Source organism: Halobacillus alkaliphilus, assembly GCF_900113125.1.
GTDB classification, from domain to species: domain Bacteria; phylum Bacillota; class Bacilli; order Bacillales; family Halobacillaceae; genus Halobacillus; species Halobacillus alkaliphilus.
Window position 1 is genome coordinate 1 of record NZ_FOOG01000035.1, and the last position, 40,503, is coordinate 40,503.

Below are 40,503 nucleotides of genomic sequence, written 5' to 3' on the forward strand. Positions count from 1 at the left end.
CATCGTCCCCCTTCGGACCTTGCGATATATGGAGCTCAATATCATGTTTAAAACGCCCCGATTTATGTTGGAGATAAACTTATAACAATAAGCAATTACGTGTGGGAAAGTCCCGCTATAGAAGCATTTGAGACGGATCCAGCACCCTTCTATCTCCTATAGAAGGGTCCGTTCACTATCCCTCCATCATAGGGTGGCGAAGGAAACGACGAGACTCCCGCGGGAGAAGGAGCTAGGCGAGACCCCACAGGGAGTGAAACGAGCGAGGAGGCTTGCCAGTTCCCCCGCAGGAAAGCGAGTTGTTTCCGCAGCGACCCTTATCAAATTTTTGGCAACGGACCCAGATTATCTCGAAATTGAGTCTTCAAGTATCCGGCCCGTTAGCTTAATAAACCTTTTTTTGAAAAAATCAACAACAGCGTTTAACAGAGCTCAATTTAATTAACATCATGCTTAATGAGAAGAAAGTGATTCCTTCTGCTTGTTCTCATATTCTTTCCGATAAATATTTTTCAAATGAATACGATGTGCTAAACGAATAGTTGGTCGGATGAGCATTTGCAGACTTCCAAGTACAAATAAACTCACTCCCCATGTTTTAGTAGCTTCAAAATAAAAACAAACACTTCCGATCAGAAACCAGAGTCCCAGTAAAAAATCATTAACCGTGTAGAGTACTTCATAGCTTTTTTTGAAGAATAAATCGTGTTTCCCCATTTCTATATCCACGTATTGATCTTTACTATGCTTTTGTACGTCGGCTTTTTCATTAGGTAGATTACTCATTCCGATCCTCCTTCCGTGAACTTCTATTTATCTTCATACCCGATAAATCGACAAACAAAATCATTTTTTTCAGCTGCATGGAATGGAGAAACCCTCTAATTAGAGGTACAATAAACCTAAATGAATTTTTACGGAGGTGACTTTTACTTGGGCTTATTTCTAAGAGTGTTAGGTTTGTCTATCTTATTTCTAACAGCTGGGTGCGGGCTTTTAAATAATGATGAAGAAATGAAGACCGTTAATAAGCAGCCCACTTCAACGGTTGATCCTCAAGATAAGAGTTCAATTGATTTTTCCAAAGAGATCAGTATAACGGCTATTGGAGATGTGCTGATTCATGACCGTGTCTATGAAGCGGCTGAAACCTCTGAAGGTTATAACTTCATGCCCATGATGGAACAGACGGAACCTTACCTGGATTCATCCACCATTACCATTGCTAACCAGGAAACGATGATCGGCGGAAAAGAATTAGGACTTTCCGGATACCCTGCTTTTAACTCCCCTGTAGAAATAGGTAATAATCTAAAAGAACTTGGAGTAGATGTGGTAACCCTTGCGAATAACCACACGTTGGACAAAGGAACAAGAGGAATTAATAATGCGATCGAGCACTGGGAAAAAATTGATATGAAATACACAGGAGCTTATCAAAGTAAAGAAGACAGCGAAGAAATCCTTGTGTACGACACGAAAGAAGGAATTAGTGTAGCTATATTAAGCTACACGTACGGAACCAATGGTGTAAAAGCGCCGGAGGGGAAAAGTTATGTAGTGAATCGAATCCAATTTGATAAAATGGCCCAGGACATAGAAAAAGCGAAACAACAGGCAGATGCCATCATTTTAAGTCTGCATTTTGGAAATCAGTACGAGCCCTATCCCAACCAGTCTCAAAAAGATCTCGTCCAATTCGCCGCGGATCGAGGAGTCACTGCTGTGATCGGTCACCACCCTCATGTCCTTCAGCCATTAGACTGGGTAGAAGGTAAGGAAGGCAATAAAATGCTGGCCGCTTATTCCCTGGGAAATTTTTTCTCAGGCCAGGAATCATTTCCTAAACGAGTCGGAGGTATTCTCACCTTTAACTTAAAAATGGACAAAGACGACAATAACCAAGTAAAGGTCGTAAAACCAAGGTTTAAAGTGACTTACGTTACATCCGCAGGAGAGCATGAATATGAAGTGGTCCCTATGGATGAAGTTCCAAGCTTAAAAGAAGAGTATGAAGTTCAGAAGGAACACTTAACTCAATGGATGCCTGAATTGAAATTTATGGAATGAAAGAGGCGGAAAGCCAGGAGCTTTCCGCTTCTTTCTATATTCAATCTTCCTCCGTCTGCAGGTCTACAATAATACTGCTCAAAACGAGCGTGAGGATAATGGATGCGATTGTAAAAGCGAATGAAAAGGTCATATATTCTCTCTCCTCTCTTACCACGTTTGGAATCGCCCTGAACCTGGAGGGGCGTGCTGAATAATCTCAGCTAACGGTATCGTATAAGCAAGAGCAATTAATAGAAATGCAATGCCGATCCATATTTTCCAATTTTCCAAGAAACGCGGTGTCATACTAGAATCGCTTTCAGCAATTGGAAACGCCTCGTAGGTTTGTTCATCTGCTTTTGGAGCAAGCCACCAAAGTTGGATCACAATGAAAACGAGCAAAACAGCGGACAAGAACAAGATAGATCCTCCGACAGCCATCGTCACATGATTGGTTAATAAGCCATCAAACCAGGCGAGTGCATCATCGTGGGCATACCCGGTGTAAGCTGTACGCCTTGGTGCCCCAAGTAGTCCCAGCAAGTGCTGAGCTGTACTCATGAGCAGCATGCCAATAGACCAGGTAGCAATTTGCAAGAAGGCCAATTTCTGCAGGGACTTCGTAAACCGCCGGCCCGTTAAATTAGGAATAAGCCAGAAGGTTAAACCGAAAAATGTCATCGCTACCGGGGTGCCTACTGTGATGTGAAAATGTCCAACGACCCAAAGCGTATTATGAATAACCTCATTCATTTGAAAACTCGCATTGATAATACCCCCGGCCCCACCTGGGATGAAGAAGGCCATAGCTATGAAGATGGATGTAAAACGAACATCTCTCCACGGAAGCTTACGAATCCACCCAAAAAGACCTCTGCCGCCAAGCTCCCTCCCTCTTATTTCAAACGTAGCAAACATGGAGAAGGCTGTAATTAAAGATGGGATAATAACCATAAATGTCAAAACCGTCTGCAAAAATTTCCAGAAACTAGAAATACCAGGTTCCGTTAACTGATGGTGAAACCCTACCGGAATAGAAAATAATATAAACAGTACAAAAGATAAACGGGCCAGAGAATCACTGAATACTTTTCCTCCAATAATCTTTGGCACAATGACATACCATGCCATATAAGCCGGGAGCAGCCAGAAGTACACAAGAGGATGACCGAAATACCAGAATAAGGAACGACTTAACTCGACATTAATCCCGCTCGTCCAGCCAAAAGCCCATGGAATGAATTGAAATAGAACAGTGGCTACAACTCCAAGACAGGCAATGACCCAGAGGATAATGGTTGCAATCGCCATGAAAGCAAACAGCGGACTGAGTTCCCCTTTATGATTCCGTCTCCAGACGGCATAATGCCCGACCAGACTGAATCCCTGAATCCATGTGCCAATTACAAATAAGGCAAGACCAACATAAAACAATCCGTGAGCTTGAAGTGGAGCATAAAATGTATACAATACGGATGCCTGGCCCGCTACTACCATGACCACGACCAGAATGGTTCCTAAGGCGGTCACAGCGAATCCAACCCAGTTCCACAACCTCACCTTCGGGCCAAATGCTCCGAGAGTTCGGCTCATTCCCGCCTGAAAAAAGGCAAAAATAAAGAAAGTTGTAAACACAATAGCCAGTAACAGTCCGTGAGCAGTGAGAATCTGATAGTAATCCAGCCATTCTGGCAGTTTAAGAGCATCATTCCTAATAAACACCTGCAGGAGCCCGCACAGCGTTCCTATAAGAAATGCTGAGTAAGCAAATCCTAAATTGAATAACGCTACTTTTCGATCTTCAGCTGCAATTTCTCCGGTTTTCATTGTTCCACCACCTCAATTTCTGTACTCATAAAATGGTGGCCTGAGCCACAATACTCGTTACAAATCACCAGATAAGATCCTGGTTCTTTAAATGTGTGTGTGCGATGGTTAATCTGACCTGGAACGGCCATCATATTTACGTTCGTTCCAATTATAGAGAAACTATGAACGACATCTTCACTCGTTAACGTGAATGTAATTTCTTTCCCTGCAGGCACTTGGAGCTTGCTTGGTTCATAACCAAATGTAAGTGCGATCATAGCGACTTCATACGTTCCATCCTCTTTTTTATGAAGTCCTGGCTGATCAAACGGAGCCGTTTCACGTACTTTCTCCGGATCAATGGTCATATGTCCGCTGGATGGTGCATGTCCCTGTGCAAAAGCACTTACTCCTACAACGGATAGAAAAATGATAAGAGCAATAACTCCAAATCCCAGCCATATTTTTTCATACTTGTGTAAATGCATCCTTACTCCCCCCTACATACGAACGATATATAATAAATAAATACAAACCCACATCACGACAATGACGACTCCAACGGCCATTACACTGATTAAAGTTCCTTTCAAGTTTGGTTGAGATGGGCCACTTTTTTTCATGGGCCAGACCTCCTTTTATGTATTTGATCTATTTCTATTGTATTAGTGTAGAGGGACATAATAGAATCGGGGAATCCCCCCATTTGTGGTGGTGAAATCCCCCAATTCAAAAAAAAGAAACCTTTTCATCAGGTTTCAAGTGGTATATATAATTCAATTCTCGTACCCTTATTACGTTCGGAAGTTATTTCAAGTTCTCCTCCTGCCGCGCGTGCCCTTTCCTCCATGCTGAAAAGCCCTACTCCTTTTTGTGCACGGTTGTTCATAAAGCCTTTACCTTGATCAGTAATAGAAGCGAAAATCCCACCGTCCGCTTCTTTCAACACGATAGAGGCTTCATCTACGCAGGCATATTTTCGTATATTGGTCAGTGCTTCCTGAATGATGCGGTAAATCGTCGTTTCGATTTGAGGCGATAAACGACAGGAAACGGAGGAGGTAAAATGTACCTTCAATCCATACGAATGGTTAAGACGATTTAAAAAAGAACGAACAGCAGGCATCAACCCCAGCTCATCCAATGCAGACGGGCGGAGCTCCCATGACATGTCCCGCACGTTTTGAATTAAATCTCGTATTTCATCTGTCATCTGGTCTAAAAGGGAATGGTCCACTTCCTGCTGGACACGATGCATGCTAATAAGCAAGCTGTACAGCTCTTGCCCAATTCCATCATGAAGCTCTCTTGAAACCTGCTTTCTTTCTTCTTCTTGTACGTGGATCAGACGCGTCATCATGTGTTGAAGCTCCTGCTGAACCCTTTTCCTCTCCGTAATCTCATTACGGATGGCCAAATATTGGTATGGTTTTCCTTTATCATTTAAAAAAGGCACAATGGTCGTATCAACCCAATAGAAGCTTCCATCTTTAGCCTTATTCTTAATTTCTCCCTTCCACACATGCCCGGCACCTATCGTACGCCACAGATTTTTAAAAAACTCTTTAGAATGATGTCCTGAATTCAGAAGCCTATGATCGTTTCCAATCAATTCTTCCACTTCATATTTAGAAACCTCACAAAACTTCTTATTTACGTAACGAATTCTTCCTCGTTGATCTGTAACAGCAACAATCGAAGACTCGTCAAGCGCATATTTAATATCCACGAGTTCTTTCAATGGTTCGTAGGATTCACTATCAAGCAGGCTTCTCTCACTCAGGTTATGGATGGTTATAAAATAATTCGGACTGTTTCCACCCATCCAATAGTGAACGACTAAAAACACAGGAAAAGGATTCCCAGTCATAGGCTTTGCGTAATACTGCAGCAATACTCCCTTTTCACAATGAATAAGCTCTTCTACAGAAAAATGAAGAAACAGATCTTCCACACATACCTCAGCCGAAGAAATCTGGAAAAGAAGTTTCGCTTTTTCATTGAAACTTTCTACCATTCCGTTTTCTCGTAAAACGAGAAATCCTTCTTCCTTAGAGGAGATTAGAGCGGGAGGGAAGGGACTGTGGTTTGTCATGATAAACCTCCTTGCTTCAAATAATCACTTATGCGAGCTGCATAAGGACGCCATTGCTGTTCTGACGGTAAATCATGCTCATTTCGATAACCTATCAGCAGTACCGCGTCAAATAAATGCCCCGTTTGAAGAGGGATAGCAGCAAAGGATTGAAGCTTTTCTGCTAACACTATGGGGTATTTCGACAAAACTAAAGGAAGGTCCTTCCTCGAACGGCAGAGAAAAGTTCTTCCTGTCTGCATGACGGTTCCCGCCACACCCGAACCATAGGAAATAACCATGCGTTTATATTTATCATTCAAAGGGTGACTCACATACTTCCACTGTATCTGCTTTGAATGATAATCAAACTTTGCAATTGCAATGACACAGGCATCAACTTCCTCTTCCAGTTCGTTGCATATTTCTTCTAATGGGGTGACCACTTTTTCTCTCTCCTTTGCTACAATGAATAACCTAGCAGACCTTTCTTCCACGCATATTCCACTAATTCAGGACGCGTTTTAAGCTGCAGCTTTTCCATCACCCGTGCCTTATGAGCTTCGACGGTTTTCACCGAAATCACAAGTTGAGCGGCAATGTCTTTATTCGCAAACCCTTTAGCGACCAAAGCCAGTACTTCTCTCTCTCGATCACTTAGTAAGCGGTAAGAGTCTGTCTTAGCACCGTTTTTCAGCTTGCTCATATAATCCTCCATCAATCGTTTCGTTGCGGATGGATACAAATAGGCATCTCTCCCAGCCACTTGCCTGATGGCTTTTACTAATTCCTCATGTGGAGCATTTTTCAAAATACACCCGGATGCACCTAATTCAATGGCACGGAACAAGTATTCTTCATCATCATGCATCGTCAGAATTAGAATCTGGGTCTCAGGGAATTGTTTTTTTATTTCGGAAGTAGCTGATAATCCATCTTTTCCATGCGGCATAGAAAGATCCATCAAAACAACACTTGGATTCTTCTCCTCTACTTGCTGGTAAGCTTCGTTTCCTTCTGAAGCTTCTCCAATTACACTAAAATCATCGACAGCGTCTAACAGCATCATAAGCCCTGAGCGTACGACGGCATGATCGTCAACAATGACAATCGAAATCATGTTATCTACTCCTCTTTATTCAGCCTTTAAACCAGCGCCATTCCACCACGTCTTTATTGCGTTGCCACTGCATTTCCATCGTGGTATCTCTCTTGATAACTTCAAGTAAATCCTCTTGTTCAGGCGGGAATTCATCCAAAAAAGAATGATAGCGGAAAACAATCTCTTTCCCGTCGACTTCAATGAATACTTCGTCTGTATCGGCGTACTCTATAATCATTCGTATGGTAAGCTGAAGCGCGCGAAACGCCAGTACATCCTTGGTAGAAAAAACCTCCGTGAGTTTGTAGGAGGTGGGGAATTCAACCCTTATACCATAGCGTCTTTCCACTTCTTTTATATATTTTTTAAAGGCCACCGCCAGTCCATATTCATGAAAAGATAAAGGATAGATTTCATTTGAACGGCTTCTCATTTCTTCAATCAAATGTGAAATAAGGACATGAGCTTCTTTACAAGAATCATCCTTCGAATCAATACGATGTAACGCACTCGTTAACAAATGAGCGTATCGCTCATGTAAATCATAGGACATTTCATAAAGCAGCGATTCGTACATGTGAGAGACTACATATAATGGGGAACGAGTGGTATCATTCATCACTTTAACTCTCCCTTCTTTATTCTACATACCCTCTATATTACACGCTCCTTTATTATGTTCCTATTAGGGCATTCCCTTATTTTAAGGCTCTGTTAAGTTTCCGTGTTGATTTTAAGGTAAAGCTCCCGTTTGTTGAAACTAGATTTCGAGATAGTGGTTATGAGGAAGGTCGAAATCGAGTCTTACAGTATGCAACTCTTCAGGTTAAAGATTTGCTTTTCAAGAAGAGACTTTAATAGAATCTATTAAAAAATCCTGCACAGAATAGAATGCAGGATTCATTAATTATTTAGCGGCTTTACAAAGAGGGAAGGTATGACATTACTGTCTTGAGTATTGAATGCTTTCTTGAAGATTCAATTCTTCTATCAGGCTGGACAATTCATCCAGCAACGCTTGATTAATGGCTTTAATATGCTTTTTCTTACTGTCAATATCGTCCCTGTATTTGTTAAATAGTTCGATCCAGTCTTTTAGATCATTTATTTCACCCAGCTGTCTCTGAAACGATTTAAAGTATTTCGCTTCTTCCTTGTAGTCAGAGTCATAAATGGTGTGAAGTGCATTATGAATGTACCTGATCTTTTTGGAGATTATTCGGACAGAATGTAAGGTATTCAGAGTTTCTTCATCCGTACGCTCCTGTTGTGAAGACACTTCTAAATACTTCTCTATAGATTCAACAAAACTGTTTTCGAACTCCCGGGTTCTCTCATTTACTTGAAGGGGCAGGACAAAATATCGCAGCTCCTTATCTTTAAAGTACTCCCATTGCTCCACAAAGGCTCCATCGATGATTTCAGGCAGCTTATTTTTAAGCTTCTTCTGATGCTTTAGTCTTTTCTTGGCTACCTGGTCGCTGAGCTGACGGTACACTTCTTCATGCTGCTCTTTTGAAGATTGTTCCGCACGATCTTCAAACTCTGTAATAAACACATCGCGTTCTCTCACTTTCCCTAAACGTTTATGGGCGTCATTTAAACAATCCACTAATGGATGGGTGGTGACATGAATAAACTCCAGGATGGCACGAATTTTACGCCCGTGGACACGAGCCTGGTGCACACTTTCCTCGTCTTCCTGCTCAAGCGAAAGCCTGCAGTACTCCAGGTAGGAGTCAACTAATCCCTGAAGGTACTCCCTCCAGCGGTCTACTACTTGCTCATTTCCAGCTCCCAGACAATCCTCGCAGACTAGTTTCTTTTTAACAGACACCAGCGAATCTGTTGATCCGCAAATTTCACAAACCTGAACCTGATCTTGCAACACAGCGTAATCATGATCGAACGTAACATCAATCTTTTTCCCCTGATTCCAGTCAAGCTCGTTTCTGTAGTCAGCAGGAATAAGCAAGCGGCCATAGCTGTCTAATGTCTTAACGGAGTCTCCTTCTTCATCCGTTACTGAAAGCTTTAATCCTTTTTTATGACTCAAAGGTTCCAGCATAAGGTTTTGATTCGATAATTCCAACTGGTCTCTGATTTCCTTGGGGATCACTAGCCTGCCCATTTTGTCGATCTGCCTTGTGAAAGCTCCACTCATAACCTAACGCCCACCTTTTGAAAGCTTTTATACAGGTCAATTCCCAGACTTCAGCACTTCCTAACTAATTTCTAAATATTTTTACAATTTCTTTATGATTCTGACCCTTACATATATTCCCACAGACCGCGCATCCTATGAATGGAGGTGTTAATGATGCAGCCATACTTATGTCCCAACTGTAAAACCAATCGATCCAGGTTCAACATCATTGAACAAAAAGCAACATCCGTGAGAATAAATCCGGAGTCAGGTGAAGTGATTAGTGAATACACGTCTGAGAATCTGGATCCTTTTCATGCCGCTTACCAGGGCCCAGACAAAAAAATCCAATGTGGAGCATGCGGTTTGATCGAAGACGAGAAAACATTTGCTGCTTTTGCCAGTTCAAAGCCTATTTAATATCTTTAGCAGCATTTAAAGGGCCGATGGAATTGTTTATCGATTCAAGTAATAGTTCTTATCCTCCATGCGATTGAACAGCTTAGAAGAGGCGTAAGAAGGAAAAACGAGATGGTTTCAATTTTTATTAAAACACCCCCTGCCACAGTGTGACAGGGGGTAAGGGCTAATCATTCATTCGGGAGAGAAAGTCTCCCAGCAGATCATCATCGTCTTCATCTTCTGTTGTTTCCTCATCCTGGGAGTGGATCTCACCTTGTAAAGTATCAAGATTCAGACCATCAAGTTCATCATCGATACTCTTCCATTCTGTTTCAGACTCAGTATTTGATTCTTCCTCAGCATGACCTTGAGCATCATTGCCCGATGAAAATTCAGTTGCCGCTGCTTCTTCTTGTAAATAAAGAGCTTCGTCTATGTCGAATGCATTACTATTAAGCGAAGCTAATAGAGTGGTTGCACGCACAGGATCCATCATTAGCTGATACAGTATACTTCCTATAAGAGCCTCAGAGTGTTCGTGCTTAATCCAGTTTCTCTGCTCTTTATTTAAAGCCTTAGGCAGTGGAATGGTAACTGTTTCCTTATTCTTAGTGTAAGTCTCATTCACTCCATCTAGGACGAATTGGGCAATCTTGCTTGAAAAATTTCGCCTCTCTGTCTCCTTCAGTTGAGTTAATTGTCTCAATAAGTGATCAGGAGTATCCGAGGGGATCCGGAATGTAATCGATTGTCCCCTCTCTATCTTTTTCTTTGATTGACTCATAACATCACCTTATTTGGATGAGCCGGTTTTTTGTTCTACTTTTTTACCTTGTTCTTGATTTTTGCCGTGATTCTTCTTCTCGTTTTTACGGTTGAAATCAGAGATCAATTTGTAGTAGGCATTCGCCATCATCCAAATGCTCTCTTCTTCATCTTCAAAGAATTCAATATTGAAACCATCAAGTTTGTTATTTAATGACTTAATGTAATCTTTTAAGACCGCAGAACCTCCGCCCACAAAGTAACAGATCTCTGATTGGGAGTTTCTCTGCCATACATTCCTTAAGAAACGGTACTGTTTCTTAGCAAGTTCAAGAAGAATACGATCCGTAATATCGTGTACGTTAGTACGGCTTCCTTTAACCATGATATGGTGACGATCATTTTTTCTTGTAATGATATCCACGACATCGCGGCGGCTGTCCAATTCAACTCCATGCTTTCTAAGAATCTCTTCACGAATCATTTCTAATGATTCAGCTACACCTAAATTGAATCCCTGAGCCTTATCATCGTCAACGTTACGGTTTTTAATTACAGCTATATCTGTAGAAAGACCACCGATATCCTGAATTAAAATTTGTTTGTCAATCAATTCTTTGTTAATGATATTCAAATCATTATCCATCACTAAGTTAACGTAGGCAGCAAACCCTTCCGGATAAACTTTAACCTCATCAAACTTAAGATTTACTTTCATTCCTTGATATTTTGGTGTGACAAGGAATTCGATCTGGTGAACAGATCCAAGCAGGGAAGAACGGTACCCTACGTCTTTGCCTTCTTTCACTTCACGAAGCGGCAGTCCTGTTCCCAATGTGTAATTGGCTTCTACCACATTATTCTTCGCCGATTGTGCATTCTTCTCTCTAACTGCATCCAAAGCAAGCGATGCAAAAAGCATAATAAGTGTCTGATCTTCCTCAGATTTATAGCTGCCTGGATCGAGTTCCGTAGAGTTAGTGGTCTTTGTAGCCAGATTACCCACACGATAGATAGCATTATTCTCTCTTAAGGCTGGAGAATGCACTCGAATATGTAGATTATCGAGTGGATCTTTTTCATCCAAGTCCTCTATACCGATAACAGGACGATCTTCTAAGTCTCTAGCAACCACGTTAGGAATATATAGGGATGAATCTAGTTTTCCAAAGTTTGCTTTAACTGCATCGTTACCAACATCAACAGCTGCAATTCTTGAGTTTGTCATTAATCAGCTCTCCTTTTAATTACTATAATTTACCTTGCCCTTCTATTAATCTATTAGACTCTGCCGGAATAGTCAATGTGCCTTTCGGAGTATTCAACTGCGTGTACTTGTTTACTTTTACGCACACATGTTTACTTAAATTGTGTACATGTTTACAATAACGTCCACACGTTGATATAACGGCTTGTATACGCATTTGTAAACATGTACGCATTTACGTGTTCAATTGCCTTACAATTTGTGTACATGAATACATTTATGTGTACATAAATAAATGCACCAAAATAATACACAATTTTACACAAAATCACGGGCTTAGTTTTTCGTTTATAAACAAAATCACGGACTAACCCAGGAAGTTAAAAACTAAAAGGTGAAAAATAAAAAATACCTGTCCGGAAAAATGGTTCCAGACAGGTATTTTTTAAAAAGAAAAAAGATGTTTTATTTCATAGCGGTAGTGTAGGTGGAGAAAAGTTCTTCTAATTTATCTGTAAGAGAGAGCATTAATAAACCATTACCTTCGGCTGATTTAGAGTAACCGAGAGGGAGAGTTCGTTTAATTAACTGCGAGAATATTTCCGGTTCAGACATAGATCTTTGGAATTGAGCTTCCACAAGAGGAATAATGAGGGCTAAACCACCAGCAACATGAGGTGTAGCCATGGAGGTACCCGAAAGACGAGCATATTTTCCTTCTGTATAGGTAGAGAGAATTTTTACCCCGGGGGCTACCAGGTCGATTTCATCGTTGGTGTTCGTAAAGTCTGCGATTGTCCTCTGCTCGTCGATAGCTCCGACTTGGATAACTTCATTATAGCAGCCTGGATAGGCGTATTCATAAGTATTCTCACGCCCATCGCCTTCATTTCCTGCAGCACATACGACAGAAATACCCTGATTCACAGCTTTTTGAACAACCTGATGCATTTCTTCGGCATCTTCCGGGCCTCCAAGAGACATAGAAATAACTCTCACACGCTCTCCCTGGGGTCCTTCCCAGTTAATAGCGTACTCAATAGCACTGATTATCCAATCGTACTGCCCACTCCCCTCTCCAGAGAGTACTTTAAGAATTAACAAATCCGCCTGCGGAGCCACACCTATTACACCCTGTTCGTTATCTATGGCTGCAATTGTCCCTGCTACATGAGTACCGTGGCCATTATTATCGTCATAGTTCGTTTCATCGCCTTCATAGTCATCTGTAAAGTTATAGCCTCCAACAATACGGTTCTCAAGATCTGGATGATCCATTTGACAGCCTGTGTCGATGACAGCAACGACACTCCCTTTTCCCTGGCTGGTTCTGTCCCACAAACTTTGTGCCTCAATCATCTTCACGCCATTTGGGAACTCTTCCGCTTCCTGGAGGATCTGTTCGGTACGGTATGGAATTAACTTCATTTCACTCATTCAACTTCCTCCCCTATTTTGAGTCATGCAAGAGCAAAGTGATAGACTGTTAACTCATAATGATAGGTAAAGCTTTCCATTATTATATCACTTTTTGTAAGTATCTGAATATACAGTCAACTATTATTAGACAAGAATTAAAGAAAGCAGGAAGCTGTTAGGGCAGCCATCCTGCTTTCTTTAACGTTTCTTCAGCTAATAGCGGCACAAGATTATCAAATATATGGGTATCCCCATTACTCACCGCATATCCACCTTTAAATTTGAACCTTGTTTCCCTGAAATCGGTCATTCTATTGTACGCCTGCAGAGCTAATTTCTTATCATCTAACTCCATAGCGTAAAGAATAAGAAAACCATACAGAGCTGGAGATTCGTAATCGACCGTGGGTTCTTTTGTTTGAAGCGAGTAACGACCATAAAGTTTTCCTTTTGCGTCCATTTCTTCAGTAACAAAAGCTGTAAATTCAGAAGAGGAGTTCCCCAGTTTTGCCTGATTTAAAGCCACTAGCACTTGATCAATCATATTAACTTCATTGTTGTAAGATACCTTATTTGAATCAGCGTGGATGGACTTAGGATAGAATCCCTTCTGCAGTTCAGCTTTAGTCAGCAAGGACGTCATCCCCTGAAAGGTGCTGAGAGGGATCAGCTGATGATCTTTGAGCAGCGTTAAGGCTTCCACATCGATATAGGAGTACGTTAGAATATCGGATGTCTGATGGTGGCGACGATCATAAAAGTCCGTCCATATATGGGCTGTTCCAAAATAGTCCTTCATATATTCCCCTATTCGGCTCGCTGTTTCCCCATATTTTTTTTCATTCCACTGCTCTTCAGCTTTGAATAATGCTTCCGTAATTCGAAGGTTATCCACGAGAGCATCCGTATCCACTTCCGCTTCTCCATTTTCAGCAAGTTTCCAAAATATGAATCCATCATCAGTTAGAAAATTGGATTCTAATACACGATAGGCTTCTTTGAATATAGAGTGATCTCCTTTTTCAACTGAGTACAGCATCCACAGCCCCAGTGATTCTGATAAAGCTTCTCTTCCTCTCACTTCATCAGAATCAAGATGTTCTGCGTTCTTTATATAAGTAGCCAGCGTCTCATTTTCATTCGTCATAAAATTTTTTATAAAACTTTCTGTATCTTTAGAAACGGCTTCTGCCCCCCATAATCTTGTGAAAAAGGCGATATTGATAACGACTATAATCAACAGGGATATCATGATGGTTTTTTTCACTCTCCTACCTCACCTTTTTCTAATGTTAGGCTATGCAGACCGGTTCTCGCTTGTTTCTTTTTCTTTAAAGCGCTGAGTCTTATACCAGGTAACTTCCTGTTTTAATAATACTCGTTTGGCTTCTAAATAAGTAGCATAAACCACAAGGAGCAACCACAGCTGGGAGTATGTGAAGTACATAAATAGAATGATCACTGCGTTCTTCAAAGTTAATTGATCTTTTTCAAAACTAAGCGCGAGGGCGACCTCCGTCACAAATAATAAGAAACCAAGAACCAGCAGAACATAAGATACGGCTCCCATGGAGAGGTTCAAGTCAAAAAATATATTTAAAATAAATATACTATGAGAGATCATTACTCCCCCAAAGAACAAAAGGTAAGTAAACAGAAAGTAGATGAGATCGAGACCTACTTTTTTATTGTTCAAATCTTTAAAGTTAAGAAGGTACTTAAAAATAACATATTCGTTACCCCTGGCCCAGCGTGTCCGCTGCTTCCACCAGACCTTAATCATTTCAGGTTCCTGCTCCCACGTGACGGCTGAGGGGAAAAACCGGATGTGGTATCCCAGATTGTAAACTCTAAAGCTTAACTCTGTATCTTCTGAAAGAGCTTTTTCATCCCAGCCTCCAAGCTTCTCAAGGATGGAGCGGCGGATAGCAAAATTTGTCCCGGGAATAGTTGAAAGTTTGAACCAGAACCATCTTCCTGCCTGAGCCAGCCACTGGAAGGTGATGGTTTCGATGTTGATCAAACGGGTTAACAAATTTTTGCTGCCATTTGTTACACGGAACTTCCCTACAACTGCTCCCGCTTTCTGATCATTCATCAGCCCAGAAGCAAGCTGTGTAACAGCATCAGGCTCAGGTGTGTTGTCCGCATCATAGACAACGATAAATTCTCCGGTAGAATGTTTTAAACCTGTATTCAAGGCACCTGACTTCCCCTTGCCTCCAAGCGGCGGTTTCGTATGAATTACTTTGATATAGGGATACATATTCGCAAATCCTTCTACAATATTCCCCGTATCATCGCTGGAATTATCATTGATCACGATAACTTCGAGTTTATCCTTCGGGTAATTCAGACGCACCATGCTTTTCAAGGTATTCTCAATCACCACTTCTTCGTTATGTGCTGGAATGAGAATACTGACGGTAGGGTACTCCTTCATCTGACTCAGATACTTCTCAGCTGTTTTCCGGTAAGACTGAGCGTGCAAATATCCTCCCTGCATTAAGAACATATGGTAAAACAACATGAACCAAATTAAGAACAAGGATAGGTACAATAGAAAATCAGCCAACATGATCCCTCCGTTCTATTTTTGAAAACCGTCTGCGGGAAATAATCGTAGAGCTGAAGAAAAAAAGTACGCCTAAGGATCCTGTTCCGACCAGTCCCCATGAAATCTTCTCGATCGTCTGATGAATAAAGTAATTAAGCGAAGTTTTCGAATTCGTCACTAGGCTAAACTGGCTGCCATCGACTTCTACTCTCCCGGCGGCTGCCTGGATGTCCACTTTATCGGAAGTAACACTGTGTTCTCCCTCTTTCAGGTCAATCCACTGCACGTCAGGGAGAGTTTCAAGTCGACTAAGTAACTCTTTAAATCTCTCCACTCCCAGATACGGGTGGTAGAATAGCGACAGCATTCCATCTCTTACAATCATCTGTTCTTCAGCACGATCCATGATGGCATCCACAGCATCAGGAGCATCCGGCTCAACGTAACCTAACGTCTCTGGAAGAAGTTTCATCCCATGTAAAAAGGATGGCTTCGTAATATAAGGGGCACTCGCCATAACCTGCCAGTTATCATCACTTAGCTGTAACTGCCCTACGTAAGTGGAAAAGTGCTTAGATGCCGTTTGATATCCATTCTGCGACATCGTATAATGGGGCGCTTCAAAGGCCAGCGGATGAAGGCCAAAGCTCGTTAATTCATTAATTCCACTCGTAAGTTTACCGGATACATAAGACTGCTCAAATTCTATTAATCCCTTCCTGTAACTTTCATATTCTTTCTGATTCTTAAAATCGCCACGTTTCTTCAAAGGGGTGTCATCGTCCGCATCTTTATAAACCGGTGTATTGTTCTTCACATCCCAAAATTCGAAGCCTTCTCCTGTTTCAGAGTCCCTATATTGATGGGTGTAGCCATGCAAAACCACCGACCCGCCATTAGCCTGCATATACTTTAAAGCTTCCAGTACTTTTGGATAATCCGATAAATGAACACGCTCGCCGTTCTCAGGGTTAATATAAACAGGGATGACCGCAATCATATAAGGAATCTCCTTTTCTTTCAGCACTTCAGCAATCCCACGGAGGTTATCGGGATCCACCAGGGGATGGACATCCTCAAGCCGTATATAGCCCTCATGTGCAGAGACATGATTTGACTGGAACACTTCATGAAGGGTTTCTCCAAGAAACGTAGAAAAAGGGGAATCAATGATGGGCGTTCCTACGTAATAAGCTTTTTCAAAATGACTTACAATCGGAAGAATGCGCTCTCCAGATTGTGCTTCTACAATCACCTCGGCTTCCTCGTCGAGTTTTACGTTAAATACGGTGTGTATGGACGTCTTCACTTTTTTCTCCGGTTCATCTTTCATGTTCAATTTCGTATAAGCTTCTTCTTTCATAGGAGCAGCGAAGGACAGACGATCTCCCAGCTGGTTCAGGTTGTGCCCTTGCGCTACGAGAGTACCTTCATAGTCATTTAAAGCCTTTTGAAACCCCTTCGGTAAATCTTCCTTCTCCGTTCCCTGGTAAAAAACATGAGAGTAGGTTTTTAAATCATTTTCTGCAATTTCATCCGGCTGTTTAAAGTCAATATCTGTCGTGAAATGACTAATGAGCATGTCCAGGATCCGCTGCTGCTCATTTATCTCCTTCTGCTCGGAAGGATAAACGATAAGAACGTTCGGATCACTGCTTTTAGCTGCCATAACTGGGTGGGTTGTTAGAATGAAAACAACGACGATTAAGGCTGTCATTAGGATCACTACAGGATAATGTTTATTCATTCCATTTCCTCCTAAAGGTTCTTACTTTCTAACAAACTAACGTTCTATATAAAGAACGAACGGTTAAAAAAATAGCTTCTATTCATTTTCTTTTCTGATTTTCAAAGACAAAGCATAGGACAGCAGGATGACCATAATGGTGACTCCTGCACCAATAATGATAGGATTCCAACGTAAATTTAAGGATAGGAAAGAATTTTGTTTAACTTTGGCGTTCAGTAGTAAGTCTTCTTCATCAGAAGTTATGTCATCAACAGCCACATCTCTAGTAAGAGAGGCGTCTGTCTTAAGATCCACCCACTCCAGAGCTGGATAACTCATCATTTCCTCTATTACTTCTTCTAGACCCTCCGGACCGAGATAAGGATGGTAGAAAGCACTCAATACGCTGTCTCTTAAAATCATTAAGTTCCCAGCTCTTTCACCCATGCGTTCTATCGAATGAACTTCCCCTTCCTGCACATATCGCAGCGTCTCTGGAATCAATTCCATCCCTTTTAGAAACGTTGGAGAGGTAAGATACGGAGCCTCCATCATGACTTTCCAGTTATCATCTGTGAGCTGTAACTGACCCAGGTAGTTCGTGAAGTGGCTGGCTGCTGCTTCATATCCTTCTTGAGATATCGTGTAATGAGGAGTTTCTAAAGCGAGAGGTGTAAGCCCGAGCTTCACCAGTTCTTCTTTACCTTTCTCTATCCGTGTTTCCAGTTCAGAATATTCCATTTTACTAAATTCAAACCCATCTCCTGTTATTCCAGAACCAGATTGATCGCTGTACCCATGAAGAACGATCGCTCCCCCCTGCACCTCAATATCCTTAAGGACATTTAGAAGATCAGGTGCATCGGTTAAATGGTACTCTTCTCCAGTTTCGGGGTTTTTGTAAACAGGTGTCACGGCGACCATAAATGGGATGTTTCTTTCTATTAACACCTCCGCACACTGGCGAAGCATTTCAGGATCCAGTCTAGGATTCACATCTTCCAGACGGATAACAGCCGGGTGACTCTCTCTATGGTTCGTTTCGAATACTTGGTGCAGTACTTCCCCCATTAGGATGGCATCCTCTAATGAAATTTCACTGTCTGCATAATAATAATTGGAATAGCTCTTAATAAGCAGTGGATGTTCGCTGCCGCTTTCTTCAGCTGAGATGAGCGTTCGCGCATCAGAGTCCTTACTGATTTTAAATATTTGATGGGGCTCTGACAGAGTAATCGTTTCTTTAGTCTTTTTTAACGTTAAGTTCTCAATAGTTGTATTACCGTTCTTTTTAACGAAACTATAGCTATGCGGAAACTGAGTTTCGTTATATCCAAGGACCATTTTTACGCCGGTAAAATCATCAATCAGGCGAACAGTATTTTTGGGCAATGTTCTTTGCTCTTCCCCAAAATAGAAAAGGTGCGTGATGTCATTGAGATCCTCTCTAGCTAATTCCTCTGCAGATGTAAACCGTACCTCCTTCGTAAAATGACTGATTAAAAGATCCAGCTTCCTCTGCTGTTCAGTTAGCTCGTTGGTTCCCGTCGTGTACACGACTAATACCTCAGGGTGCTTTCCGGATGTCTCCTTAGCCAAAACAGGCGATGGAAAGAATGAGAATTGAATCAGAACTAAGATACCCATTCCAAGAAGCACTGTCTTTATTGAACGACAATTCCTCAAAGTGCCTCCCCCTTTCTTAATTTACATTTGCGGAAATAATTGCTTAGATATTGTTCTTTATAAAGCACAATACATGATTTTATCATGAAATACAAGGGTTTTTTTGTAAAATAAGCAAGATTTTTTCGTAATAAAGAACATTTAGTGTCTTAAACTAGACCTTAGGTACTGGCTTTCTATCTTTGTAAATCCCTTTTTGTTGGAAGACTCATAGTTTTAATTTATGACCAATTAAACTCTCCTCAATTTGCTATCTTTATCACATTTTCATCTATATAAGGGATGATTTTAGAGATGATTTTTTAAAAAAGTAAGCATTCTGTAGCTTATCGAGGGTATTAACTGATAAAGTGTTCTTAATTAAGAAAGATTGTCAATTTTGAAAGTTTCCATTTTATAACCATATATTATATACTCACGTTATCAAATTCGTAGTAAAGAACGAAAAACTACTAAATAAGAACAAAGAGTGAAAGGATCGCATTCCTCGAGGAAAATGCAAAAGATGACAACTCGTAAAAAAACGATAAGTTAACGCTGGAAAATTCAATTACTTTAGGGCGACCTATATCGTCATATATTATTAGCGAGTAACCACAAGTTACAGACCATACATACGGATTGTTTAATGATTTATAAACCATATGTATCGAAGTATCCATGTGAAATTCTCTCTGAGCGCGGAGGTAACGCTCGTCAGTCTTTAAATGGCGCAGGTTGAGCAAATATAATGAAGAGACTTCCAGGAGAATGGTAAGCTAGTAAGGTTTCGTTTGCCAGCCTTTTATGAACTTAAAACCAAGGAATAATTATATTCATTAATCGGTTGTATTTGTACTTTAATCGGGTAAGGAGTATTAAGGAATAAGAGCTAAATATTATAGTATATTCATGAAGTTAAGAAGTTTTATTAATCTATATCAAATAAGAACTCATAAATTCCGCTTATACTAAGTAACAAGAGTTTCTTATAATACTAAGAAAGAATATACCGTAGTTGCATTTAACAGGGAGGGAACACTATGTACAAAAAACAATGCCCACGGTGCCACCGCCCCTCATTCAGCAGCAGCGAGGGCACTTGGATGTGCCCCATATGCCAGGAAGATTTAACGTCATTCTCTGCCCTTCCTATTCACAATAAGAAATCAAAATCCGAAGTCGTTAGTATGTATGACCAGACCATGAATGGAACTCCACTCCGAGAAATATAAGCAGATAGATTTTAGATCTAACCCACAATGGATTCATTCAGTCGCATAGCTGTAAAAAAAAGGATTGCACTCAATGTGCAATCCCTTTTTAGTAGTATTATAGAATTTATGGCAGGAAACGGCGTGGATCCACTGAATTGGACCGACTAGGATTCCACGAACCGATATGAATCTCAAAGTGTAGATGCTGTCCAGTTGAGTTCCCCGTACTTCCCATATTACCCAGGAAATCGCCTTGGGATACAGACTCTCCTGCTGAAACAGCCGGAGTGGATCTCATGTGGGCATATACAGTCGTGTACGTCTTGCCATCGATCCGGTGAGTGATAAATACATTATTTCCGTAACTGGATGAATAACCGGCACGTATGACCGTTCCATCGGCTGCTGCCCTTATCGGTACGGTTCCGCTCTTAGCTAGATCGATACCGGAGTGTAGACGGTTTTCGTTATGAATTGGATGGAACCTCATGCCGTATTCGGATGTGGTTCCAGCAGATGCAGGCCAGGCGAACTTGGCACTGCTGCCCGAAGAGCTGGAAGTTGCTTTTTTATCTTCTTCTGCTTCTTTTTCAGCTTCCTCTTCTGCTTTCTGCTCTTCTTCTTCGGCTTTTCGTTCAGCTTCCTCTGCTTCTTCAGCTGCTTTTTTATCGGCACGATCCTGAGCTGCTTTTCTAGCTGCCTCTTTCCGCGCTTTTTCTTCCGCTGCTTTTTGTTCAGCTTCTTCGGCTGCCTTCTCGGCACGTTCGATTTCTTTCTTGATTGCTTCTTCCTGTGCAGCTAATGTTTCATTCTCTTCTTCTAAATCCATGACGTGATTATGAAGTTCTTCTTCTTCCATTTCAAGCGACTTCATCAGTTCATTTTTATCTTCCTTCTGGCTGTCCAAGTCACTCTTTAGTGATTCCAGTTCAGAAAGTTTTTCTTCAAGAGAGGTTAATTCTTCTTCCACCTCTGCTTTTTTGCTTTCTACAGCTTCTTTATCAGCTTTATGCTGTTCAAGTATTTCTCTGTCTTGTTCGGCAATGGTATTTAAGCTCATGATTCTTTCGAGGAAGTTACCGAAGCTTTCTGCTCCCATAAGTACGTCTAAGTAATCAATGGCTCCTCCATTCTGGTACATGGACTTCACACGATCTTTTAGAAGCTCGTCCCTTTCAGCGATTCGCTTTTCCAGTTCAGTAATATCTTCTTTCAACTGTTCGATGTTCTCTCTGGTTTGCTCTACTTCTTCTTCTTTTTTATCTATTTTCTCAGTCGTCTCCATCATTTCTTTGTCCAGGCGCTCAATTTCCTGGTTCAATTGTTCCTGGTCTTCTTTAAGTTCGTCAATTTGTTCCTGTTTTTCCTGTTTCTCAGATTCATTGGCTGATTGGCTGTTTTTGTTTTCTTCTAGCTGGTCCTCATTTTCTTCTACTTGCTCTTTACTTTTTTCGATTTGTTCTTCATACAATTCTGCGAAAACTGAACTTGTTCCGGATGATAAGCCGGCAAGTACAAGCGTGGCGATCAGGAGTGCAACTGTAAACTTAAACTTCAATCCCTTTTCCTCCCCAAAACACATGTATATTTTTATATTAAACTTTTAGATATTTTCTAATAGATGTAAAGCTTCCCCATAGTCCGATAATGACGCCCATTAAAATGAGCAGGATAGATACTTTCCATACAAACGGGTAGACAGGAAGTAATTCAACAAATAATGTCGGATATCGAGTCGTAACTTCCTGGAACAGGTATCTGTATCCAAAGACTACGACAGCGATTGGAATAGCTGCTCCTAACATACCAATTAAGATGCCCTCTACGAGAAATGGCCAGCGGATAAACCAGTTGGTTGCCCCTACCATTTTCATAATTCCGATTTCTTTTTTACGGGCCACAATGGTAATACGGATGGTGTTCGCAATGAGGAACATAGCTGTGAACAACAGCCCGGCAATTATGGCAAGCCCTATATTACGAGCTAAATCCATCACATTAAAAAGCCGTTGAACGGTTTCTTTGGCATATTCCACCTTCTCAACGTTTTCAAATGATTTAATAGACTGGGCCACTTGAATGGTATCTTCAGGATTTTGGGTTTTGACGATGTACACGTCATTTAACGGGTTCTCATCTTTAAGGGATTCAAATACTTCTCCCTCTTCTCCCAGACTGTCGATTAACTTCTCGAGTCCTTCTTCCTTGGATTGAAAGGTCACGGTGTCCACTTCGGGGATGTTTTGCAGTTTATCTTTCAGTTCATTTTGACCCGGCTCTTCCAGTGTTAAGTCCATAAAGACACGAACTTCTACGTTTTCTTCGATTTGAGAGCCTATATGGTTCAAATTAAGGAGTAATGCAGCGAAGACTCCTACCAGCAGCAGAGTAACCGTTACAGCTGATATAGAAGCTAAGGACATCCAGCGGTTTCTCGTAATGTTCTTTACGCCCTCTTTACCATGTCGTCCAAATGTCTTAAGTTTCATCTTTGATGCCACCTCTTACTTCCGAATTGCCGATCTTCTCTCTTTTTTTAAATCGGATAGGTTCCAGGACACCGAAAGATAAACGATTGCGATGATGCTTATCAAACAATTTATATCACTTCCTGCTTTAAACTCATGATGTCAATCTTCGATGTCTGAAATATGTAATCTTTACGTTTCCGGCTTCTTTTACCTTACTAATTATAACAAACAAGTTCGATAAAAAAAGACAATTTATTATTACATTTGTGTTTCATGCTTTTACATAAACGTGACAAAACCAGGGTATTTATGGGCGGTTATCCAACATTTTGTCGAATGACATGTGTATATACATGAGGGGTTCAAACCATAACAAAAAAGACAACCCCTTTGGAATTGTCTTTCGTAACTGTATGAAATTCATCATTAATTTTTTAATTGCTTTAATACTTCAAGTTCACGTTTCAAGCGAGTATTTTCATGTCGAATGGCTTCCACATTTTCTGTTTGGCCTTCTACCGGCAAAAGATTGATTTCATACCAGGCTTTACTTTGAACGTCATTTACTTCACTCGTTTGTTTGATGAGAGCTGCCGGGTACATCGTCCTTACGGCATCAATTTCTTTCTGAGATAGCCGTAACTCTCTAAAATAAACACCTTCACTAAAGGATTCTGACAAAAACTTTTCAAAGTCATGGGCTGCCATGGGCTTCGCTCCTTTATTTATTGGTCTTTAAAAACGAGTTTTCCACCATTCACAGTCTTAAGATTTTTGATATACGGATTCTTTTACAACGACATTAGCCACTACTTCCATCGGATCCACGAGCGGTACAGGAAGGTGATAAGGTTTCAGTACCAGTCCGATCTCTGTACATCCCGATATGATTAATTGAGCGCCGTTATCCAGCAGTTCCTGAGAAGCTTCTTTTAGAAGCTGGAGAGGCTTTCCATCCGTATTCCCGCTCTTTATTCCATTCTCACCATAAATGGACTTCATGACTTTTTCATTTTGCGTCATGGGCGTTGGATATACAATATCCAGATGATCGAGATATTTTTCAAAAAGGCCGGTTTCTAACGTACCCGTGGTAGCAAGAATGCCGATTTTAGAAATATCCGGATAGAAGTTGCGGATAAACCTTTTCAACTCTAAAAAGGCATTCAGTAATGGATACGAAACCTCTTTTTGTACGTCTTCTATGAAATAGTGGGCGGTCATACACGGAATACAGGCTACCTCAACGTCCAGCTTTTCTAAGTTTTTTGCGGCGTGGATCATTTCGGGTACCGGATTCTCGCCCCTTCCGGATATAGCTTCTGTGCGGTCAGGGATCTTTGCATTGCTGTCAATGATGACGCGGAAATGCTCCTGATCCTTTCTGGCGCTAGTTGCCCGGATGATTTTTAGATAGCATTCGGCAGTAGCCTCTGGCCCCATGCCTCCGAGTATACCGATTAGTTTATCGTTCATGAAATGCCTCCTTGCGTAAGACCCGAACCTTCCTATGATGACTACATGATTCCTGCCACTCTGTTTTTCAGCGGCTTGAATAATTCTTCTTCATCCATTTCTGGTCTCGCTTTGTTTAGTTGCTCAAGCGCGATTTTTGCTCCTGGGTCCATGCCTTGGCATCCAGCTAAAAGTACAACATCGTCTGTTCCTACTTCTGATAAAGCGTGGCGAACAGCGTCGTCCAATTCTTTATATAAATGCACGTGGATACCTGCATCTTTCATCATTTCCTGGAATACCCGCAGCTCCTCATCAGTGACCTGGTCTTTTTCTGTGACATGGGACTCGCTGAGGGTCGCAATGACTTCTTTAATTCCGAGCTTTGGAGCCCATTCAACAATCGCTTTTGCATTCTCACGGTTTACCGTTACCCCACGGCTCCCGCGAATCGCATATATGAGCTTCAATTGATTATACTCCATCTGCTGCAATGTACTTAAGGTAACGTTAATATTGCCGTAGTTCGCAAAATGGTCATCAAGAATTTTAAAGTCATCCTCAAATACCATTTCAAAACGGCGTTCCACGCCTCCAAAGGATTTCAGCCCTTTTTGAATCGTTGGAATCGGTACCTCACTCAGTAATCCTGCTGCAATAGCCACCATTGAGTTATACACGGAATGGTAACCAGGTGTGGATAGTTCAATATCAAATTCCTGAGGCTCAATTGGTGCCTCTCCTACATATATCGGCTTTCTGACTTCAACTGTAAATTTCGCACGGCCGGTGGACAGGTCAAGGTTTTTACAAATAAGATCTCCATCCCCTGTTTCCACACTAAAAGTGAGCAATTGCGCTTTTGTTTCATCCACCAGAGAAGCTGAATAAGGATCATCCAGGTTCAGGATGGCCCATTTATCAGCGCCAGCTTCCCTGATAAGACTGGCTTTAGCGTTAAAGTACTCTTCAAATGAGCCGTGAAGATCGATATGCTCGCGACTGATATTATTCAGCGTTACAATATCGAAATCCACGCTTCCCACTCGTTTTAAATCGAGGGCAGAAGAAGAAACTTCCATCGTTACATGAGAGACATTCTGCTCTCTCATTTGAGCAAAATAGTGATGAAGATCCAGCGATTCCGGTGTCGTCAGTTTCGTCGGCTCGGAATAGTCGCCGAATTTAACGACCACTGTTCCTATGAGACCTGTCTTGACTCCATGCTCTTCCAGGATCGCATCGGTCATAAAGGATGTAGAGGTCTTCCCATTGGTCGCGGTGATGCCGATCGTTTTCATCGATTGGGAGGGATGATTATAAAAAGCGTCGCTTAGTGCGGCAAGCGCTTTACGGCTATCCTCTACTCGAAACTGAGGAATGTCATCCCATCCTTCTTGATAATCTTCCACCACAATGGCAGCCGCTCCATTAGATATAGCTTCTAATATATACGCATGCCCATCCGTTTTAAACCCTTTAATACATACAAAAATGTCTCCCTGCTTCACTTTTCTGGAGTTATAAGCCAGTCCATGAATATCCAGCTCTTGTTCATTCCAAGCATCTAAAACTTGAATGGATTTCAGCAATTCATATAGTTTAGCCATTCTAATCTACCTTCCCTGCAATGTTTTAACCTTATCCGATTATTGCGATCCTATATTTTTTGTATATGGGCAAGCTTTGTTGTGTTTTCACAACCTTACTGAATCAGCTTGTTTTCCGTACTTTTCCAGCCACTAGACCCGCCATTTTCTTTCCGAATGCAAAAGCGGGTTTTGGATCTTTTGCATCCCATATCGCGTGGGCCTTTGGACGGAAATAAGATGCCAGTACCTTTTGAATGGAAAGCTGTCCCGTTTTAACGTATTCACGTACAGCCAGTAAATCTTCGTAAGCATACCAGAAGACGAGATTCATGTCTTTCTCAACAGCTTTTGGCTCAACTGGGTTACCGGTTAGCTCTCTGTAAGTAATATAAGGGATGTTGATTCCCGTTTTATATAACAGGCTGTTTAAATTCGTAATTCGGACATTAATTTCAATTAGATAATATTGTCCGGTTTGTTCATCTTTTTTAAATTCAATTTCTGCAAATCCTTTATATTGGATGCCTTCAAGGAATTTCTTCCCGAGGTCATATAGCTCCGGGACATATTTCTGCTGGGTATAAACCGAGGCCCCGTAGTTCACAGGGAATTGACGCAGTTTCTGGCAAGTGACCCAATGTGTAACCTCTGAGTCTTGATTCAAGTAGGCGTCGAAGGTGTACATATGATCATCGAAACCAGGAATAATTCGCTGTACAATCACTTCAATATTTTCTTCTTTAGCCATATTGACTTTTTCAAGAAGCTCTTCTTCTGTAAAGACTTTGAACAGCTTCCTTCTGAACTTGGTCACAAAAGCAGGAGAATCCACCGGTTTAACGAGACACGGAAACTGGATTTTTTCCTCTACTTTTTGTAAAAAGTTCTCTTCATCAATATGAACCGTTTCAGGCACCGCTACCCCGTGCTCGGATGCCAGCGTATGCAACGTACCTTTGTCCATTATTTTAGTATATAGCCCCTGTTCTTTTTGGGGAATAAGGAAATGTTCCCGTAATTCCATTAAATGCTCGTCTACAAACTCTACGTAAGGATCAGCTGTAGGAATAAGAACAGGCATCTTGCTTTGCTGTTTGGAGTAATCAATCAAAAAGGAAAGAAGTCCTTCTGGATCTTTTTTATAATGAGGAGCGATTAACGCTTCAGAGACGTACTTGGACTCAAGTCCATAAGCCCCTTCCCACGAATAATCGACAGCCGCTACGTGCACATTGTTAATGCCTAAGCAGCGGATTGTACTTAATCCTATATAATAATTCGCACCTAAAACAACCGCTTTATTATCCATGAATAATCCCCTTTTTTCAAACGTGACATAACATTTATTTCATTAAACTCATTCATAGTTGAGCAAAGCTATTCGCCGAATATCTAAACATATCTATTCTACCATATTATCGAGGCTAACAAAACGAGCAGCCCCTAAGTATGGAAGAAGATCCACTGTTTACCGGGAGTAATATTTGGAAATATATGTATGACCTGGTCCGGTAATATTTGTAAGACATCTAGAATTTCTCCCTCATGTAAAAAGCGGCCTTTCCCTGGGGAGGCCGCTTGGACGTAAGCATTTATTTATAGGAGTGACTGAAATCAATTTCTGACGGGACTTCTTCAGCTTGAGCCGGATCTTTTTGGATGTTCTTAAAGCGGTTCGCCACTTTATCTACGGCATATAACACTAGAAACGTAAGAAGGACAGTAAGTGACAGCATATAAAGAGATGTAAGCATAAGCTAATATCCCCTTTCAAATAGTATTTATCAGGATTTATCATCAAATCCTTGTATATAATACCAGAAATCAAGGTCTTGTAAACCTATATTCACAAATTCTTAGACATACATCTTTTTCCTAGCGTATTTTAATCCTTCCTCTAATTTCCTCTATTAAATATACCTCTCTGCTATACTGGATGTACCACCGTATTATGCAGGCGTTTCCATCCCTGAAAAATGATACTTTACTATTAAAGGAGAGATCCTGATGAGAGAGCCAGTAGGCAAGTGCCGCAACTGTGGAACGTTAATTTATTGTTCAGGTGGATTTTTGGAAGGAGTGGTGAACAATGACCAGACCCTTTGCTGTTTCCCTTGTGCGAACCAAACATCCACAGAAAAACCAACGGTCTCATTAAGTTCCTACCATCCAGAATGGCCCGTATTATTCGAACGGGAACAAAGGTTAATCGCAGAAATTTTGGGTGAAAATGTTCTTGGAATTGAACACATAGGCAGCACGGCCATCCCCGGGTTACAAGCTAAGCCTATTATTGACATTATGGCAGGAGTTAGATCTCTGGCCTCTTACGATTCGTACATACCGCATTTATCAACCATTGGATATATGTACGTACCTAAGCCGGAACTTGTAGACCGTCGTTTTTTCAAGAAGGAGAAGGAGGCGCAGACTTTTCACTTACATCTATGTGAATTTGGAGAGAAGGAATGGGAAGAAAAACTCCTATTTCGTAATTACCTGCGTCAGCATTCTAAAGCAGTGGAAGAGTATAATTCTCTAAAACTCAGACTCGCCAATCGCTACTCAAATGATCGGCCGGCCTACACAAAAAGTAAGGGAGCTTTCATCTCATCCATCATTCAAAAAGCTAAAAGAAAATAAAACACCCGGATTCTGTAAAACCCGGGTGCTGATGGTTATTTATTTCCTAATCTAATGTAATAATTAGCTGCGGTTTCGATCCCTTTTGTAAAGTTCTCCAAGTGAAAATGTTCGTTTGGAGCATGAAGATTTTCCGAAGGAAGACCAAAACCCATTAACACAACAGGTGCTTTTAAGACACTGGCGAACACTTCAACAATGGGAATCGATCCTCCCTCTTTAGGGAAAAGCGGGCGAACGCCATACACTTGCTCATAAGCATCCGCTGCTACTTGAATATAGGCATCTTGAGAATCAAGCGATACCGGATCTGCCTGAATCAATTGCTCTGTTTCTATTCGGACCCCGGCAGGCTTGTGATTCTCAAGGTGTCGCTGAATAGATTCAAACACAGCCTGCGGGTTCTGCTCGCCCACTAAGCGGCAGCTGATTTTAGCACTGGCCTGATTAGGTACAATGGTTTTTAACCCTTCTCCCTGAAAACCGCCTGTAATCCCGTTGATCTCAAGCGTCGGACGTATTCCCACACGCTCCTGGAAAGTAAAACCTTCTTCACCAAAAAAGGCTTCCAGTCCAAGTTCTCTTTTTACTTTTTCACTATTAAACGGAACTTGCGCCACTTCTTCTCTTAACTCCTCTGTAACTTCAGGAACTCCCTCATAGAAACCTTCTACAGCGATTTTTCCTGTTTCATCATGAAGGCTGTCCATAAGAGAAACAAGTGCATGAATCGAGTTGGGTACAGCTCCCCCGTAGGAGCCGGAATGTAAGTCAGTGTTTGCTGTTTTCACTGTTACTTCCATAGCAAGAGCTCCGCGAAGCGAAGTGCAGATGGCCGGCTGTCCTTTTTCGATAAAAGTTGTATCACTGATGACGACAGCATCTGCAGCCAGCTTTTCTTCTTGACTCCTAATAAAAGGAGAAAGGTTCGGGCTCGCAACCTCCTCTTCTCCTTCGATACAAAATTTCACATTAACCGGCAGCGTGCCGTTTTCTTTCATGAGAAGCTCAATCGCTTTAATATGAAGAAATAACTGCCCCTTATCATCCGTCGCTCCGCGGGCATAAATTTTCCCATCACGGACCACTGGCTCAAACGGAGGAGTTTCCCACAGTTCAAGAGGGTCTTCAGGCTGGACATCGTAATGACCGTAAATAAGGACCGTAGGCTTGTTCTCCGCATGGAGCCAGTCACCATATACAATAGGATGACCTTTTGTTTGAATGACCTCTATATTTTCCATACCGGCCTTCCCTAGAGATTCAGCTACCCAATCGGCTCCCCTATTTACATCTTCTTTACGGTCAGGTAAGGAAGATATGCTCGGGATCTTTAAGAAATCTTTTAGTTCTTCTATAAACGAATCCTTATGTAATTCCACCTGTTCTTTCACGATAGAAACCCTCCTTAAGATTATACATATTAGTATAACGAAAAACTCACCTTAAGAAAGGTGAGTTTGATGAATTAATAATTAAATTATAGCAATGAAATGATAAAGCTAATAACCACAATAAGCCCAATAATCATTAGAATCGTACGTAACATAGGAACACCTCTTCACTTTAGGATTATGTATATTACTATTCCTTATTTCGGACAAGTTCAAACAATACATTCTGCTTATTTTTATTATAGTAAAAAAAGACTGACCCAGCGGGGTCAGTCTTTTACATCTCGTTCTTATATCACCTGGCGATCCCAGTGACGGTGAGCCGCTACAGCTTCCGTAAATTTGCTTACGAATTCAATTCCGTTTTCTTCTGCTACTACGCCTGCTTCCTCCAACAATTCATTATCTTTCAATAGTTGGATCCCTTCATGCGTAGCACCAAGCGGCTTGAAGTGCGTAAAGGCTTCATTTAGATAATAAGAGGCTTTCTTCCTGAATGCCTTATCCTGCTCGCCGCCTCCTGCCACGTAAATCGCATCAACCAGCACAGGATCAACCGTTGTAAATGTGTGATCAACGGTAAGTTCTGTACCATCTGCGCCCTTCAGAGTGCCTTGATGGGTACTGATAACCACAGGAGAAATACCTTTATCAGTCAATCCTTCCAGGACATTCGTCACCTCACTGCCGGCAAAATTGTCGGCAACAATGACACCAACTACACGAGTATCCGGTTTGAATACAGTATTTTGCTGGCTTAGCGCTGGAGAAGATTTAGTTACATCGGATCCGCCATGTTCTGGTGGAGTGATGCCGATGTTTTTGGCAACTCCTTGAACCAGCTCAAGACTGACGTTTGAGAACATTTCAATCACTTGCTTTCTAACTGAATCACTTTCAAGTTTACCCAGTTCGAAACTGAAGGCTTGAATTAAATGACCTTTCTCTGGTTCGCTCATACTGTTCCAAAATAACGTAGCTTGAGAGAAGTGGTCTTTAAAGCTTACACTTCGCGCGCGTATTTTGCGCCCTTCTACCTTCTCCTGATAGTGCTCATAACCGCCTTCTTCTGGAGCTGCAGGCTCCGGTGTATTCTGGGCAAGGGAGTTTTTATGATAGCTGACCTGACCCTTATTAATCGTCTGACGGCCATATCCATCTCTTTGGTTGTTAAAGAATGGGCAGACTGGACGGTTAATTGGAAGCTCGTGGAAGTTTGGACCTCCGAGACGGATTAATTGAGTATCCGTGTAGGAGAATAAACGACCTTGAAGCAATGGATCATTGGTGAAATCAATGCCTGGTACGACATGACCAGGATGGAATGCCACTTGCTCCGTCTCAGCAAAAACATTATCGACATTACGGTTTAATGTTAATTTACCGACGATTTCTACCGGTACATCTTCTTCTGGCCAAAGCTTCGTCGGATCCAGAACATCAAATTCGAATTTATCCTCGTCTTCTTCTGGAATGACCTGTAGTCCTAGTTCATATTCCGGATAATCTCCATTTTCTATGGAGCTGTAAAGGTCACCACGGTGGAAGTCTGCGTCCTTACCGGAAATCTTTTGAGCTTCATCCCATACTAAAGAGTGAGTCCCCAGTACCGGTTTCCAGTGGAATTTCACGAAATGAGACTTACCTTCCGCGTTTACCAAACGGAATGTATGTACTCCGAACCCTTCCATCATACGGAAACTTCTAGGAATAGCGCGGTCAGACATGGCCCACATTACCATATGAGCGGATTCCTGATTGTTCGCTATGAAATCCCAGAATGTATCATGAGCCGATGCTGCCTGAGGCATTTCATTATGAGGTTCAGGTTTTAATGCGTGAACTAGATCAGGGAATTTAATGGCGTCCTGAATGAAAAATACAGGGATATTGTTACCCACTAGATCGTAGTTTCCTTCTTCGGTATAGAATTTAGTCGCGAAGCCGCGAGCATCACGTACGGTTTCGGAAGAACCGCGGTTACCCGCTACTGTTGAAAATCTAGTGAATACGGGTGTCTTTTTAGAAGTATCTGTCAGAAAATCTGCTTTTGTATATTTTTCAAGAGATTTATAGAGTTCAAATTCGCCATGAGCCGCAAATCCTCTTGCGTGCACCACACGCTCCGGAATACGTTCGTGGTCAAAATGGGTCATCTTTTCGCGGAAGTGGAAATCTTCCATTAATGTCGGGCCGCGTTCTCCAGCTTTCAGAGAAAACTCATCCTCTGACATTTTCAGTCCTTGATTGGTTGTAAGACTTTTTCCTGAATCGTCTCTGCGATAGTGCTCCAACTGCTCGTCTTTACTTTGCTTATCTACTTTTTTCTTATCACTCATTAAGGTTCCTCCTTAAAATGATTATAAAAAAACACTCTTTATAAACTCCACATAACTAGTACCCCATCATCCATCTGTTAAAACTTTCAAACCGAGATATTTTCTTCAATAGAATTAGCACACACAATGGTAGCGTTATTATAAAAGGGTTATTCCAGTATCGGGCCGGATTGTGGAAGACTCGATTTCGAGGTATTGGGTATGAGGAAGGTCGAAACCACTTAAAACATCACCTGAGTGAGAAGTAAAGAGACCATGTGATTGTGCAGCTATTTTCAAGATGTAACTATCGCAATAGCCTGTATTAAAGTATTTAACACAGATTAAGAAGGAGAACTTTTCTCTTCTAGAAGGGTCCGTTTTTCATAATCGTGTTGGGTTGGTGGGGAAATGATGAGACTCCCATGGGAGAAGGGACTAGGTGAGATCCCGCAGGGAGTGAAAACGAGCGAGGAAGCTCGTGGTAAAAGGAGGATCGACTAAGATCGCCACGTCCTGTGGCAACGTCGATCGACCCTACGTCGTGTAGGGCCATAGGAAAGTGTTCAAATGTGGAATCACCCCGAAAGACACGAACAGCATAAGCCGAGCATCAAAAGGAGGGTGGTTTTTCCGTCCGTTGATGAACGGCTTATGTCTCGAGTGTCTGAGTGATGGAACAAGACGAGTTATTTCCCCACCAATCCTCATCCCCATTTTATTAACGGACCCATTTATCTCGAAACTGAGTCTTCAAGTAATGGGAGCTTATCTGTAAAAGAAATAAGTTGATTTATTAGATCCTTCTAAAAAAAAGAGATGCCTCTATGTTATAGAGACATCTCTGATTATTCTAAAGTTATGGCAGCTGTGTGGAGCCCATCATAAATCGATCGCACTCACGCGCAACCTCGCGTCCTTCATTAATGGCCCAAACGATCAGACTCTGTCCGCGACGCATATCACCGGCGGCAAATACACCTTCCACGTTGGTCGTGTACTTACCATACTGGGCAGCTACGTTAGTTCTAACAGTAGTTTCAATTCCAAGCTTCTCAATTAAGTCCTGTTCTGGACCACTGAATCCAATAGCAAGCAAAACAAGATCGGCTGGCCAGACTTTTTCTGTACCAGGTATTTCTGTCCTTACTTTATTGCCGTCATCGTCAAAGGACAGAGCCACATCAATGGTGTGAACCTCTTTAATTCTATTATTCTCATCGCCGACGAATTTCTTTGTCATTACGGCATAAGCACGCGGGTCGTCACCAAATTTGGCTTCCGCTTCCTTTTGTCCATAACCTACCGTATGAACAATCGGGTATTGAGGCCATGGGTTCACTTCGTTATCACGTTCTGACCCTTTTTTATCGTAAATATCAAATTGGGTCAGTGTCTTGCATTCATGTCTGACGGAAGTAGAGATACAGTCTGTCCCTGTATCGCCACCACCAATAACGATCACATTTTTATCTTTCGCACTAATGTAATTTTTATCTTCGTGGTTTGAATCCAGCAAACTCTTTGTATTCGCATAAAGGAAGTCCATAGCATAATGGATACCTTTTAAACCGCGGCCTTCGACTTCCAGGTTCCTAGGAGTAGTTGCTCCTCCACAAAGGATCACGGAATCATACTCTTCATTAAGACGGGAAACCGGGTAGTCTCTTCCTACTTCGGTGTTCGTTTGAAAACGAATCCCTTCCTGTTTCAGGATATTCACTCTTCGCTCCACAATTTCATAAGGAAGCTTCATTTCCGGAATACCGTACGTTAGTAATCCGCCTACGCGGTCACTACGTTCAAATACGGTAACCCAGTGTCCAGCTTTGTTAAGCTGGGCAGCTGCGGCCAAGCCTGCAGGTCCGGAGCCTACAACAGCAACGCTTCTTCCGGTTCGCTTTTCCGGAGGTTCAGGAACAACCCAGCCTTCAGCAAACCCTTTCTCAATAATGGAACGCTCGACGGAACGAATAGCTACAGGCGGTTCATTTATACCTAGCACACAGGCTCCTTCACATGGAGCTGGGCAGGCGAATCCTGTGAATTCAGGAAAGTTGTTCATTTCATGTTCTTTCTTTAAAGCTTCCTTCCACTGACCTCTGTAGACGAGATCGTTCCATTCAGGAATTAGATGGTACACGGGACAACCGGTGGTCATGCCTTTGACTTCCATCCCTGAATGACAAGTAGGTACGCCGCAGTCCATGCAGCGCGCCCCTTGTTTTTGTGCTTCCTCGTCTGACATAGGTAAAGTGTAATCTTCCCAATCTTTCGTTCTCGTTGCCGGATCACGCTCAGGTATCGACTGACGCTCATATTCCATGAATCCAGTAGACTTTCCCATCAGATCTCCCCCTCTGTTGTTATTTTACTGTTTCTACTGGCTTATTACTTTCTTCAAATGCAGTCATTTCTGCATCAAATTTCTCCATGCCTTCTGCCCTCAGGCTCTGGATACGTTCCTGCATAGCAAGATAAGCCGTCGGTATGACACGTACAAATTTAGAAACGAAGGCATCCCAATTATTCAAAATGCGCTGGGCATTTGTGCTATTGGTATAAGCCACATGCTTCTCTATCATTTCATAAAGTTCTTGAATTTCCTTAGAGTCTGTCAGCTTTTGAGTCTGTACAAGTTCATGGTTGCACTTTGTCTCAAAAGCTTCTTCGGTTTCATCCAGCACGTAAGCGACTCCTCCAGACATTCCGGCGGCGAAGTTGCGGCCCGTCCCCCCAAGAACGACCACTTTTCCACCTGTCATGTACTCACATGCGTGGTCTCCTACTCCTTCAACGACCACTTCTGCTCCACTATTACGTACGCAGAAACGCTCACCTGCAAGTCCATTAATGTAGGCTTCTCCACCAGAAGCTCCATAGAATGAGACGTTCCCGATAATCGTATTTTCTTCTGGTACGAAAGTGGACCTAGGAGATGGATGTACAATGATTTTACCTCCGGACAATCCTTTTCCGACGTAATCATTGGCGTCCCCGACGAGTCTCAGTGTCATTCCTTTCGGGATAAAAGCACCGAAACTCTGGCCCGCTGATCCTTTAAAGGTCAGACGGATTGTGTCTTCCGGAAGACCTTCTGCTCCATATTTGCGGGTGATTTCACTTCCCAATATGGTTCCGGTAACCCGGTGTATATTTCGAATGGAACCTGTTCCTTCCACAGGCTCTCCTGTTTCAATCGCTTTTTTACAAAGTGGAATCAGTTCTTCCACGTCGAGTGTTTTCTCAAGACCGTGGTCCTGTTTTCTAATCGCATAGCGTCCATAATTATCAGGTACAACAGGCTGATAAAGAAGGGCCGATAAGTCGACGCCTTTGGCTTTCCAATGGTCAATCGCTTCGTTCGCCTGCAGTACATCGGTACGTCCAATCATTTCATTAATCGTACGGAAACCAAGCTCCGCCATTAATTCTCTTGCTTCCTGTGCAATAAAACGCATGAAGTTTTCCAGGTGATCCGCTTCACCCGTGAATTTCTTCCGGAGCTCAGGATCCTGTGTCGCTACTCCTACTGGACAAGTGTTCAGATGGCATACACGCATCATGACGCAGCCTAATACGACAAGCGGGGCTGTAGAGAAGCCATATTCTTCAGCTCCAAGCAAGGTCGCAACGACTACATCGCGCCCTGTCATCATTTTCCCGTCCGTTTCCACGACAATTCGGTCACGAAGACGGTCGAGTACAAGGGTCTGGTGCGTTTCAGCAAGACCGATTTCCCAAGGCAGACCGGTATGCTTAATACTTGTTCTTGGAGCCGCTCCCGTACCCCCGTCATATCCGCTGATTAAGACTAGATCTGCTCGTCCTTTAGCAACACCGGCTGCGATCGTACCGACGCCGACGGCTGATACTAGTTTTACACTTACGCGTGCTTTAGGGTTCGCGTTCTTCAAGTTGTAGATCAATTCTGCAAGGTCTTCGATTGAATATATGTCATGGTGCGGCGGAGGAGAGATCAACTCAACTCCAGGGGTAGATCCGCGTACTTCTGCAATCCACGGATATACTTTTGTACCAGGAAGGTGTCCGCCTTCTCCGGGTTTTGCACCTTGAGCAATTTTAATTTGAATTTCATCCGCGTTGACTAAATAATGACTCGTTACTCCGAAACGTCCGGAAGCTACCTGCTTAATGGAGCTCCGGCGGGTATCACCGTTATCATCAGGAGTAAAACGGTCCGGATCCTCTCCGCCCTCTCCCGTGTTACTGCTTCCGCCGACACGGTTCATAGCGATCGCTAGTGCCTCATGTGCTTCCTGGCTGATCGAACCATAAGACATGGCACCTGTTTTGAAGCGCCTGCAGATGTCTTCCACAGATTCAACTTCTTCAATTGGCACCGAAGGACGATTCTTAAAGGACAACAAGCCGCGCAGCGACTGTAGATTATTATTCTCATCTGTCAGCATTTGGGAATATTGCTTGAAAAGATCATAATCATTGCTTCGGCATGCGTGTTGAAGGGTAGCAATTGTTTGCGGATTATATTGATGATCCTCTCCGTTTTCACGGTACTGGAATTCATCTCCCGCTTCTAACTGACGGTTGCCTCCACGGTTTTCTGTATAAGCTTTCTCATGTCTCATTAATACTTCTTTTTCAATAATATCTAAGCCAATTCCACCAAGACGGGAGGCTGTACGCGTGAAGTATTTATCGACTACATCTTTCTGGATCCCGACAGCTTCGAAAATTTGAGCACCACGGTAACTTTGAATCGTGGAGATGCCCATTTTCGAAAGGACTTTAATGATTCCGTCTGTTGCGGATTTAACGTATGTTTGTACCGCAGCTTCATAGGAGTCTACCTGTATATCACCGCGGTCTACAAGGTCGCGGATCGTCTCGTAGGCTAAATAAGGGTTGATCCCTTCAGCTCCATAGCCTAATAAAGCGGCATGGTGGTGAACTTCTCTAGGTTCCCCGGATTCTATCAACAGACTGACTTTCGTCCTTGTGCCTTGACGGATTAAGTGATGGTGAAGACCGGAAACAGCTAACAGAGCTGGTATTGCGGCTTCATTTTCATTTACACCTCTGTCAGAAAGGATGAGGAGAGTCGTTCCTTCTTCTACGGCTTGATCAGCCTCTTCAAACAAACGATCAAGTGCCTGCTCCATCTTATTTTCTTTTGCTTCAAATAAAATAGATAGAGTGCGGGCCTCAAACCCTTCTAACGACTGCTGACGCAGCTGTTCCAGTTGACGGTTCGTTAGTACGGGAGTTTCCAGCCTGATTTGACGACAGCTGTCCGGTTTCGGATCTACTAAATTCCCTTCAGCTCCAATCGTTGTTTCTACCATGGTAATTAATTTTTCACGAATGGCATCGATCGGCGGGTTGGTCACCTGGGCAAACAACTGTTTAAAGTAGCTATATAAAAGCTGTGGTTTTTTGGATAAAACAGCAAGCGGTGAGTCATACCCCATCGAACCGACAGGATCCTTCTGACTGGATACTAAAGGAACGATAATTTTATTTAATTCTTCTGTTGTGTATCCAAAAGCGAGCTGCTGATCGATCAATGGGTTGACAGGACGGTGCTCTACCGTTGGTTCCGGCAAATCCTCCAGGTCATACTTATGATTATCAATCCACTCCTGATAAGGATGTTCTCTGGCCGTTTGGAGTTTGATTTCTTCATCCGGAATAATCTTACCTTCTTCTAAGTCCACGAGAAGCATCTTCCCTGGGTGGAGACGATCTTTATACAAAATATCGTCCGCAAAGATGTCCAGGGCTCCTACCTCTGAACCCAGCACAATCATTCCGTCTTTTGTGACGTAGTATCTTGCAGGCCGTAAACCATTACGGTCCAGACAAGCACCAATCTGCTTTCCATTGGTGTAAGCAAGTGCTGCTGGCCCGTCCCACGGCTCCATTAACGTACTATGGTATTCATAAAAACTCTTTTTATCTTCATGGATGGTATTGTCATTTGCCCAAGGCTCAGGAACCATCATCATGGCTGTATGAGCAAGGGAGCGTCCCGATAAATAAAGAAATTCAAAAGCATTATCAAACATCGAAGAGTCACTGCCCTCGGAGTCAATGATCGGCAGAATCTTCTGGAGATCCTCTTCACTGAAATACTCAGAACTGCAAAGCTCCTGACGTGCTCTCATCCAGTTAACGTTACCTCTTAATGTATTAAATTCCCCGTTATGAATGGTAAAGCGGTTCGGGTGTGAACGTTTCCAACTCGGGAATGTATTTGTACTGAAACGGGAATGGACTAAAGCCAGAGCCGTTTTAAAGTCGGGGTGGTTCAAATCTATATAGAAGGAATCCAGCTGTTCTGGAATCAGCATCCCTTTATAAACAATCGTACTGGAAGACAGACTGCTCATATAGAAATCGTCATAGCCTTCTTTACCAGCTATCTCAATTTCCGCGCGCTTTCTAATAATGTACAAGCGGCGCTCCAGGTCCATTTGCGTCTTGATATTTTCTGAAGGCGCAACAAACCCCTGGCGGATGAATGGTTTCGTCTTCTTAGCATCGTCCCCAACAAATGAATCATTGATTGGTACGGTACGCCAGCCTAAGAAGGTTTGTCCTTCCTCTTCCACAATTCTTTCGAAAATTCGTTTGCATTCCATTCGAGTATCGTGATCTTCTGGAAGGAAGAACATCCCAATTCCATACTCTCCCGGTTCCGGTAGTTCTATATCTTCTTTCTCACACTGTTTTTTAAAGAAGTAATGAGGAATCTGGGTTAGAATTCCCGCTCCATCACCAGTACTGATATCAGCGGATTGTCCTCCCCGGTGTTCCAGGTTACAAAGTATAGTGATCGCATTTTCAACAATGCTGTGACTTTTCGTTCCATCAATATTCGCAATCATTCCTATGCCACAAGCTTCATGTTCATTCTCAGGATGATAAAGACCCTGCGGTACAGGGTAGCCGTTTTTTTGCATATTCATTCCCCCTAGCGGACTTATTCTTGTAGGTCAAAAGTAGAAATTAAAAAATTCTGTCTTTTTAGTTTCTTACAAGTATATCATGAAAAATTAGATGATTCACGCTTTCGTGACAGTATTTGCGTATATTTTCACAGAAATGAAACAATTCAAAATACGCGTAAACACATTCATTTAGATAGTGTAAGCGCAATCATAAAACTGTGTTTTTTTGAAAAATTTTCTTAATTTTTTTACGATCATCAGCCTTTATATAGTTTTTTTGAAGAAGAATTTTGTATATATACACCTTCCACCGGATGAATATACACTTTAAAAATAAAGGAGTTTCACGAAGTTTTTTCGAAAGCAGTAAAAAGAGAAAGGAGACGTTAAAATGAGCCAGCTGAGAATAAGAGATTTTGGAATTGATATAGGTACACTAAGTACGGGAAGACGTAATGCTATCACGGATGTAGAGGGAGTCCGGGTAGGGCATTGCACGTTAAGTGAAGGAAGTACTCAAACAGGAGTTACAGCCATCCTTCCGCATGAAGGGAATATTTTTAAAGAAAAATTAATAGCATCAAACCACATTATCAATGGGTTCGGAAAAACGATCGGAACGGTGCAAATGAATGAATTAGGAACCCTGGAAACTCCGATTCTTCTGACTAATACTTTAGGGATCGGGACGGCCTCTGAGGCATTGATTGAATACATGCTCGAACGGAACCCCGAAATTGGACGATCGACGGGAAGTGTGAATCCTGTGGTGGGAGAATGCAATGATATGATCTTAAATGATATTAGAAACCTATCCATAGAAAAGAAGCATGTGGTCCAGGCGCTGGAAGATGCCTCCTCTGAATTTCCAGAAGGAAGTGTGGGAGCCGGAAGAGGGATGGTTTGTTATTCGTTAAAAGGAGGCGTGGGTTCTTCTTCCCGCCTGGTTGAACTCCGTCACGGAACTTATACGATCGGGGTCCTCGTTCTCACTAACTTTGGACGTATGGGGGATTTGCTGGTGAATGGCAGGCCTGTAGGTGAGCAGTTAAGCCAACATGTCAAAGCTTCCTATGAGGCCGACAAGGGGTCTGTGATGGTGGTTGTGGCTACAGACCTCCCTGTTTCTGACAGGCAATTAAATCGTATTATTAAACGTTCGGTCACCGGCCTATCCCGTACAGGATCCCTGATTACAACTGGAAGCGGAGATGTCGTTATTGGTTTCTCGACCGCTGCTAAAATTCCCTATAAAGCAGACACACCTCTCCTTTCTTTTCAGACGATTCATGAAACGGACATAGATGAAGCCTTTCGTGCCGTAAGCGAAGCTACTGAAGAAGCCGTTCTCAATTCATTGATTACAGCAGATTCAGTAACAGGCAGGGAGGGTAACGAGGCCCAGGCTCTAAGGTCCTTACTCGAAAAGTATCCCGTCTCACTATTATAAAACCGTGCAGTACTAAAGATAAGCTCCCGTTACTTGAAGACTCAGTTTCGAGATAAATTGGGTCCGTTACGTTAGATGGATAAGGGCTGGTGGGGAAATAA

32 protein-coding genes are annotated in these 40,503 nt (G+C 42.2%); 5 read left to right on the top strand and 27 right to left on the bottom strand.

Going from position 1 to position 40,503, the window contains the following annotated elements:
• Window positions 1–453: 453 nt before the first annotated feature.
• Window positions 454–786: a YrhK family protein gene (locus tag BMZ06_RS15675; protein WP_089753370.1), complete on the bottom strand. Its 333-nt coding sequence runs from the start codon at window positions 784–786 to the stop codon at window positions 454–456.
• A gap of 147 nt (window positions 787–933) precedes the next feature.
• On the opposite strand from BMZ06_RS15675, the gene BMZ06_RS15680 reads away from it, so the two are divergent.
• Complete coding sequence (locus BMZ06_RS15680) at window positions 934–2,070, top strand: CapA family protein (RefSeq protein WP_089753372.1); 1,137 nt, start codon at window positions 934–936, stop codon at window positions 2,068–2,070.
• A 150-nt stretch (window positions 2,071–2,220) separates the two neighbouring features.
• Here the strand turns inward: BMZ06_RS15680 and BMZ06_RS15685 are convergent, their stop codons facing one another.
• The 8 genes from BMZ06_RS15685 to BMZ06_RS15720 all read right to left on the bottom strand — a co-directional run bounded on the left by BMZ06_RS15685 (window position 2,221) and on the right by BMZ06_RS15720 (window position 9,201).
• The gene (locus BMZ06_RS15685) at window positions 2,221–3,879 is read right to left on the bottom strand and encodes a b(o/a)3-type cytochrome-c oxidase subunit 1 (protein ID WP_089753374.1); all 1,659 of its coding nucleotides are present in this window, start codon (window positions 3,877–3,879) and stop codon (window positions 2,221–2,223) included.
• Complete coding sequence (locus BMZ06_RS15690; RefSeq protein WP_089753376.1) at window positions 3,876–4,349, bottom strand: cytochrome c oxidase subunit II; 474 nt, start codon at window positions 4,347–4,349, stop codon at window positions 3,876–3,878. Before BMZ06_RS15690 ends, BMZ06_RS15685 begins: the two co-directional genes overlap by 4 nt.
• Window positions 4,350–4,361: 12 nt before the next feature.
• Window positions 4,362–4,484, bottom strand: a complete 123-nt coding sequence (locus tag BMZ06_RS15695) for a cytochrome C oxidase subunit II (protein WP_089753378.1) — start codon at window positions 4,482–4,484, stop codon at window positions 4,362–4,364.
• Between the two features lie 128 nt (window positions 4,485–4,612).
• Complete coding sequence (locus tag BMZ06_RS15700) at window positions 4,613–5,956, bottom strand: PAS domain-containing sensor histidine kinase (protein ID WP_089753381.1); 1,344 nt, start codon at window positions 5,954–5,956, stop codon at window positions 4,613–4,615.
• Window positions 5,953–6,381 (bottom strand): GAF domain-containing protein, encoded by a 429-nt coding sequence (locus BMZ06_RS15705; RefSeq protein ID WP_089753383.1) that lies wholly within the window; start codon window positions 6,379–6,381, stop codon window positions 5,953–5,955. The genes BMZ06_RS15700 and BMZ06_RS15705 overlap by 4 nt, the downstream gene beginning before the upstream one ends.
• A 17-nt stretch (window positions 6,382–6,398) precedes the next feature.
• Window positions 6,399–7,055 (bottom strand): response regulator, encoded by a 657-nt coding sequence (locus tag BMZ06_RS15710; RefSeq protein WP_089753385.1) that lies wholly within the window; start codon window positions 7,053–7,055, stop codon window positions 6,399–6,401.
• Window positions 7,056–7,074: 19 nt separating this feature from the next.
• Complete coding sequence (locus tag BMZ06_RS15715; protein WP_089753387.1) at window positions 7,075–7,656, bottom strand: sensor histidine kinase; 582 nt, start codon at window positions 7,654–7,656, stop codon at window positions 7,075–7,077.
• Window positions 7,657–7,980: 324 nt separating this feature from the next.
• Complete coding sequence (locus BMZ06_RS15720; protein WP_089753389.1) at window positions 7,981–9,201, bottom strand: CHAD domain-containing protein; 1,221 nt, start codon at window positions 9,199–9,201, stop codon at window positions 7,981–7,983.
• Between the two features lie 153 nt (window positions 9,202–9,354).
• Here BMZ06_RS15720 and BMZ06_RS15725 point away from each other — a divergent pair, with 153 nt between their 5' ends.
• Complete coding sequence (locus BMZ06_RS15725; protein WP_089753391.1) at window positions 9,355–9,603, top strand: DNA alkylation repair protein; 249 nt, start codon at window positions 9,355–9,357, stop codon at window positions 9,601–9,603.
• Window positions 9,604–9,769: 166 nt separating this feature from the next.
• On the opposite strand, the gene BMZ06_RS15730 is transcribed toward BMZ06_RS15725, so the two are convergent.
• The 7 genes from BMZ06_RS15730 to BMZ06_RS15760 all read right to left on the bottom strand — a co-directional run bounded on the left by BMZ06_RS15730 (window position 9,770) and on the right by BMZ06_RS15760 (window position 18,948).
• Window positions 9,770–10,369 (bottom strand): hypothetical protein, encoded by a 600-nt coding sequence (locus BMZ06_RS15730; RefSeq protein ID WP_089753393.1) that lies wholly within the window; start codon window positions 10,367–10,369, stop codon window positions 9,770–9,772.
• Between the two features lie 9 nt (window positions 10,370–10,378).
• Window positions 10,379–11,578: a ParM/StbA family protein gene (locus BMZ06_RS15735; RefSeq protein ID WP_089753395.1), complete on the bottom strand. Its 1,200-nt coding sequence runs from the start codon at window positions 11,576–11,578 to the stop codon at window positions 10,379–10,381.
• Window positions 11,579–12,022: 444 nt separating this feature from the next.
• Window positions 12,023–12,994 (bottom strand): S8 family peptidase, encoded by a 972-nt coding sequence (locus BMZ06_RS15740; protein ID WP_089753398.1) that lies wholly within the window; start codon window positions 12,992–12,994, stop codon window positions 12,023–12,025.
• 157 nt (window positions 12,995–13,151) lie between these two features.
• A complete protein-coding gene (locus BMZ06_RS15745; RefSeq protein WP_089753401.1) occupies window positions 13,152–14,243 on the bottom strand; it encodes a glycosyl hydrolase family 8 in 1,092 nt (363 codons plus the stop codon).
• 30 nt (window positions 14,244–14,273) lie between these two features.
• A complete protein-coding gene (locus tag BMZ06_RS15750) occupies window positions 14,274–15,551 on the bottom strand; it encodes a glycosyltransferase family 2 protein (protein WP_089753403.1) in 1,278 nt (425 codons plus the stop codon).
• Complete coding sequence (locus BMZ06_RS15755) at window positions 15,544–17,280, bottom strand: DUF2334 domain-containing protein (protein ID WP_089753405.1); 1,737 nt, start codon at window positions 17,278–17,280, stop codon at window positions 15,544–15,546. Before BMZ06_RS15755 ends, BMZ06_RS15750 begins: the two co-directional genes overlap by 8 nt.
• A 78-nt stretch (window positions 17,281–17,358) precedes the next feature.
• A complete protein-coding gene (locus tag BMZ06_RS15760; RefSeq protein ID WP_139205843.1) occupies window positions 17,359–18,948 on the bottom strand; it encodes a DUF2334 domain-containing protein in 1,590 nt (529 codons plus the stop codon).
• A 1,022-nt stretch (window positions 18,949–19,970) separates the two neighbouring features.
• Between BMZ06_RS15760 and BMZ06_RS21320 the strand changes: the two genes are divergently transcribed.
• Window positions 19,971–20,162 (top strand): hypothetical protein, encoded by a 192-nt coding sequence (locus BMZ06_RS21320; protein WP_483866626.1) that lies wholly within the window; start codon window positions 19,971–19,973, stop codon window positions 20,160–20,162.
• Window positions 20,163–20,268: 106 nt separating this feature from the next.
• Here BMZ06_RS21320 and BMZ06_RS15765 read toward each other — a convergent pair whose 3' ends face one another.
• From BMZ06_RS15765 to BMZ06_RS20810, 7 genes are all read right to left on the bottom strand, one after another.
• The gene (locus BMZ06_RS15765; RefSeq protein ID WP_089753408.1) at window positions 20,269–21,702 is read right to left on the bottom strand and encodes a murein hydrolase activator EnvC family protein; all 1,434 of its coding nucleotides are present in this window, start codon (window positions 21,700–21,702) and stop codon (window positions 20,269–20,271) included.
• Between the two features lie 37 nt (window positions 21,703–21,739).
• Complete coding sequence (gene ftsX, locus BMZ06_RS15770) at window positions 21,740–22,633, bottom strand: permease-like cell division protein FtsX (RefSeq protein ID WP_089753410.1); 894 nt, start codon at window positions 22,631–22,633, stop codon at window positions 21,740–21,742.
• A 408-nt stretch (window positions 22,634–23,041) separates the two neighbouring features.
• On the bottom strand, window positions 23,042–23,323 hold the full coding sequence (locus tag BMZ06_RS15775) for a hypothetical protein (RefSeq protein WP_089753412.1): 282 nt from the start codon (window positions 23,321–23,323) through the stop codon (window positions 23,042–23,044).
• Between the two features lie 57 nt (window positions 23,324–23,380).
• A complete protein-coding gene (gene cuyB, locus BMZ06_RS15780; protein ID WP_089753414.1) occupies window positions 23,381–24,091 on the bottom strand; it encodes a cysteate racemase in 711 nt (236 codons plus the stop codon).
• 41 nt (window positions 24,092–24,132) lie between these two features.
• Entirely contained in the window at window positions 24,133–25,680 is a 1,548-nt protein-coding gene (locus BMZ06_RS15785; RefSeq protein WP_089753416.1) for a Mur ligase family protein, read from the bottom strand.
• 103 nt (window positions 25,681–25,783) lie between these two features.
• Entirely contained in the window at window positions 25,784–26,971 is a 1,188-nt protein-coding gene (locus tag BMZ06_RS15790; RefSeq protein WP_089753419.1) for a carboxylate--amine ligase, read from the bottom strand.
• Between the two features lie 283 nt (window positions 26,972–27,254).
• Window positions 27,255–27,416: a hypothetical protein gene (locus tag BMZ06_RS20810; RefSeq protein WP_175477909.1), complete on the bottom strand. Its 162-nt coding sequence runs from the start codon at window positions 27,414–27,416 to the stop codon at window positions 27,255–27,257.
• A 253-nt stretch (window positions 27,417–27,669) separates the two neighbouring features.
• On the opposite strand from BMZ06_RS20810, the gene BMZ06_RS15795 reads away from it, so the two are divergent.
• Window positions 27,670–28,305 carry a GrpB family protein gene (locus BMZ06_RS15795; RefSeq protein ID WP_089753421.1) on the top strand — a complete coding sequence of 212 codons (636 nt, stop codon included), beginning with the start codon at window positions 27,670–27,672 and terminating at the stop codon, window positions 28,303–28,305.
• A gap of 35 nt (window positions 28,306–28,340) precedes the next feature.
• Here BMZ06_RS15795 and BMZ06_RS15800 read toward each other — a convergent pair whose 3' ends face one another.
• The 4 genes from BMZ06_RS15800 to gltB all read right to left on the bottom strand — a co-directional run bounded on the left by BMZ06_RS15800 (window position 28,341) and on the right by gltB (window position 38,964).
• A complete protein-coding gene (locus tag BMZ06_RS15800; protein WP_089753423.1) occupies window positions 28,341–29,699 on the bottom strand; it encodes a dipeptidase in 1,359 nt (452 codons plus the stop codon).
• A gap of 290 nt (window positions 29,700–29,989) precedes the next feature.
• Window positions 29,990–32,038: a catalase gene (locus BMZ06_RS15805; RefSeq protein ID WP_089753425.1), complete on the bottom strand. Its 2,049-nt coding sequence runs from the start codon at window positions 32,036–32,038 to the stop codon at window positions 29,990–29,992.
• 838 nt (window positions 32,039–32,876) lie between these two features.
• Window positions 32,877–34,364 carry a glutamate synthase subunit beta gene (locus tag BMZ06_RS15810; protein ID WP_089753426.1) on the bottom strand — a complete coding sequence of 496 codons (1,488 nt, stop codon included), beginning with the start codon at window positions 34,362–34,364 and terminating at the stop codon, window positions 32,877–32,879.
• Between the two features lie 19 nt (window positions 34,365–34,383).
• Window positions 34,384–38,964: a glutamate synthase large subunit gene (gene gltB, locus BMZ06_RS15815; protein WP_089753428.1), complete on the bottom strand. Its 4,581-nt coding sequence runs from the start codon at window positions 38,962–38,964 to the stop codon at window positions 34,384–34,386.
• Window positions 38,965–39,343: 379 nt separating this feature from the next.
• Between gltB and BMZ06_RS15820 the strand changes: the two genes are divergently transcribed.
• Complete coding sequence (locus BMZ06_RS15820) at window positions 39,344–40,402, top strand: DmpA family aminopeptidase (protein ID WP_089753430.1); 1,059 nt, start codon at window positions 39,344–39,346, stop codon at window positions 40,400–40,402.
• Window positions 40,403–40,503 lie beyond the last annotated feature (101 nt).

Excerpts from the sequence above, each read along its gene's own strand:
- BMZ06_RS15720 (WP_089753389.1), bottom strand. The coding sequence starts at position 9,201 with ATGAGTGGAGCTTTCACAAGGCAGATCGACAAAATGGGCAGGCTAGTG.
- gltB (WP_089753428.1), bottom strand. The coding sequence starts at position 38,964 with ATGCAAAAAAACGGCTACCCTGTACCGCAGGGTCTTTATCATCCTGAG.
- BMZ06_RS15790 (WP_089753419.1), bottom strand. The coding sequence starts at position 26,971 with ATGGATAATAAAGCGGTTGTTTTAGGTGCGAATTATTATATAGGATTA.
- BMZ06_RS15685 (WP_089753374.1), bottom strand. The coding sequence starts at position 3,879 with ATGAAAACCGGAGAAATTGCAGCTGAAGATCGAAAAGTAGCGTTATTC.
- BMZ06_RS15725 (WP_089753391.1), top strand. The coding sequence starts at position 9,355 with ATGATGCAGCCATACTTATGTCCCAACTGTAAAACCAATCGATCCAGG.
- BMZ06_RS15730 (WP_089753393.1), bottom strand. The coding sequence starts at position 10,369 with ATGAGTCAATCAAAGAAAAAGATAGAGAGGGGACAATCGATTACATTC.
- BMZ06_RS15820 (WP_089753430.1), top strand. The coding sequence starts at position 39,344 with ATGAGCCAGCTGAGAATAAGAGATTTTGGAATTGATATAGGTACACTA.
- BMZ06_RS15710 (WP_089753385.1), bottom strand. The coding sequence starts at position 7,055 with ATGATTTCGATTGTCATTGTTGACGATCATGCCGTCGTACGCTCAGGG.
- BMZ06_RS15740 (WP_089753398.1), bottom strand. The coding sequence starts at position 12,994 with ATGAGTGAAATGAAGTTAATTCCATACCGTACCGAACAGATCCTCCAG.
- BMZ06_RS15795 (WP_089753421.1), top strand. The coding sequence starts at position 27,670 with ATGAGAGAGCCAGTAGGCAAGTGCCGCAACTGTGGAACGTTAATTTAT.
- BMZ06_RS15675 (WP_089753370.1), bottom strand. The coding sequence starts at position 786 with ATGAGTAATCTACCTAATGAAAAAGCCGACGTACAAAAGCATAGTAAA.
- BMZ06_RS15735 (WP_089753395.1), bottom strand. The coding sequence starts at position 11,578 with ATGACAAACTCAAGAATTGCAGCTGTTGATGTTGGTAACGATGCAGTT.
- ftsX (WP_089753410.1), bottom strand. The coding sequence starts at position 22,633 with ATGAAACTTAAGACATTTGGACGACATGGTAAAGAGGGCGTAAAGAAC.
- BMZ06_RS15810 (WP_089753426.1), bottom strand. The coding sequence starts at position 34,364 with ATGGGAAAGTCTACTGGATTCATGGAATATGAGCGTCAGTCGATACCT.
- cuyB (WP_089753414.1), bottom strand. The coding sequence starts at position 24,091 with ATGAACGATAAACTAATCGGTATACTCGGAGGCATGGGGCCAGAGGCT.
- BMZ06_RS15695 (WP_089753378.1), bottom strand. The coding sequence starts at position 4,484 with ATGAAAAAAAGTGGCCCATCTCAACCAAACTTGAAAGGAACTTTAATC.
- BMZ06_RS15700 (WP_089753381.1), bottom strand. The coding sequence starts at position 5,956 with ATGACAAACCACAGTCCCTTCCCTCCCGCTCTAATCTCCTCTAAGGAA.
- BMZ06_RS15785 (WP_089753416.1), bottom strand. The coding sequence starts at position 25,680 with ATGGCTAAACTATATGAATTGCTGAAATCCATTCAAGTTTTAGATGCT.
- BMZ06_RS15755 (WP_089753405.1), bottom strand. The coding sequence starts at position 17,280 with ATGAATAAACATTATCCTGTAGTGATCCTAATGACAGCCTTAATCGTC.
- BMZ06_RS20810 (WP_175477909.1), bottom strand. The coding sequence starts at position 27,416 with ATGCTTACATCTCTTTATATGCTGTCACTTACTGTCCTTCTTACGTTT.
- BMZ06_RS15715 (WP_089753387.1), bottom strand. The coding sequence starts at position 7,656 with ATGAATGATACCACTCGTTCCCCATTATATGTAGTCTCTCACATGTAC.
- BMZ06_RS15690 (WP_089753376.1), bottom strand. The coding sequence starts at position 4,349 with ATGCATTTACACAAGTATGAAAAAATATGGCTGGGATTTGGAGTTATT.
- BMZ06_RS15775 (WP_089753412.1), bottom strand. The coding sequence starts at position 23,323 with ATGGCAGCCCATGACTTTGAAAAGTTTTTGTCAGAATCCTTTAGTGAA.
- BMZ06_RS21320 (WP_483866626.1), top strand. The coding sequence starts at position 19,971 with ATGTACAAAAAACAATGCCCACGGTGCCACCGCCCCTCATTCAGCAGC.
- BMZ06_RS15805 (WP_089753425.1), bottom strand. The coding sequence starts at position 32,038 with ATGAGTGATAAGAAAAAAGTAGATAAGCAAAGTAAAGACGAGCAGTTG.